The sequence below is a fragment of the Aequorivita sp. CIP111184 genome (assembly GCF_900489465.1).
In the GTDB taxonomy this organism is placed as follows: domain Bacteria; phylum Bacteroidota; class Bacteroidia; order Flavobacteriales; family Flavobacteriaceae; genus Aequorivita.
The window spans coordinates 230,686-287,995 of record NZ_UEFQ01000015.1 but is presented as its reverse complement, the minus strand read 5'-3'; the positions used below and the strand labels follow the sequence as shown (position 1 = coordinate 287,995).

Annotated in this window: 60 protein-coding genes (2 of these 60 running past the window's edge); 22 read left to right on the top strand and 38 right to left on the bottom strand. The window is 36.7% G+C overall.

All coding sequences use genetic code 11. The features are described from left to right. On the top strand, nt 1–296 hold the 3' end of the coding sequence (locus AEQU1_RS05760) for an NRDE family protein (RefSeq protein WP_111879512.1). It extends 418 nt beyond the left edge of the window; 296 of the gene's 714 nt are visible here — the last part of the coding sequence; its start codon lies off the left edge, out of view; the stop codon is at nt 294–296. 56 nt (nt 297–352) lie between these two features. Here AEQU1_RS05760 and apaG read toward each other — a convergent pair whose 3' ends face one another. The 4 genes from apaG to AEQU1_RS05740 form a co-directional block, all read right to left on the bottom strand. Beyond that, on the bottom strand, nt 353–739 hold the full coding sequence (gene apaG / locus AEQU1_RS05755; protein WP_111879510.1) for a Co2+/Mg2+ efflux protein ApaG: 387 nt from the start codon (nt 737–739) through the stop codon (nt 353–355). Between the two features lie 5 nt (nt 740–744). Further along, on the bottom strand, nt 745–1,839 hold the full coding sequence (locus tag AEQU1_RS05750) for a DUF3667 domain-containing protein (RefSeq protein WP_111879508.1): 1,095 nt from the start codon (nt 1,837–1,839) through the stop codon (nt 745–747). A 48-nt stretch (nt 1,840–1,887) separates the two neighbouring features. Continuing rightward, nucleotides 1,888–3,141 carry a DUF5103 domain-containing protein gene (locus AEQU1_RS05745; RefSeq protein ID WP_111879506.1) on the bottom strand — a complete coding sequence of 418 codons (1,254 nt, stop codon included), beginning with the start codon at nt 3,139–3,141 and terminating at the stop codon, nt 1,888–1,890. 243 nt (nt 3,142–3,384) lie between these two features. Continuing rightward, nucleotides 3,385–3,960: a DJ-1/PfpI family protein gene (locus AEQU1_RS05740; protein WP_111879504.1), complete on the bottom strand. Its 576-nt coding sequence runs from the start codon at nt 3,958–3,960 to the stop codon at nt 3,385–3,387. Nucleotides 3,961–4,548: 588 nt separating this feature from the next. Between AEQU1_RS05740 and AEQU1_RS05735 the strand changes: the two genes are divergently transcribed. From AEQU1_RS05735 to AEQU1_RS05700, 8 genes are all read left to right on the top strand, one after another. Further along, nucleotides 4,549–5,901, top strand: a complete 1,353-nt coding sequence (locus AEQU1_RS05735) for a Na(+)-translocating NADH-quinone reductase subunit A (RefSeq protein ID WP_111879570.1) — start codon at nt 4,549–4,551, stop codon at nt 5,899–5,901. Between the two features lie 5 nt (nt 5,902–5,906). Further along, nucleotides 5,907–7,106, top strand: a complete 1,200-nt coding sequence (locus AEQU1_RS05730; RefSeq protein ID WP_111879503.1) for an NADH:ubiquinone reductase (Na(+)-transporting) subunit B — start codon at nt 5,907–5,909, stop codon at nt 7,104–7,106. Nucleotides 7,107–7,108: 2 nt separating this feature from the next. After that, nucleotides 7,109–7,912, top strand: a complete 804-nt coding sequence (locus tag AEQU1_RS05725) for a Na(+)-translocating NADH-quinone reductase subunit C (protein ID WP_111879501.1) — start codon at nt 7,109–7,111, stop codon at nt 7,910–7,912. Nucleotides 7,913–7,954: 42 nt separating this feature from the next. Next, entirely contained in the window at nt 7,955–8,602 is a 648-nt protein-coding gene (locus AEQU1_RS05720) for an NADH:ubiquinone reductase (Na(+)-transporting) subunit D (RefSeq protein WP_111879499.1), read from the top strand. Between the two features lies 1 nt (nt 8,603). Continuing rightward, the gene (nqrE, locus tag AEQU1_RS05715) at nt 8,604–9,356 is read left to right on the top strand and encodes an NADH:ubiquinone reductase (Na(+)-transporting) subunit E (protein ID WP_111879498.1); all 753 of its coding nucleotides are present in this window, start codon (nt 8,604–8,606) and stop codon (nt 9,354–9,356) included. Between the two features lies 1 nt (nt 9,357). Beyond that, nucleotides 9,358–10,665, top strand: a complete 1,308-nt coding sequence (gene nqrF / locus AEQU1_RS05710) for an NADH:ubiquinone reductase (Na(+)-transporting) subunit F (RefSeq protein WP_111879496.1) — start codon at nt 9,358–9,360, stop codon at nt 10,663–10,665. A gap of 111 nt (nt 10,666–10,776) precedes the next feature. After that, on the top strand, nt 10,777–11,139 hold the full coding sequence (locus AEQU1_RS05705) for a Na(+)-translocating NADH-quinone reductase subunit F (protein ID WP_111879495.1): 363 nt from the start codon (nt 10,777–10,779) through the stop codon (nt 11,137–11,139). Beyond that, on the top strand, nt 11,136–12,143 hold the full coding sequence (locus AEQU1_RS05700) for an FAD:protein FMN transferase (RefSeq protein WP_111879493.1): 1,008 nt from the start codon (nt 11,136–11,138) through the stop codon (nt 12,141–12,143). The genes AEQU1_RS05705 and AEQU1_RS05700 overlap by 4 nt, the downstream gene beginning before the upstream one ends. Before the next feature lie 3 nt (nt 12,144–12,146). Here the strand turns inward: AEQU1_RS05700 and AEQU1_RS05695 are convergent, their stop codons facing one another. The 8 genes from AEQU1_RS05695 to AEQU1_RS05660 all read right to left on the bottom strand — a co-directional run bounded on the left by AEQU1_RS05695 (nt 12,147) and on the right by AEQU1_RS05660 (nt 19,200). Then, nucleotides 12,147–13,853, bottom strand: a complete 1,707-nt coding sequence (locus AEQU1_RS05695; RefSeq protein WP_111879491.1) for a T9SS type B sorting domain-containing protein — start codon at nt 13,851–13,853, stop codon at nt 12,147–12,149. A gap of 32 nt (nt 13,854–13,885) precedes the next feature. After that, the gene (locus AEQU1_RS05690) at nt 13,886–14,236 is read right to left on the bottom strand and encodes a hypothetical protein (RefSeq protein WP_111879490.1); all 351 of its coding nucleotides are present in this window, start codon (nt 14,234–14,236) and stop codon (nt 13,886–13,888) included. A 27-nt stretch (nt 14,237–14,263) separates the two neighbouring features. Further along, a complete protein-coding gene (locus AEQU1_RS05685; RefSeq protein WP_111879488.1) occupies nt 14,264–15,019 on the bottom strand; it encodes a class I SAM-dependent methyltransferase in 756 nt (251 codons plus the stop codon). A gap of 12 nt (nt 15,020–15,031) precedes the next feature. After that, a complete protein-coding gene (map, locus tag AEQU1_RS05680; protein ID WP_111879486.1) occupies nt 15,032–15,850 on the bottom strand; it encodes a type I methionyl aminopeptidase in 819 nt (272 codons plus the stop codon). A 4-nt stretch (nt 15,851–15,854) separates the two neighbouring features. Next, the gene (locus tag AEQU1_RS05675; protein ID WP_111879484.1) at nt 15,855–16,262 is read right to left on the bottom strand and encodes a BT0820 family HAD-type phosphatase; all 408 of its coding nucleotides are present in this window, start codon (nt 16,260–16,262) and stop codon (nt 15,855–15,857) included. 51 nt (nt 16,263–16,313) lie between these two features. Further along, nucleotides 16,314–16,904 (bottom strand): thioredoxin family protein, encoded by a 591-nt coding sequence (locus tag AEQU1_RS05670; RefSeq protein ID WP_111879483.1) that lies wholly within the window; start codon nt 16,902–16,904, stop codon nt 16,314–16,316. A gap of 4 nt (nt 16,905–16,908) precedes the next feature. Then, the gene (gene gpmI / locus AEQU1_RS05665) at nt 16,909–18,426 is read right to left on the bottom strand and encodes a 2,3-bisphosphoglycerate-independent phosphoglycerate mutase (protein WP_111879481.1); all 1,518 of its coding nucleotides are present in this window, start codon (nt 18,424–18,426) and stop codon (nt 16,909–16,911) included. Nucleotides 18,427–18,537: 111 nt separating this feature from the next. Beyond that, nucleotides 18,538–19,200, bottom strand: a complete 663-nt coding sequence (locus tag AEQU1_RS05660; protein WP_309300248.1) for a M15 family metallopeptidase — start codon at nt 19,198–19,200, stop codon at nt 18,538–18,540. A 252-nt stretch (nt 19,201–19,452) separates the two neighbouring features. Between AEQU1_RS05660 and AEQU1_RS05655 the strand changes: the two genes are divergently transcribed. Both AEQU1_RS05655 and AEQU1_RS05650 read left to right on the top strand, forming a co-directional pair. Then, entirely contained in the window at nt 19,453–21,009 is a 1,557-nt protein-coding gene (locus tag AEQU1_RS05655) for a T9SS type A sorting domain-containing protein (RefSeq protein WP_111879478.1), read from the top strand. Further along, complete coding sequence (locus AEQU1_RS05650) at nt 21,009–21,443, top strand: GNAT family N-acetyltransferase (protein ID WP_111879476.1); 435 nt, start codon at nt 21,009–21,011, stop codon at nt 21,441–21,443. Before AEQU1_RS05655 ends, AEQU1_RS05650 begins: the two co-directional genes overlap by 1 nt. A 39-nt stretch (nt 21,444–21,482) precedes the next feature. Here the strand turns inward: AEQU1_RS05650 and pepE are convergent, their stop codons facing one another. Continuing rightward, entirely contained in the window at nt 21,483–22,187 is a 705-nt protein-coding gene (gene pepE / locus AEQU1_RS05645) for a dipeptidase PepE (RefSeq protein ID WP_111879475.1), read from the bottom strand. An 89-nt stretch (nt 22,188–22,276) separates the two neighbouring features. Between pepE and AEQU1_RS05640 the strand changes: the two genes are divergently transcribed. The 5 genes from AEQU1_RS05640 (at nt 22,277) to AEQU1_RS05620 (ending at nt 27,181) form a co-directional block, all read left to right on the top strand. Then, on the top strand, nt 22,277–23,095 hold the full coding sequence (locus AEQU1_RS05640) for a carboxypeptidase-like regulatory domain-containing protein (protein WP_111879473.1): 819 nt from the start codon (nt 22,277–22,279) through the stop codon (nt 23,093–23,095). Further along, nucleotides 23,088–23,861 carry a hypothetical protein gene (locus AEQU1_RS05635; protein ID WP_111879471.1) on the top strand — a complete coding sequence of 258 codons (774 nt, stop codon included), beginning with the start codon at nt 23,088–23,090 and terminating at the stop codon, nt 23,859–23,861. Before AEQU1_RS05640 ends, AEQU1_RS05635 begins: the two co-directional genes overlap by 8 nt. Next, the gene (locus AEQU1_RS05630; RefSeq protein WP_258455152.1) at nt 23,858–24,418 is read left to right on the top strand and encodes a DUF6702 family protein; all 561 of its coding nucleotides are present in this window, start codon (nt 23,858–23,860) and stop codon (nt 24,416–24,418) included. Before AEQU1_RS05635 ends, AEQU1_RS05630 begins: the two co-directional genes overlap by 4 nt. Before the next feature lie 44 nt (nt 24,419–24,462). Then, on the top strand, nt 24,463–26,769 hold the full coding sequence (locus AEQU1_RS05625; RefSeq protein ID WP_111879468.1) for a M1 family metallopeptidase: 2,307 nt from the start codon (nt 24,463–24,465) through the stop codon (nt 26,767–26,769). A gap of 124 nt (nt 26,770–26,893) precedes the next feature. Beyond that, nucleotides 26,894–27,181 (top strand): twin-arginine translocase TatA/TatE family subunit, encoded by a 288-nt coding sequence (locus AEQU1_RS05620; protein WP_111879467.1) that lies wholly within the window; start codon nt 26,894–26,896, stop codon nt 27,179–27,181. A 13-nt stretch (nt 27,182–27,194) separates the two neighbouring features. Here the strand turns inward: AEQU1_RS05620 and AEQU1_RS05615 are convergent, their stop codons facing one another. From AEQU1_RS05615 to kynU, 10 genes are all read right to left on the bottom strand, one after another. Then, entirely contained in the window at nt 27,195–27,836 is a 642-nt protein-coding gene (locus AEQU1_RS05615) for an O-methyltransferase (protein WP_111879465.1), read from the bottom strand. Nucleotides 27,837–27,846: 10 nt separating this feature from the next. Then, on the bottom strand, nt 27,847–29,403 hold the full coding sequence (locus tag AEQU1_RS05610) for a peptide MFS transporter (RefSeq protein WP_111879568.1): 1,557 nt from the start codon (nt 29,401–29,403) through the stop codon (nt 27,847–27,849). Nucleotides 29,404–29,519: 116 nt separating this feature from the next. Continuing rightward, a complete protein-coding gene (locus tag AEQU1_RS05605) occupies nt 29,520–30,656 on the bottom strand; it encodes a hypothetical protein (protein ID WP_111879463.1) in 1,137 nt (378 codons plus the stop codon). Continuing rightward, nucleotides 30,640–31,740: an amidohydrolase family protein gene (locus tag AEQU1_RS05600; RefSeq protein ID WP_111879462.1), complete on the bottom strand. Its 1,101-nt coding sequence runs from the start codon at nt 31,738–31,740 to the stop codon at nt 30,640–30,642. The genes AEQU1_RS05605 and AEQU1_RS05600 overlap by 17 nt, the downstream gene beginning before the upstream one ends. A 24-nt stretch (nt 31,741–31,764) precedes the next feature. Beyond that, the gene (locus tag AEQU1_RS05595; RefSeq protein WP_111879460.1) at nt 31,765–32,550 is read right to left on the bottom strand and encodes an SDR family oxidoreductase; all 786 of its coding nucleotides are present in this window, start codon (nt 32,548–32,550) and stop codon (nt 31,765–31,767) included. Nucleotides 32,551–32,636: 86 nt separating this feature from the next. Beyond that, on the bottom strand, nt 32,637–34,082 hold the full coding sequence (locus AEQU1_RS05590) for an aldehyde dehydrogenase (protein ID WP_111879459.1): 1,446 nt from the start codon (nt 34,080–34,082) through the stop codon (nt 32,637–32,639). A gap of 45 nt (nt 34,083–34,127) precedes the next feature. Beyond that, nucleotides 34,128–34,556 carry a RidA family protein gene (locus AEQU1_RS05585; RefSeq protein ID WP_111879457.1) on the bottom strand — a complete coding sequence of 143 codons (429 nt, stop codon included), beginning with the start codon at nt 34,554–34,556 and terminating at the stop codon, nt 34,128–34,130. A gap of 98 nt (nt 34,557–34,654) precedes the next feature. Then, the gene (locus tag AEQU1_RS05580) at nt 34,655–36,061 is read right to left on the bottom strand and encodes an NAD(P)/FAD-dependent oxidoreductase (protein WP_111879455.1); all 1,407 of its coding nucleotides are present in this window, start codon (nt 36,059–36,061) and stop codon (nt 34,655–34,657) included. Nucleotide 36,062: 1 nt separating this feature from the next. Further along, complete coding sequence (locus AEQU1_RS05575; RefSeq protein ID WP_111879453.1) at nt 36,063–36,719, bottom strand: DUF2306 domain-containing protein; 657 nt, start codon at nt 36,717–36,719, stop codon at nt 36,063–36,065. Nucleotides 36,720–36,728: 9 nt separating this feature from the next. Beyond that, on the bottom strand, nt 36,729–37,994 hold the full coding sequence (gene kynU / locus AEQU1_RS05570; protein WP_111879452.1) for a kynureninase: 1,266 nt from the start codon (nt 37,992–37,994) through the stop codon (nt 36,729–36,731). A gap of 116 nt (nt 37,995–38,110) precedes the next feature. On the opposite strand from kynU, the gene AEQU1_RS05565 reads away from it, so the two are divergent. Then, on the top strand, nt 38,111–40,267 hold the full coding sequence (locus AEQU1_RS05565; protein WP_111879450.1) for a T9SS type A sorting domain-containing protein: 2,157 nt from the start codon (nt 38,111–38,113) through the stop codon (nt 40,265–40,267). Nucleotides 40,268–40,275: 8 nt separating this feature from the next. On the opposite strand, the gene AEQU1_RS05560 is transcribed toward AEQU1_RS05565, so the two are convergent. Then, nucleotides 40,276–40,965, bottom strand: a complete 690-nt coding sequence (locus AEQU1_RS05560) for a hypothetical protein (protein ID WP_111879448.1) — start codon at nt 40,963–40,965, stop codon at nt 40,276–40,278. Nucleotides 40,966–41,059: 94 nt separating this feature from the next. On the opposite strand from AEQU1_RS05560, the gene AEQU1_RS05555 reads away from it, so the two are divergent. Then, nucleotides 41,060–41,341: a GNAT family N-acetyltransferase gene (locus AEQU1_RS05555; RefSeq protein ID WP_111879447.1), complete on the top strand. Its 282-nt coding sequence runs from the start codon at nt 41,060–41,062 to the stop codon at nt 41,339–41,341. A gap of 54 nt (nt 41,342–41,395) precedes the next feature. Here the strand turns inward: AEQU1_RS05555 and AEQU1_RS16290 are convergent, their stop codons facing one another. Together AEQU1_RS16290 and AEQU1_RS05550 are read right to left on the bottom strand one after the other, a co-directional pair. Next, nucleotides 41,396–41,527, bottom strand: coding sequence for a hypothetical protein (locus tag AEQU1_RS16290; protein WP_258455150.1), 132 nt, complete (start codon nt 41,525–41,527; stop codon nt 41,396–41,398). A 42-nt stretch (nt 41,528–41,569) separates the two neighbouring features. Continuing rightward, the gene (locus tag AEQU1_RS05550; protein WP_014781235.1) at nt 41,570–41,728 is read right to left on the bottom strand and encodes a lmo0937 family membrane protein; all 159 of its coding nucleotides are present in this window, start codon (nt 41,726–41,728) and stop codon (nt 41,570–41,572) included. Nucleotides 41,729–41,890: 162 nt separating this feature from the next. On the opposite strand from AEQU1_RS05550, the gene AEQU1_RS05545 reads away from it, so the two are divergent. Beyond that, on the top strand, nt 41,891–42,688 hold the full coding sequence (locus tag AEQU1_RS05545; protein WP_111879445.1) for a bifunctional 2-polyprenyl-6-hydroxyphenol methylase/3-demethylubiquinol 3-O-methyltransferase UbiG: 798 nt from the start codon (nt 41,891–41,893) through the stop codon (nt 42,686–42,688). Between the two features lie 41 nt (nt 42,689–42,729). Here the strand turns inward: AEQU1_RS05545 and msrA are convergent, their stop codons facing one another. From msrA to AEQU1_RS05530, 3 genes are all read right to left on the bottom strand, one after another. Continuing rightward, nucleotides 42,730–43,401, bottom strand: a complete 672-nt coding sequence (msrA, locus tag AEQU1_RS05540) for a peptide-methionine (S)-S-oxide reductase MsrA (protein WP_111879444.1) — start codon at nt 43,399–43,401, stop codon at nt 42,730–42,732. A 109-nt stretch (nt 43,402–43,510) separates the two neighbouring features. Next, nucleotides 43,511–44,293, bottom strand: a complete 783-nt coding sequence (locus AEQU1_RS05535; protein ID WP_111879442.1) for a zinc ribbon domain-containing protein — start codon at nt 44,291–44,293, stop codon at nt 43,511–43,513. Between the two features lie 3 nt (nt 44,294–44,296). Continuing rightward, entirely contained in the window at nt 44,297–45,391 is a 1,095-nt protein-coding gene (locus AEQU1_RS05530; protein WP_111879440.1) for a Nif3-like dinuclear metal center hexameric protein, read from the bottom strand. Nucleotides 45,392–45,495: 104 nt separating this feature from the next. Here AEQU1_RS05530 and lpxK point away from each other — a divergent pair, with 104 nt between their 5' ends. After that, nucleotides 45,496–46,497 carry a tetraacyldisaccharide 4'-kinase gene (gene lpxK / locus AEQU1_RS05525; RefSeq protein WP_111879439.1) on the top strand — a complete coding sequence of 334 codons (1,002 nt, stop codon included), beginning with the start codon at nt 45,496–45,498 and terminating at the stop codon, nt 46,495–46,497. Here the strand turns inward: lpxK and AEQU1_RS05520 are convergent, their stop codons facing one another. The 6 genes from AEQU1_RS05520 to AEQU1_RS05495 all read right to left on the bottom strand — a co-directional run bounded on the left by AEQU1_RS05520 (nt 46,498) and on the right by AEQU1_RS05495 (nt 52,698). Further along, entirely contained in the window at nt 46,498–48,744 is a 2,247-nt protein-coding gene (locus AEQU1_RS05520) for a response regulator (RefSeq protein ID WP_111879437.1), read from the bottom strand. It abuts the gene before it with no gap. A 29-nt stretch (nt 48,745–48,773) separates the two neighbouring features. Beyond that, complete coding sequence (gap, locus tag AEQU1_RS05515; protein WP_111879436.1) at nt 48,774–49,772, bottom strand: type I glyceraldehyde-3-phosphate dehydrogenase; 999 nt, start codon at nt 49,770–49,772, stop codon at nt 48,774–48,776. A gap of 14 nt (nt 49,773–49,786) precedes the next feature. Next, nucleotides 49,787–50,659, bottom strand: a complete 873-nt coding sequence (gene lipA, locus AEQU1_RS05510; protein WP_111879434.1) for a lipoyl synthase — start codon at nt 50,657–50,659, stop codon at nt 49,787–49,789. Between the two features lie 132 nt (nt 50,660–50,791). Continuing rightward, the gene (locus AEQU1_RS05505) at nt 50,792–51,358 is read right to left on the bottom strand and encodes an RNA polymerase sigma factor (protein WP_111879433.1); all 567 of its coding nucleotides are present in this window, start codon (nt 51,356–51,358) and stop codon (nt 50,792–50,794) included. Next, nucleotides 51,349–52,443, bottom strand: coding sequence for a glycosyltransferase (locus AEQU1_RS05500; RefSeq protein ID WP_111879431.1), 1,095 nt, complete (start codon nt 52,441–52,443; stop codon nt 51,349–51,351). Before AEQU1_RS05500 ends, AEQU1_RS05505 begins: the two co-directional genes overlap by 10 nt. 30 nt (nt 52,444–52,473) lie before the next feature. Continuing rightward, nucleotides 52,474–52,698, bottom strand: coding sequence for a membrane or secreted protein (locus AEQU1_RS05495; protein WP_111879429.1), 225 nt, complete (start codon nt 52,696–52,698; stop codon nt 52,474–52,476). Nucleotides 52,699–52,788: 90 nt separating this feature from the next. On the opposite strand from AEQU1_RS05495, the gene AEQU1_RS05490 reads away from it, so the two are divergent. Further along, nucleotides 52,789–53,406 (top strand): fasciclin domain-containing protein, encoded by a 618-nt coding sequence (locus AEQU1_RS05490; RefSeq protein ID WP_111879428.1) that lies wholly within the window; start codon nt 52,789–52,791, stop codon nt 53,404–53,406. Here AEQU1_RS05490 and murB read toward each other — a convergent pair. Next, nucleotides 53,403–54,416 carry a UDP-N-acetylmuramate dehydrogenase gene (gene murB / locus AEQU1_RS05485; protein ID WP_111879426.1) on the bottom strand — a complete coding sequence of 338 codons (1,014 nt, stop codon included), beginning with the start codon at nt 54,414–54,416 and terminating at the stop codon, nt 53,403–53,405. The genes AEQU1_RS05490 and murB overlap by 4 nt on opposite strands. Beyond that, on the bottom strand, nt 54,416–55,606 hold the full coding sequence (locus AEQU1_RS05480; protein WP_111879424.1) for a pyridoxal phosphate-dependent aminotransferase: 1,191 nt from the start codon (nt 55,604–55,606) through the stop codon (nt 54,416–54,418). Before AEQU1_RS05480 ends, murB begins: the two co-directional genes overlap by 1 nt. A gap of 228 nt (nt 55,607–55,834) precedes the next feature. On the opposite strand from AEQU1_RS05480, the gene AEQU1_RS05475 reads away from it, so the two are divergent. Then, the gene (locus AEQU1_RS05475; protein WP_146743718.1) at nt 55,835–57,049 is read left to right on the top strand and encodes an aspartyl protease family protein; all 1,215 of its coding nucleotides are present in this window, start codon (nt 55,835–55,837) and stop codon (nt 57,047–57,049) included. Nucleotides 57,050–57,105: 56 nt separating this feature from the next. Here the strand turns inward: AEQU1_RS05475 and AEQU1_RS05470 are convergent, their stop codons facing one another. After that, a protein-coding gene (locus tag AEQU1_RS05470; protein WP_111879421.1) for a DUF1573 domain-containing protein crosses the window boundary here: on the bottom strand, nt 57,106–57,310 show its 3' portion. 191 nt of this gene lie beyond the right edge of the window; 205 of the gene's 396 nt are visible here — the last part of the coding sequence; its start codon lies beyond the right edge, outside the window; it ends in the stop codon at nt 57,106–57,108.

Sequence of the window (57,310 nt, the reverse complement as noted above, 5' to 3'; positions counted from 1 at the left end):
CGCTTGCACCCCAAATATGGTCTTCTTCACCATTGTATCCCGAGAATCTAAAGAAAAAGCGCGAACAATGGTTTTCAGCATTTTTGCTTGAAACTGTAAAACCTTCCGAAGAAGAATTGCTTCAATTTCACAAAACGGCTGGTGAAGGCGATTTGTACAGTAATCTTGTTATGGATCGTGGTTTCATAAAAACAAAAAGTATTACTCAAGTTGTGATGAAAAATGAAAATGTAGAAATGCGTTATGAAGATTTACAAACCAGTATAAGCAGTAATTCAGTGTTCAGTACTCAGTAAATTAGTGTTCTGTTTTAAAAGCAATAGTAACTAAAGAATCAATAGCGTTAATAAAATCAATTCATCGAAAAAGGGGCGCTCAAATTAAAAAGCGGAATGGAAACTCTAAATTTTCCTGTGGTAGCAAAATTAACCATATTATAATGGCCTTTCATTGCCCCAAAAGGAGAATATAAAAGGCAACCGCTGGTGTAACTATGTTTTTCACCCGGGAGCAGAATAGGTTTTTGACCAATTACTCCTTCGCCCTCTACAACTTCGGTATTATTTAGCGAATCTTTAATTTTCCAGCAACGAGAAGTTAGCTGAACGGTGTCTTTACTTTGATTTTCAATTGTAATAGTATAGGCAAAGGCATACTGCATTTTACGATTTTTGTAAAACGTGCCGTCAAATTCGGTTTTTACCGAAATCTTAATTCCTTGTGTTACCTGTTGAACCATTTTTTTTAGTAAACTGCTGCGCTTGCTGCTACAAAAATTATTGTCGCAAAAGTCAATCCTATTACAAATACAGTGTTTAAAAATACAAATTTTATTAATGTTAACATCCTGCTTTGATGGTAAAAATTACGCAATGCTTTATAGAAATAGATTGGGCCAATAAAAAGGAACAGGCATCCCACCAAAAATTGTGATCCAATTATAAGGTCTGGTATAATAAAAAGAAGCAATGCCAAGAAGATAAAACTGAAAATATGGAATATGAAAACCATATGTTCCATATAGGTATATTTTTTTCGGGAATAAATAACCCAAAAGAAAAATGCGAAAAAAGGCGTAAAGAAAAAGAGGAAAAATGGTATTTTGGAAATAACATAATTAACAAAAGCGGCAGGGTTCTCTTTAATCTTTTCCACACTGGTATTTTTTGAATATACCCATCGGTTAAAATAAGTATTTCTGTGGTGGAGGCTGTCTAGCGCAACTTCAGCATTTTTGATTTTGTTTTTTTTGTAAAAACTATTGTAAAGTGAAAACCGTTCTGTATAGCTTTCCACAAATGACATTGTGTCCAATTCTTTTTCTGAAATATAACTTAAAGCTTTTTTTGGTTTTTGTTTTTCTACAGAATCGGCAAAACTAATTGCTTCTGTAGTTGTCATTTTAACATTCTGCTCTAAGGAATCCAAGCCAGCGTTACCCATTATTTTGGAGCTTAAGTTTAAATCGTCCTCAATACCTGGATTTATAATATTAATTAAACTATTCAGCAAAAAGTAAATTATAGATACGCTTAAAAAGAAACGGAAGGGGTTTGCATATTTTAATCGTTGCCCCTTGGCGTAATTTCGAGTGATGATTCCGGGCCTGAAAAGAAGATCTTTAAGCGTGTTTCGAAATCGGGAATCAAACACCACAATGCTATTAAGAAATTCTCCGAAAAAGTCTTTTGCAGAAAGCTGCTTATTGCTGTTAAGTTGGGAACAATAGGGGCAATAAATATCACTTATATCAAGTGGTTGTTCACAGTTTAGACATTTTGTTCCGCGATATTGCAGCGATTTTCTACTGTTGGAATTTTCGTCTTTTTTGCGTTTCATGGCCTCTGAAAAAAAGAAACTGTTATGGCGATTGATAGTTTAGAAAAATCAATTGTTATTGATAGTGGTAGAGTTTGCATATCCCGTGCCGATGATTCTATCATACCTCGCGCCTAAATCGCGGAAATAAACAATAACGGTATAATCGTTTTCAGTTTGCCAAAAATCGCCGCTTACGGCCCCTTCGTCTATACTGCCGTCACGATTTACAACAACGTATTTATAGTTGTAATACCCTTGTTTAAAAAGGCGGTCGTTTCTGTAACTATCACTTTTCGGGTCATATTTCATATAGGTGCTGCCGTCTATGGTCCAGTTGTTGAAATTGCCATATAGATGCAGTTCTTTGTCGCCTAGATCGTCATAATATTGCAGGTTAAAGTGCAGACGTACGTATTCTGCTTCAATATCTTGGTTTTGGGCATCAACATTACGAACCACAAAATTTCCATTTATATCCGGATTGTAGGTATAAGGCCGATTATATCTTGGAATATCTGTGTAGAGGTAATTTTCGTACACATCGGAAACCTCTATGGAACGCACACCATTTGAAGCGGAGCGCTCATCTTTATTATCGAATGCTAAAAACTCATTACCGCCGCCAAAAGATGCTTCTTTGTCGTATCTATAAATAAGTTCATTCCCAATAGTGTATTGTGGCACTAAATCTCTAATAGCGGTGTTAAGATTGCTATTTTGAAGCACAAGTGTTTTAACGGTCTGTTTTGGATTTATCAATAAAAGATTAGGCGAATTGATGGTAAATTGAACAACTTGTTTCTCGTTGATAATTCTAAGGTCACGAGCGCGTTTTATTTCTACCGCAACATTGGCAATGTTTTCAATAACCATAAATTTTCTTGTGAAAATAAGTTCGTTATCGCTATTAAAAATACTAATTAAATAATTTCCGCTTTTTTCGATTGCCCTTGTCTCACGGTTTGGAATGGTGAGTTCATAATGCGAAAATATTTGAAGGGTATTTAATGAATTTTGGTAGGTTTCTATACGCACATCGTCAAAACCGTCTAAGTATTCGCTTTTGGAAAGATCACTGGGAGACCAATCAAAATTGTGGTGGGTGATGGTGTAATAATAATCTTCTTCTTCACCGTTAAGGGCGTCAAATGATAAATTTACTCTTTCGCCAAGCCGTATAATTGGCAGTTGGCTGAGGTCTGTAGCACCCCGGAATTGTACAGTACTAATATATGAAGGTTCTACTTTTTCTACAATTTGGGAAAATGTAGGGAAGACAGTAAGCAACAGAAGAAGGGTGATGGAATGTGTTTTTAACATAATACTGGTTTAAAAAGCTAAGATAAACAAATTTTGTGCCCATTGATGGCAATGTTCTTTCTGCAACTAAATAAACTAAGACTAATTTTAATTTTTTCCAGTTCGTAAGTTTTCTCTTTCATTTCTCAAATGTCTTCCCTAATATAAAGTTTTGAATTTTTGGATTCAATATTTATTGATGTGTATATATTACTTTAAAATAAATTTCGATGTAATAGTTTTTAAGTGGTCTTAGCTATAGGTTTAAATTTTAATAGTTGCCCCCATTATTTTTAAAAATTCTCTAATAAAACTTGGGTGTGCTGGCCAAGCAGGAGATGTAACAAGGTTACCATCTACATAGGCTTCGTCTGCTGGTATTGATTGAAATTCTCCTCCTGCTAATGTTACTTCTGGACCCACAGCTGGATAGGCTGTTAATTTCCTTCCTTTTACAACATTGGCGGCAGTTAAAATTTGAATGCCATGGCAGATTGCTGCAACTGGTTTATTGGTGGTAAAAAAATGTTTTACAAGCTCAATTACTTTTTCATTCAACCTTAAATATTCTGGAGCTCTGCCTCCGGCAATTACTAAGCCCTCATAGTCTTCCATAACTACTTTGGCAAAACTGTAATTTAAGGTGAAATTATGGCCTGGCTTTTCGGAATAGGTCTGGTCGCCTTCAAAATCATGAATTGCTGTTTTAATGGTATCTCCCTTTTTTTTGTCGGGGCATACGGCGTGTACTTCATAACCAACCATCTCGAGCATTTGAAATGGTACCATTGTTTCATAATCTTCGGTGTAATCTCCAGTTAGGAATAATATTTTTTTCATTTTTTGCTCAGATTTTTATTGTTTTGTAATGTGTGAATCTTTGTTTTAAGTTTGTTCTAATTTTAAAAAATTCGTTGATCTGCAGTGTGTCTTTGGTTAATCCCCTCTAATTTTTGTATTGAATTTTTAGTGAAAAGTCAAAAATGTTCTGCTGTTTCCAGAAACTGAAATTGAGAATACGCATTTTGACTCAATTCGTTAATGTACTGTAAATAAATACTGAAGCATCTAATTTAGTAAATAAAAACTGAATAGAAAATCTGAAAGATATTGGTGTGATCCATTCGAATATTTCTCGAAGTTTTCACCAAAAAAAATGACTGTAAATTCCCGTGATATTTCCCTATTAATTTGAATGGTTCTTATTTTAAGAAAGACAATTCTTTAAAATTGCTTTTGCTTGGTAAATCTATTTATTAATGTTATAAACATTTTAAAATAGCAACCCACTCCTTTTTAACACAGAAAATTATACCCTTTTATTGTGCAATGGTATATTTAATTTATAAATTTGCACGCCCTTATTCCCCGCACTTTTGTTTTGATGGGTATAAGGGTATTAAAAAGGCATTATTAATATCCATATTTATGTCCAAAGACATTAAGATTAAAAAAGGTCTTACCATTAAGTTAAAAGGTGAAGCTGAAAAAACACTTTCCAGCTCTCCGCGATCTAGAACCTTCGCAATAAGACCTTCCGACTTTCATCTTATAACCCCTAAAATGGTGGTTCGCGAAGATGGAAAAGTTCAAGCGGGTGATACCATTTTCTATTCAAAGAGCAACGAACTTATAAAGTTCGTTTCGCCAGTTAGCGGTACGCTTACAAAAATTGAACGTGGTGCGAAACGAGTTATTAAAGAAATCATTATAGAAGCAGACCCACAGGACTCTTTTAAAGATTTTGGTATTTTAAGTCCAGATTCTTCAAGTGCTGAGGTCATTAAAGCCCGTTTGCTTGAGTCTGGTTGCTGGCCGTTTATTCTTCAACGCCCATATGCTGTGATTGCTGATACGGATCAAGAGCCAAGAGATATCTTTATTTCTGGACTCAACACGGCTCCACTGGCAAACGATTTGGATTTTTCTCTAAAAGGAAAAGAAAAGGAACTTCAGGCTGCCCTAACCGCTTTAAGTAAACTTACCAATGGGCAAGTACACGTTGGGGTTGGCAAAGATGGAAACTCACCATTTAAAGGTTTAAAAGATATTTCCCTTCATACTATTTCTGGACCTCATCCAGCTGGAAATGTTGGAACACAAATAAACAAAATAAGCCCCGTTAATAAAAACGAGATTGTTTGGACAATTGCCGCGCAGGATCTTGTAATTATTGGTGAATTGTTTCTTACTGGAAAGTTTAACTCAGAAAGAATCATTGCACTTGCAGGTTCTGAGGTAAAGGCTCCAAAATATTATAAAACCAGAATCGGATCAGAGGTTTCAACCTTTTTGTATGACTCAGGGATGAAGGAAGAAAACGTTCGCGTTATTAGCGGAGATGTGCTTACTGGAAATAAAATTTCTCCTAAAGGGAATCTGGGTTTTTACAGCAATACCGTAACTGTAATTCCGGAAGGTGATGATTACGAACTTTTTGGATGGAACAAGCCAGTTTTTGATAAGATTTCAACTTCAAGAGCGCTTACTTTTTCTTGGTTAACACCGAATAAAAAATACGATCTTGACACCAATACCAACGGAGAGCACCGTGCTTTTGTTGTAACCGGCAATTACGAAGAAGTTTTCCCACTTGATATATACCCAATGCAAATTCTAAAGGCATGTATGGTTAAAGATCTTGATGCTATGGAAGCTTTAGGAATGTACGAGGTGGCACCAGAAGATTTCTCGCTTACCGAATTTGTTTGCGTGAGCAAGCAACCACATCAACAAATCATCAGGAACGGTCTTGATTTAATGTATAAAGAAATAGGATAATCGCTATGGGATTGAAACAGAATTTACATAAGCTAAAGGAAAAGTACAAGGGCACCAAAATGGCTCCTGCGTTCAATGCACTGCACACCTTTTTGTATACGCCAAATGAAACAACGCATTCTGGTTCGCACGTGCGTTCCGCAGACGATTTGAAGCGTACTATGAATACCGTGATTATGGCGCTTATTCCGTGTTTAATTTTTGGAATATTCAATGCCGGCTATCAGCACTATGCAGCTATAGATAACACATTGCGATTGGACCCATTAGGCAATTTCTTCACTTGGGATAATTTTATTTTGGGTGCTTGGACCGTTTTGCCACTGGTAATCGTATCCTATGGAGTAGGTCTTGGTGTTGAATTTATTTTCGCCATCATTAAAAAACACGAAGTAGAAGAAGGGTATTTGGTAACGGGAATGCTCGTGCCGCTTATTGTTCCAATTGATATTCCTCTTTGGATGCTTGCCGTTGCGGTAATATTCGGAGTAATCATTGGAAAAGAAGTTTTTGGAGGCACAGGAATGAATATTCTGAACCCCGCTTTAACTATCCGTGCCTTTTTGTTCTTCGCCTATCCAACGTGGATGAGTGGTGATAAAGTATGGGTGCATGGAGCACAAGCCATGGCTGGTCAGCCAGATGCAATTTCTGGAGAAACTATTTTAGGAACTTTAGCCGCAAATACCCACCCCGCTTATAGTCTTTGGGATATGTTCTGGGGCTTTATACCAGGTTCTGTGGGAGAAACTTCTACATTCCTTATTATTATTGGCGGCCTCTTCTTGATTTTTACAAAAATTGGAAGCTGGCGTATTATGCTTTCCGCCGTTGTAGGAGCACTTGTTATGGGCTTGATATTTAACGGTGTTGTTGATCAAGGCTGGATAGAGGATGGCAGCAAATTTTATGGATTAATGAGCGAACCGTTTTGGCATCACTTAATAATAGGAAGTGCTGCTTTTGCAATTGTCTATATGGCAACAGACCCAGTTACTGCATCACAAACCAACAAAGGAAAATGGATTTATGGTTTCTTAATTGGTTTCATGGGTATAATGATACGTGTTTTTAACCCGGCATATCCGGAAGGGTTTATGCTTTCAATATTATTGTTGAATGTATTTGCACCAACGATAGATCACTATGTGATTCAAGGAAACATTAAGAAGAGAATGAAACGAATAAAAGTTAAAACAGCGTAGTAATGGCAAGATTTACTGATAAAAATTCATATACAATACTGTTTTCAGTAATAATGGTATTGGTTGTTGGAAGCCTTTTAGCTGGTATTGCACAAGGCCTACGCGGAAAAATTTCTGAAAATGAGCGTTTTGAAAAACAACAGAACATTCTGTATGCAATGGGTGTTGATGATAATGAAGGAACAGGTAGTGTAACTTTTATTCCTACCAATGAAGTTGAAGCTACTTTTCATAAATACATAAAAAAACAATTGGTTATTCAGGGCGATGAAGTAAGTGAAAACGAAAATGCTTATCTAATAGATATTAAAAAGGAAGAATCACACGCCAAAGAAGATTCAAATTATAAAAGAAAGCTTCCTTTATTTATTGGAGAAAAAGATGGCAAAACTTATTACATAATGCCAATGCGTGGAAAGGGACTCTGGGATGCTATTTGGGGATTTGTTTCCCTTGATAAAGATTTTGTAGTTGAAGGAGTATTTTTTGATCACAAAGGTGAAACTCCCGGACTTGGCGCAAATATTAAGGAACGATTCTTTATGGACGACTTTAAAGGCGAACAAATTATGAATGGCGATGCCTTTGAAGGTATTACCGTAGCAAAAGGAAATAACGATCCGTTGAACGACCGTAAAGACGACCAAAAAGTAGATGCCCTCGCCGGCGCTACTATAACAGGAAATGGTGTAACTGCAATGATCAAAAAAGATGTTGCGCAGTATATACCTTATTTAGAAAAATTAAAAGGAGCTGAAAAGAATGAAATAATGGAGGCAGCTCCAGTTTCTGATACTATTCAGTAAAAAAATATAGTTGTTTTTATAACGAACAAAATTTAAAAAAAAATGGCTTTACTCTCAAAAAAAGATAGCAGGTTAATTTTAGACCCTTTAGCAGATAATAATCCTATTACAATTCAGGTATTGGGTATTTGTTCTGCATTGGCAATTACAGCACAATTGAAAGCTTCAATAGTAATGGCACTTTCAGTAATGGTTGTTTTGGCTGTTGGAAACGTGGTTATTTCGCTTTTGCGAAATGTTATTCCTGGAAAAATCCGAATCATCGCACAGCTTATTATAGTTGCGGCATTGGTAATTATTGTAGACCAAGTGCTAAAGGCTTTTGCTTATGAATTGAGTAAGCAACTTTCAGTTTTCATCGGTTTGATTATTACAAACTGTATTATTATGGGGCGTTTTGAAGCCTTCGCATTGGCTAATAAACCTTGGCGTTCTTTCCTTGATGGAATAGGAAACGCAGCAGGTTACGGACTTATCTTGATAATAGTTGGTTTTTTTCGAGAGCTTTTGGGCTCTGGAACGCTTTTGGGCTTCAAAGTTTTGGGAGATCCAATAGCAAAAACCGGACTTTATGCATTGGGCTATGAAAATAACGGATTTATGTTGCTTTCCCCAATGGCATTGATAGTAATAGGAATTATTATCTGGGTGCAACGCTCAAGGAATAAAGAACTTATAGAAGAAAATTAAGATGGAACACATAGAGTTATTTTTTAAATCGATCTTTATAGACAACATGATATTTGCAACTTTCCTTGGAATGTGCTCTTATCTTGCTGTTTCCAAAAAAGTTTCAACCGCTGTGGGCCTTGGAGCCGCTGTAATATTTGTACTTGCAGTTACAGTGCCTATTAACTGGTTGCTGGATCAATATCTTTTAAAAGATGGAGCATTGGTTTGGCTTGGCGAAGAATATGCCGATTATAATTTAGGTTTTCTTTCCTTTATACTTTTTATTGCTACCATCGCAACAATGGTGCAATTAGTAGAAATTGTAGTTGAAAAGTTTTCACCCTCACTTTATAATTCTCTTGGTATATTTTTGCCACTTATAGCTGTAAACTGTGCTATTTTAGGAGGATCTTTGTTTATGCAATCTAGAGATATTCCAACATTGGGATTGGCATTGAATTATGGTATAAGTTCAGGAATTGGATGGTTTTTAGCAATTTTGGCAATTGCTGCCATTCGTGAAAAGATTAGATATTCTAATGTTCCAGCACCTTTACGTGGATTGGGAATTACTTTTATAATTACCGGTTTAATGGCTATTGGATTTATGAGTTTTGGTGGAATGTTGACAGGTGGTGACGAAAAGAAACCATCTTTAGATTCAGATCCAACTAATATTGGGGTAAAAGAAGAACAAGTTCAAAAAGAAAATACAAAAGAAACTGCTGCTGCGGTTTCAGTGTCAGAAGTTTCAACACTAACGAAGCAATAATATGTTTTTAGAAATAAGCACCCTCGGAGTTATAACAGTAACGGTAATCGCCCTTTTGGTTTTGACCTTATTACTGGTTGCCTTATTGTTGTTTACAAAAGAGAAATTAGCCCCATCAGGCCCAGTAAAAATTACAATAAATGATGAAAAAGTAATTGAGGTTCCTTCGGGTGGCTCTTTGCTTTCTACACTGAGTGCCGAAAAAATATTTTTACCATCTGCCTGTGGTGGTGGAACCTGTATTCAATGCGAATGCCACGTTTTGTCAGGTGGAGGTGAAGCTTTGCCTACAGAAACACCACACTTTACGCGTAAAGAATTAAAAGAGGGCGCTCGTCTTTCCTGTCAGGTAAAAGTGAAGCAGGACATGAATATTCATATTCCTGAAGAAGTTTTCGGTATTAAGAAATGGGATGCTACCGTTGTTCGAAATTATAACGTTGCTTCTTTTATTAAAGAATTTGTAGTTGAAATCCCTGAGGATATGAACTACAAAGCTGGAGGTTATATTCAGATTGAAATTCCGCCTTGCGAAGTAAAGTTTGAGGATATGGATATTACTGCTCACCCAGAAGAGCACGAAAGACCAGACAAATTTCAAGATGAGTGGGATAAGTTCAAACTATGGCCATTGGTGATGAAAAACAACGAAACCGTTGAAAGAGCATATTCTATGGCTTCATATCCTGCAGAAGGACGTGAAATTATGTTGAATGTTCGTATAGCAACACCGCCATTTGATCGTGCAAAAGGTGGGTGGATGGATGTAAACCCAGGAATTGCTTCCTCTTACATATTCAACTGTAAAAAAGGCGATAAAGTTGTTATTTCTGGTCCTTACGGTGAATTTTTTATCAATCCTTCCGATTCAGAAATGCTGTATGTTGGTGGTGGAGCTGGAATGGCTCCAATGCGCTCGCATCTTTACCATCTTTTCAAAACCCTTAAAACTGGTAGAAAAGTAACATATTGGTATGGAGGTCGTTCTAAACGCGAACTTTTCTATTTGGACCATTTCAAGCAATTGGAAAATGAATTCCCTAATTTCAAATTCTATTTGGCCTTAAGTGAGCCCGCGGAAGAAGATAACTGGAAAGTGAAAAAAGACATTCATGATGAATCTGGTGATGGTTTTGTGGGCTTTATTCACCAAGTGGTAATTGACAACTATTTAAACCACCACGATACCCCAGAAGATATTGAACTGTATTTCTGCGGACCACCTTTGATGAACCAAGCTGTTCAAAAGATGGGTGAAGATTTTGGAATTCCAGACGAGAATATTCGTTTTGATGATTTTGGAGGATAATTAAGTATTCTTAAAAAAATTCTGAAACCGTTTCAATTTTTTTTGAAACGGTTTTTTTATGATGGAATAATTTAAAGAATAAAATCAAAAATCGTAATTTTGAACCTACTTATGGGCGAAAAACTTACCAAGCAGGAACTTCATAATCTCGCGATGAATATTGTTGGAAAACAACTAGAATCCGAAGGATTTGAATTTTTGGGCGTAAATTCAAAATTGAAAAGAGATCCACAATTTGTTGCCTTGAAAGATAAAATTCTTCATTTTATAATCGTCCGTGCAATTTCTTTTCCGCAGGATGCCCATGCATACGATCCTGTTTTTATGCAAACCATTAAAGAACATGCCTCAAAGTTTGAAGCCAAAACCTATTATGCCGGTGTTGGTCTTGGGCACGGAAGCGATTATGGGAAACCAGTATTAAAAGATGAAGATTATACAATGGTTTATAAAGGATTACAGGAAATATTATGAAGAAACTACTTTTTATACCGGTTTTGTTGCTTTTCATTTTTTGTGAAAAGAAAGAATCGCAACCCCTTTTATTACAGGGCGATGCTTTTGGAACCACTTACAATATTCAATTTTATACTGAAAAGGAAATAGATTTTAAAAAAGGGTTGGATTCTGTTATTGAGGCGGTAAATACCTCAGTAAGCACCTATATTCCTGATAGCGATATTTCCAAAGTTAACAAGGGCGATTCCACAGTTGTGGTTGATTCCATTTTTCGAGAAGTATTTAAAATTTCCGAAGAAGTAAACAAAAAGACCAATGGTTATTTTGATCCAACAATTGGCGTTTTGCGTAATGCTTATGGTTTCGGTGATGTAAAGCCATTGAAGAATATTGATAGAACTACCTTGGATTCATTAATGAAATACGTAGGCTTCAAAAAAGTGAAAATCAATAACGATGGAACTGTCTCAAAGGAATATCTGCAAATATATTTTGACTTTAATGCCGTAGCCAAAGGTTTTGGGATAGACTGTCTTGGCCGCTATCTTGAATCTAAAGGGGTAACCGATTATCTAATTGAATTGGGAGGTGAAATTCTCACAAAAGGTGAAAACATTCAGAAAAATCAAAAATGGGTTGTTGGTATTGAAGCGGTAGACTCTGAGCTGGAAGACCGAAGTTTTGAAGCAACAGTAAATTTAAAAAATGAAGGGATGGCTTCTTCCGGTAATTATCGCAAATTCAGAATTGATTCCCTTACCGGGAAAAAATATGTACATACTTTGAATCCGTTAACTGGTTCCGCAGAAAAAAGTGATGTGACAAGTTCAACTGTGATTGCACCAACTTGTGGAGTGGCGGATGCTTATGCAACTTCCTTTATGGCATTGGGTTTGGATAAATCCAAAGAATTGCTAAAAAACCTACCGAATGTTGAAGCGTATCTTACATATAACGATTCCTTGAATAACCATCAGGTTTTTATGACCGAAGGCTTCAAACAAAGAATCTCTAAATAAATTTCACCTCTTTAATGTGAAATGACCTCGATATTTGGGTCTATTTTCAATTTCAATAGTAAACCAATAATCGTTTGTAGGCAATTGAGTTTTCTTCTGATTGGTTCCATCCCATCCTTTGGAACTTGGCGAAATTTGCTTCAATAATTTCCCGAAACGGTCAAAAATATAAATTTTCGCCTTTGGAAATTCATCCATACCGATGATATGCCAATAGTCGTGATAGCCATCATCGTTAGGCGTAAAATAGCGTGGATAATCCAAAATTAAAACCTGTTGTGAAACGATACCACAACCTCGTCTATCACGAACAAAAACAGTGTAATAACCATTTTTAAGTCCTTTGAAAATATTACTATTCTGGTAAATTAAATTTGTATCTAGCGCATAATCATAAATACCCGGACCTTCTGCTATTACTTCAATTGAATTATTTGAACCACTAAAATCAATTACTTTTATTTCCTTTATGGTTGCAACGTCTGAAGGAAATACCTCTACGCTTACATTATTTTCACAGCCATAGTAATTTGTAACAGTAACGCTATAAATTCCAGGAGTATCAATTAGAATTTTATTCAAATTGGCGCCTTCTTCACCTGTATTCCATACATAATATCTGAATCCAGCTTGCACTGAAATTTGCAATGGTTCCGAAGCGTTTAAACAATAGTAGTACAAATCCTGATCAAAGACTGGAATAGGCAATGGATTTACAACTATATTGAATTGGGTATAATCAAAACATCCCGTAGCTATTTCCAACATTCTAACATAAATTGTTTGGGGATTTTCTGTATTCCGAAAAGAGCCGGAAACGGGATTGGTTCCATTTAATCTGTCATCTATGGAGGTGTAATAAGATATTTGAAAATCAGAGGCTGGAAGACCATTGAGAATTTCGGCTTCCTTTTCATTGAGATTTACAGAAATCTGACCATCAAAGTCTTGATCGCAGACAATAAAACCTTCAGGCTGCGTGGCACGTTTAATTGTATTTATTGAAGCTTGAAAAGAAGTTACAGCAAAACATAACGGATCATTTTCATCAGTAACCCGAACATATATAGTAAGTGGTGTTTCTGTAAGATTTACATATCTGCCAATTGGATTTGTATTATTATCTGCATCATTTTGAGTGTAGTGATAACTAAAAATATATCCTTGCGAATTAACAATCACTTCAGGAATAATTGAGTCCAAAGGATAAAGTGCGGGAGAATTATAATTACAAAATAATACATCTGCTGGAGTCATTAATTCGGGACTTCCAACTTCAATTGTAAAAGAAGTTAAATCACTACAACCATTTGTTCTTTCAATACGCGCGTATATAGTTTGAGGATTGGCAATACTGTGATACGGGCTTGTGAGTGGATTTATACCAATACTGGCATCGTTTAGGGTTTCGTGGTAACTTACAGCTACATCAGTTTGTGGACCAATAATAGTGCTAGTTTGCAGATCAAGATTGAAATCTGTAAAACCATCTGGATTACCATCCGTATCGCAGTTCACCAAATTTTCAGGCTGGTTTGCAGTAACAGCATTTGGCAATTTTGCTGTTCCTGTATAAAACAAACTTAAAGGGCCAGAACCTACAGCTCTATCAACCAATAAGTAATAAACGTCGCCTGCCGAAGCCTCTATATACATTAAATAACCATTCCCATCTTCGCCCGGGCCTTCATTAACGTCTGTCTCATCCATATTGAGCCCAGTCGCAACCTGAACGCCAGCATTTAAAGGATTTGTACTAGAACACCTAATAGAAGCGCCCAAATAGTACAAGTAACGGTTGGTCCGAATATTGCAAAATCATAATCATCTTCGCCGTTATCGGGAACAATATCAAAGGTGAAAGTGCCCGATTCAATAATAATAAATTTGAACCAAATGTTATTTTGATCAAAAATGTAGCAAGGCGGAACTTCATTTCCCGGCAATGAAAATTCATCAAAACCAATTCCACTTGGATCAACTCCCAAGCTTGAATCGCCACAGATAATTATTGCATTTACACAATCATTAGGATTTTGGGCTATTGCGGCAATAGAAAAAGTGAAAAAAAAGAAGAGTAATTTTAAATTCATTCAGGAAATTTCAGACAAAAGAACAAATTATTTTTTACATACGGGAATTAATTCCCCTTTCGGTAATCTGTATTTTTCTACGTCTGTCGAAGAAATAATATATGTGTAATCCACAGCTTCAACCTTAAACCCGATTCTTTCAAGTTTGGTGAAATAATCCATTCCATAAACCCTAACATGATCGTATTGTCCAAATATTTTTGCACGCTCTTTTGGGTCTGTAATAGTATCATCTTCAAAAGTGGTTTTTAAATCTGCTTTGTAAGGAACTTGTAGAATTGCAGTGCCTCCGGGCGCTAAAACGCGATAAATTTCCTGCATCGCTTTAGTGTCATCTGGAATATGTTCCAAAACGTGATTGCAGATTATAAAGTCGAATTGGTTATCTTCAAAAGGTAAATTACAAATATCTGCTTTTACATCGGCAATCGGTGAATTTAAATCTGTTGTAGTATAATCTAGATTTCTCATTTTCCGAAATTTTTTATAAAATGCCTGCTCGGGTGCGAAATGAAGCACTTTCAGATTTTCAGTGAAGAAGCCTGTTTCATTTTGAAGATAAAGCCAGAATAATCTATGTCGCTCTAGGGAAAGTGTGCCTGGAGAAAGTACATTTTCACGAACAATTTCATAACCGTATGGAAGAAACTTTCGGTAGGATTTTCCATCAATGGGATCTGTGTATTTACTCCCTTTCAGAAATAAAGCCAGTATGGGCCTGCCGATAATACTCAACCTAATGAGAAGGGGTCTTGGAATAGTATTTAGGATTTTTTTGAACAAAGATGGAGATTGTTATAGAACGAATTCCTTTTCTCTAAACTCTTTCTCTTCGTCACTTACAATTCCCAATGCTTCATAAACATAGGCAAAAGTAGAAAGCAATTCAGGTTTTCCATTTACCAAAGCAATGTCGTGTTCAAAGTGTGCGCTTGGTTGTCCATCCAGCGTTACTATAGTCCAACCATCTTTTAATTGTTTCACTTTTTGCGTTCCCATATTTACCATTGGTTCCAGAGCAATGGTCATTCCTTCAATAAATTTCTTTCCGCGACCGCGACGCCCGTAATTTGGCATCTCTGGTTCTTCGTGCATTTTCGTTCCTAAACCGTGGCCTACTAATTCGCGTACAACACCATAACCTTGCGCTTCACAATATTCCTGAATTGCGAAACCTACATCGCCAACGCGATTGCCTGCTTTAAATTCACGAATACCGATGTATAGTGATTCTTTGGTAATTTTAAGTAATTTTTTAATCTCAGGATCTACTTCACCTACTTCAAAAGTATAGGCGTGATCACCATAAAAACCATTTTTGATCGCACCGCAATCAATAGCTACTATATCACCTTCTTTTAAAGGGATATCTGTTGGTAAACCGTGAACCACCGCTTCATTTACACTGGTAAGTAGGGTAGAGGGACAATCATAAAGACCTAAAAATCCCGGAATAGCGTCTTGGCTACGAATATAATCTTCCGCCATTTTATTTAGCTGATTGGTTGTAATACCTGGTTTTACTTCCTTTGCGAGCATTCCCAAAGTGCGGGATACTACCAAAGCGCTTTCGCGCATCAATTCAATTTCTTCTCGTGTTTTTGGAATTATCATAGTGCTATTTTAAAAAGGAAAACAATCCCCTTTTCTGGGTTTTAGATTTTGCAGGCGCGGGTTGGCCAATAAGTTGTTGATATATTTCGCCCCAACTTTTTAGTCCGCCAACATTGCGATCGTCTATAAAAACGTCGGCATTAATTTTTCGACTATATGAAATATCAAATTCTTCTTCCGGAAAACTTTGGTTTACAGCGTAAAAAAGGATACCGTTTTCTTTACAAAATTTCACAGCATCTTCCAAAGCGCTGCCTTTTCGGTATGTCCATAGAATAAGTCTGTGCCCTTCATCTTGCAATTTCTTCAACGTGTCAAAAGCAAAAATAATGGGGCGACCAATTCGCGGATATTCGTCTTCAACGATAGTTCCGTCAAAATCTACAGCAATTGTTAAGGTCTCTCTAATCATTTTCAATTTTCAAACCGCAAAATTACAAAGAATTATACCGATGCTAAAGTTTTATTCGGCGTAAGCGTGTTTGTATTCCTTTCCGCTTAATATTGCGGACATATCTTTTTCAAGGCTTTCAATTGGGTATTCTACAATTCGGCCTAATTCTTTTCCGTCTTTGTAAAAAATAATGGTAGGCACATTGGTAATATCTTTTCCTTTCTCAAAACCTTGCGGAGTTGTTTTTTCTTCGGAAACAGTTATCAAGGTCAGTTTTGATTCATCAAAACCAGCATCGTCTAAAATTTTATAAAAATGAGGTGTTTCGCGTTGGCTATCTTCGCACCAAGTTCCCATAAAAACTGTAATGTTTACTTCTTGTAAAAGTGGTTTAAGTTGTTCTATAGTTTTAGAATCAACTTTGTAATCTTCATAACCAGTATTAAACCAATCTTTAAACGCATCCATTTGAAACCCTTTTCTATTGGCTTGTCCCAAAAGCATCACAGAATCTTCGTAGGGAACCGTATCGTTTATGTTCTTTTTAGATTGCTCTGAAATCATTTCTTTCGATGTGGTTTTATCAAGTTTATTTTTTTCTTTTGAAGAGTTACATGCAACTAGAAACAGTGCTGAAAGTATAATTATTATTATTTTCATAATTTCAAATTAGGGAATGTTGCGTCATTATTTCGGGTTTTTCAATGCCCATAATATCGAGAATCGTTGGGGCTACATCGCCCAAAATACCGTTTTTAACGGCTTTTATTTCAGTGTCAACAATTATAATTGGAACCGGATTGGTAGTGTGTGCCGTATTTGGTGAACCGTCCGGGTTTCGCATCGTTTCGCTGTTACCATGGTCAGCTATAATGATTGTAGCATAATGGCTTTCCAAAGCTTGCTCCACAATTGCTTTTGCACATTTGTCCACAGTTTCGCAGGCTTTTATTGCCGCTTCAAAAACGCCTGTGTGACCAACCATATCTGCGTTTGCGAAATTTAAACAGATAAAATCGGCAGTTTCTTTTTCAATTTCTGGAAGAATCATATCCCGAAGTTCATAAGCGCTCATTTCGGGTTTTAAATCGTAAGTTGCCACAGTAGGCGAGGGGCAAAGGATTCGTTTTTCGCCTTCAAAAGGAATTTCCCTTCCGCCAGAAAAGAAGAACGTAACGTGTGGATATTTCTCTGTTTCAGCAATGCGGATTTGCTTCTTTCCGTTCTTCTCCAAAATTTCGCCTAAGGTGTCGTGGAGATTTTCCTTATTGTAAACTACATGGATATTTCCGAAGGAATCATCATAATTGGTAAGTGTTACGAAATAAAGCGGAAGTGTTTTCATTCCAAAATTTTCGTGATTCTTTTGAGTCAAAACTTCTGTAAGTTGCCTACCGCGATCTGTTCTAAAATTGAAGAAAATAACAACATCATCTTTTTCAATGGTCGCAACAGGTTTTCCTTCAGGTGAAGTCATAACAATTGGCTCAATGAATTCGTCGGTAATTCCTTTGGCATAACTTTCTTCAATGCTTTTTACCGCCTCGTGTGAAGGTTTTCCTATTCCGAAGCGTAATAAATCATAGGCTTTCTTCACGCGTTCCCAACGCTTATCACGATCCATTGCGTAATAACGGCCAATAATTGAAGCCAGTTTTCCAACCGTTTTTGCCAAATGATTTTCAAGATCTGCAATAAAACCTTTTCCTGAATGTGGATCCACATCGCGCCCATCGGTAAAGGCGTGGACATACACATTTTTCAATCCATCATTATGCGCTGCGGTCAATAATCCTTTTAAATGATCTATGTGTGAGTGAACTCCACCGTTAGAAACGAGGCCCACAAAATGTACTTTTTTGTTGTGGCTTTTGGCGTACTCAAAGGCCTTTTTAAGTTCGGGCTCACTGCTTAATGTGCCTTTTTCAACTGCCATATTTATTTTGGCGAGGTCTTGATAGACAATTCTTCCTGCGCCTAGATTCATATGCCCAACTTCGCTATTACCCATTTGCCCTTCGGGCAGACCTACGTTCATTCCATGTGTAAGTAGTTGAGCGTGTGGATATTTTTTGAGAAGTGAATCAATAAAAGGAGTATCTGCTTGGGCAATGGCAGAAACTGAAGGATCTTGTGTGATTCCCCAACCGTCGAGAATCATTAAAATGACTTTTTTATTCATTGTACAAAGATACGAAGGGTTGTTGGAAATTAAATTTTGAAATCTATTTTATGGTTTCATAAGTTTTAAAAATCAAATTAGAAATATTAAACCTTAAACTTTTAACCTATTTTAAGAAAGCAATTTTGGATTGATATCCAATATATTCTCTTTTACATATTTTGAAACGAAGGCTTCGGAAAAATGCTCATTCCCCAAAATCTTTTCTTCTGAAAGCATTTTTTTCACATCAATCTGTTCTTTATATGCTTTCAACATTGGGATGGAAATGGGCGCATAGCTAAAGTGCCACGGCTCATACTTAAAGCCTTTGCGGTTGCCGTTGTCTGTATATACTTCGTAAAAGTCAAATTTCTCAGCGTTTTTGTTTAGCCAGGTTTTTAAATTGCAAAAGGGCCCCGTTCCATGGAAATTTTCGGGCATCAACACATTTGAAGGTCTTGGTGCATTAGCATCAATAATATCAATATCGGTCCCCCAATGGTGGCGCGAGGTACCGGGAATGGTGGAATAATCTATTATTTTTTGAATTGCTTTTTCCGGTGAAAGTCCTTCGGAAGTGAAGCGTTTGTATTTCCCTTCAAAAATTTCTTTCTGTCGCTGAAAGCTTCGGTAAGCAGAAACTACTTCTATATTTATGTTTTCCTTTGCCGCTGCTGCTTTCATTCGGTTGAATGCTTCCTTCGCAGTTTTGTGCATTTTCGAGGTGTAACTATCTCCTACAATATCTGGGTTTCCCTTACCTATTAATTGGTTTCGGGTAAATTCTTCCATAAAATTTTTGAAAGAGAACTGCGGAAATATTGCTAAACTTAGCCCGGTAATACTTGAAATTTTGATAAATTCGTTTCGTTTCATTAAATGTGAAAATTCTAAATTTTTGAGTTTACTAAATTCGTTAAAAATAATTTAGTACCCGATTATTGCTTCTTTTTTTAATTGAATTTTAGGAATTGAAAGTATATTTCTTTCAAAATAAAGGAATGTATTTTATACATTTACTAACCATATATAACCTTAAATAGTATGACTTCCCTGAAACTATCCAAGATCTTTTTGATTTGCAGTTTTACTGTTGCATCGGTAAATGCCCAAAACGTTATGATTACCAATAGCAATTCTCCCAATGAACCTTCAATAATGATGAATCCGCTAAATACAGATATTCTTGTGGCGGGTGCAAATTTGAATAATTTGTATAACAGTAGCGATGGCGGAATAACTTGGAGCGAGCAAACAATGACTTCAACCTACGGTGTTTGGGGTGATCCAGCTTTTGATGTAGATACAGATGGAAATTTTTATTATTTCCACCTTTCAAATCCCGCCAGTGGAAACTGGATTGATAGAATTGTGTGCCAGAAATCTACTGATAATGGCAGCAACTGGAGCAGCGGAACTTACACTGGTCTAAACGGAAATAAAGCCCAGGACAAACAGTGGAGTGTTATTGACCGCAACAATAACAATATTTATTTAACATGGACGCAGTTTGATGATTACGGTAGTAATAATCCGAATGATAAATCTGTTATTCTTTTTTCAAAATCTACAGATGGTGCACAAACATGGTCAACCCCAAAAAAGATAAATATAATCGATGGTGATTGCGTGGATGAAGACAACACAGTAGAAGGCGCTGTTCCTGCAGTAGGCCCGAATGGTGAAATTTATGTTGCGTGGGCTGGACCAAATGGAATTGTTTTCAACAAATCTTTGGACCAAGGTGAAACTTGGCTTAATGAAGAAATAGCGATAGACCCAATGCCAACGGGCTGGGACTATTCCATTCCGGGAATATACCGTGGTAACGGTTTGCCAATAACCAAATGTGACCTGAGCGGTGGACCAAACAACGGAACTATCTATGTAAACTGGAGCGACCAACGAAACGGCGCAAATGATACTGATGTTTGGATGAGTAAATCTACCGATGGAGGCGATACATGGAGTGGTCCAATACGCGTCAATGACGACCCTGCCGGAAAACAACAATTTTTCACTTGGATGGATATTGATCAAACCAACGGTAACCTGTTTTTTGTGTTTTACGATAGAAGAAATTATACCGATAACAAAACAGACGTTTACATTGCTTATTCCGATGATGGTGGAAATACTATCGTAAACAAACGAATAAGTGAATCGCCATTTAATCCCAATGCAGGAGTTTTCTTTGGCGATTATACCAATATTGTTGTTCACAATAATATTGTTCGCCCTATTTGGACAAGGCTTGACACCTTTCAGCTTAGTGTTTGGACAGATGTAACCCCGTTTTCTATTCTCTCAGTTGAAGATGGCGCTGCGCAACAAATAAACAACGCTATACAGTATCCTAACCCAGCCAGCGATATGAGTTATGTTTCCTTTAAACTTCATGAGGAATCTACAGTGAGCCTTGATCTTTTTGACGCACAGGGACGAAAAGTTTATACGGTTATGGATAATGAAAACAAGGGCTACGGAAAATATATTGTTCCTATAAACTTGAGTGAAATAAATCTTACCAACGGAAGCTATTTCTGCAAATTGACCGTGAACGGCATTTCCAAAACCCTTAAAATGATTGTAATCGAATAATGACGAAAAGTAACATTCTAATTAAAATTATTCCGCCTGCGGAAATTTTAAATATCATCCCACTTCTGCAAAAACTGGGTAATTTTTCCGTTTCCGAAGCACTTTTAATAGAACGTTTGCAGGAAATGGTGCAACAAAATTATGAGTGTCTGGGCGTTTTTGATAATGAAAAGTTAATAGGAACTTGTGGCCTGTGGTTTCAAACAAGGCATTATGCTGGTAAGAGTGTAGAGGTAGATCACGTAATTATTGACGATGCATACCGAAACCACGGAATAGGTAAAATACTAATGGAATATATTTACGACTATGCGCGAAAAAATTCCTGTAATTGGGTTGAGCTTAATACCTATGTTCACAATTTTCCTTCACATAAGTTTTACTACAACCAAGGCTTTGTGGCTAAAGGATATCACTTTGTAAAAGAATTATAAATAGTTTCAGTTCGAACGAGTCGAAAATCAGCAATTGTTTTAGAAATTTGAAAACTCTGTTCCACTCTCTACCTCATAAGGTACTTTCCCCTGCTCAAAAACGCGGGCTTTCAATTCACCTTTCAAAATAATTTTATCACCTTTTACATTTAACCAACTTCCTTCGCGCAAGCCAACCACGGGCACTGTATTTTGTGTATGAAATTCTGCAATACGGGTTTCGCGGGTTTCGCCCATATGTTTACTGTTTGGTTCAGGGTCCAAATAATGTGGGTTGAGGTTGAATGGAATAACACCTAAGGTTTTAAATGAAGGTGGATAAACAATAGGCATATCGTTCGTTGTTTGCATAGATACTCCACAAATATTACTTCCAGCACTTGTCCCCATATACGCCAAACCATTAAAAATAGCTTCACGAAGCGGTTGCATCAATTCCAGACGGTAAAGTGCACTCACTAAAACAAACGTATTGCCGCCACCCGTAAATGATCCTTTTGCGTTTTTAAGTGCTTCCGTGGGATTTTCAAAAGTATGTAAACCAATTAATTTTTTTCCAATTTTTTGAAATGCCTTTGAAGCTTTTTCGGTGTATTCATCGTGGCTGATACCGCCGGGACGAGCATAGGGAATGAAGATTACTTCTTCAGTATCCTTAAATAGTTCAGCCATTTCATCGGTTAGATAATTTAAATATTCGCCTCCGTAAACGGTGCTGGTACTTGCTATTATTAGGTTTTTCATTTTAAGTGTTTTTTCTAAAGTGTAAATTTAACTATTGAAAGTTGAAACTTTAAGTTTTCGCTAACAAAACAAAACCGTATTTTTAGTGAATGGCAAAAAAACTACTTCTTCTTTTATTTATTATTGTTTCACCCGTGCTTTTGGCGCAGGAAATAGAGCGCACCAAAGTGGCTGGAAAAATTCATGTTCCCAATGGTGATGACGCCGAGGGCATCAATATTTACAACGTTTCTTCCCAAAAAGGAACAGTAACAAATCCTGACGGAACTTTCGAAATCGAAATAGCAGAAAACGACCGTGTACAGATAACCGCACTGCAATACCAATCTTTTACAGTAGTTATTGATAAAGGTATTATAACACAAAAGCGAATGAATATTGTTATGAATCCATCAATCAATCAATTGGATGAAGTGGTGGTTAGGCCCTATGATCTTTCGGGCAATATTAACGTGGACGTAAAAAAAATACATACTTATACTGTTAATAAAGATTGGGACTTAAGTTATGAAAACCTAGAATACGGCTACCAATTTGAACAGGATGATAAAACAAGAATAGCTGGAAACGCTGCAGAGGAGGCTCTGCATGGAAATACATTGACGAACGGTGCCAATATTTTAGGCATCTTGTCAGGTGCGGTTAGTTTATTGCTTCCAAAAAAGGACAAAACCACCCCAGCCGAAAGACTGGAAACAGGCAATACTTTGAACAATAATTTGCAACAGCGTTTTAGCAGAAACTTTATAGCTTCCACCTTTGATATTCCAGAAGAAAAAGCGGTGGACTTTCTTTATTTCGCACAAGAAAACGGGATGGAACAACGCTTGCTGAAACCTGAAAACGAAATGGAATTGATGGAATTTCTTTTAAAACAGAGCATAGAATACAAAAGACGCGGTGAGTAAGAAAATTTTATTTACCGCATTACTTTGTGCGCTACCAACATTACAAATTACTGCACAGGAAAAATCGCTGCAGGGGAAAATCACCAATGATGCCGATATTGAAAGTATAGTCATTCTTAATACATCTTCACGATATAATACAATTACCAATGAAACCGGCCATTTTTCCATAGAAGTAAAACATCAGGACACGCTTCTTTTTTCCTCCATAAAATATATGCCCAAAAAAGTGGTGATTAGCGATGCTATATTTGAAAAAGGAGTTATTACGGTTCAACTTACTGAGTTTGTAAACGAACTGGATGAGGTTTTTTTAGCACCAGATCTTTCTGGCAATATTGCGGCAGATTTAAAAAAAATTAAAACTGAAAAGCCAATCAATTTTGACGATGTCGGAATTCCGGGTTTCAAAGGTAAGCCCGAAGAAAAAATTGTACCTATGTACATTGCGGTAACTCCCTTAAACGTCAATTTGGAAGCACTTTATAAACATATTTCAGGTTATTATAAAGAACTTAAAATTCGAAGAAAGTGGGAGAATGAAAACAATGCCGTAGCACAAATGCTGAATTATTATACTCTTCCATTTTTCATAACCACATACGGTATCCCCGAAAATAGGGTCTACGATTTCTTGCTTTTCTGTGCCGAAACTACTCAAATTGAAAGCGATTTTAAAAAAGAACATTACGGAAGTGTACTGTTGGTTTTTGAAGAAAAAGGAAAGCTTTATGCCAGCCGTCTTTCTGAAAAAAATAAAAAATGAATATTTGTAACGTCTGTCAAAAGAAAACGTCTAATGTTCCATTAGCCTTTTATATGAAGCATTTTAAAATTCTCCTTTTATTATTAATATTTCCACTTATTTCCGCCGCTCCTGTCCATAAATTTTACGTGAGCATTACCAAGATTGAATACGTTAAAGAGAAAAGCTCCCTCCAAATAATCACTAAAATTTTTATTGATGATATTGAAGATGCGCTGCAACAGCGATACAACGCTTCAATATCGCTCGACACAAAAAAGGAAACAAAAGAAGCAGATGAAGATTTGAAAAACTATATCCTTCAGAAAATAAATATTAAAGTGAACGGAAAATCCGTAGTGCTGGATTATATAGGTAAGGAATATGATACTGATATGGTCGTTGCCTATATTGAAGTGAAAGATGTGAAAGAATTGAAAACAATTGAAATTGAAAACAAAGTTTTGATGGATATGTTTCCCGAACAGCAAAATATTATTCATCTAAAAACTTTAAAAAGCCGACGAAGTCTTATTCTTGACCGCGACGAACCCAAAGGCAAATTGGATTTTAATTAATAACTTGCCCAACCAAAATTATATTTTAAAACTTTTGAATTATTATGCGATTACTTAACTCCTTATTTCTAGCCGCACTGTTCCTCGTGTCTGCAGGGCTTTCAGCTCAAGACGAAACCGAAACTACAAAGCGGGACCCTGGCCATTTAAATACCAACCGCTTTAAGCAGATGTATGAAGAATTTTCAACTCCCAATATGTTTCGCACAGCGAGCGGCGCGCCTGGGCCAAATTATTATCAGCAGCAGGCAGACTATGTTATGGATGTGGAGCTTGATGATAAAAACAAAAAAATTAACGGCTACGAAACCATTACTTATACGAACAATTCACCTGACAAACTGGAATTTCTTTGGGTGCAACTCGATCAAAACAAAAGGGCAAAAGATTCAAAATCGCCTTTAATTGAGTCATCAGATGCCCAGCCTGCAGATATGGCCGGAAGTTTTGTGCAAAATTATATGGGAAATGAATTCGATGGCGGTTTCAATATTATGGAAGTGAAAGATGCTAAAGGAAATTCGTTAAAATATACTATCAACCAAACCATGATGCGTATAGATATGACAAAGAATTTAATGCCTGGCGATAAGTTTGTATTTTCCATTAAATGGTGGTACAACATTAATGACCACGTGGTGGATCGTGCCAGAAGTGGTTACGAAACTTTTGAAGATGGTAATCGCGGGTATGTTATTGCACAGTTCTACCCACGAATGGCAGTTTATAATGATGTTGAAGGATGGCAGAATAGTCAATTTTGGGGACGCGACGAGTTTGCACTTCCCTTCGGAAATTTTGAAGTGAACATTACCGTGCCCGCAGACCATATTTTGGACGGTACAGGCGAGCTTCAAAATAGAAAGGAAATTTTCACTAAAGAAATGATGAACCGCTACGAAGCTGCGCAAAAATCATTTGATAAACCGGTTATTATTGTAACTCAAGCGGAAGCGGAAGCTGCTTCAAAAAACTTTTCAACCGCTAAAAGAACTTGGAAATTTAAAGCTGAAAATGTTCGTGATTACGCCTTCGCCACTTCCCGAAAATATATTTGGGATATGATGGCCGTAAAAATGGGTAACAGTTCTGTTATGGCTGTCTCCTTGTATCCACCAGAATCAAATCCGCTTTGGGAAGATTGGTCTACAAGGGCTGTGGCTAGTACTTTGACTTCCTATTCACGTATGACTTTTGATTATCCATACTCAAAAGCTATTTCGGTAAGCGCCAAAAATCAGGGCATGGAATACCCAATGATTTGCTGGAATCATGGAAGACCAGACAAAGATGGAAGCATAAGTGAGCGAACAAAATTCGGAATGATAAGTGTTATTATCCACGAAGTGGGTCACAACTATTTTCCAATGATTGTAAATAGTGACGAACGCCAATGGACTTGGATGGACGAAGGTTTGAACACTTTTACACAATATGTTGCCGAACAGGATTTTGGCGAAAAACATCCGGAAGCTATAGCGCCAAACAAAAACTATCCTTCTCGGCGAGGCCCTGCAAAAAATATTGTAGATTATATGGCTGGCGATCAAAGTCAGTTGGCACCAATAATGAGCAAGGGTTTGAATGTATATAATTTCGGAGCAAATGCCTATTCAAAACCCGCGACGGCTTTGAATATTCTTCGAGAAACCATTATGGGTCGCGAACTTTTTGATTTCGCTTTTAAAACATATGCCAACCGCTGGATGTTCAAACACCCAACTCCCGAAGATTTTTTCAGAACGATGGAAGACGCTTCTGCAATAGATTTAGATTGGTATTGGAGAGAGTGGTTTTATACAACAGATTATGTAGATATTGGAGTGAAAGACGTAAAAACATTTTTTGTTACTTCAAAAATGAACAAAGAAGTGAAGGAAATGATGGTTGCCCGAGGTATTTCAGAAAGCGATTTGCCTCCATTAGTTTATATGGTTGAGGAAGGCAGCGAAGATTTTGATGAAAGTATGCGCAACTCAAAATTGGAAGACGTTACCTCTTTGAATGAATATATTATGGATAACATTCCTGCGGAAGAAAGAGCGAATTTAAAAAGTCCAAAATATTTTTATAAAGTAACTTTTGAAAAACCGGGAGGAATTCCAATGCCAATTATTGTACAATATACCTACAGTGATGGAAGTGCAGAAAAAATAACTTATCCTGCTGAAATATGGCGAAAAAATGACGAATCTGTCGGCAAGGTTATTGCTTCCGAAAAAGAAATAACCAAAATAGAAGTGGATCCTGATGAAGAAACTGCAGATATTGATACTTCAAACAACACTTGGCCGAAAAGAAAAAAATTGGGAGCTTTTGATAGCTTTAAAAGCAAAACAAACCCAGATTAATTTTATCTTTGTTCCTTTAAAACCCTTTTGCTGTTTTTTGCAAAAGGGTTTTTTATAACAATGAATTTTTGAAAAACTCAGTACTCATTACTTATTACTCATAACTCGTTAGTATATTTGCACCATGATTTCACAGGTAATTTTTCTTTTCATTAGCGGTGCCGAAATAGGTTTCGTCCTGTTCATTGTGCTTTTGGTTTTTGGCGCAGATAAAGTGCCGGAAATAGCCCGAGGAATGGGTAAGGCAATGCGGCAGATAAAAGACGCGACCAACGATATTAAATCTGAAATCACCAAAGGTGCCGAAAAACAAGGAATTGATATTGACATCACTAAAGATGTCCAAAAGCAAATAGACCAAGTAAAGGATGATGTTGATGAGGTTACTGGTCCTATTAAAAGGAAATTCTAAATTCTAAAAATCACTAAATCACTCTTGAAATAGTAAGTCCATCCCGGATTGGAAGCAACACAGTTTCTAACTTCGGATGCTCGTTTAGCAATTTATTATACTGAAGCAATGCTTTGGTATCAATATCATCGTCTTTCACTTTTTCAACCACTTTCCCGCTCCAAAGTACATTATCACTTAAAATTACTGAACCCCTTTGTAGCTTCGGAAGAATGATTTCCAAATAGTTTGGATAGTTACTTTTGTCGGCATCAATAAATATCAAATCGAAAGTTTTGTCTAGTTGCTGAATTATTTCCAAAGCATTTCCTAAATGCTGAAAAATCTGTTTTCCATAAGACGATTCATCAAAATATTTTCTTTGAAAATCAAATAACTCCTCATTTATGTCTATCGTATGGAGCTCGCCATTTTCTTGCATCCCTTCCGCTAAACACAATGCCGAATAACCTGTATAGGTTCCAATTTCGAGAATATTTTTAGGTTGAATTAACTTAGAAAGCATACTCAATATCCGTCCCTGTAAATGACCGCTCAACATGCGCGGTTGCATCTGTTTCTGCCAGGTTTCATGATTCAATTTTTGAAGCAGTTCCGGTTCTGGTTGCGAGTGTTTTTCAACGTAATCGTTTATTTTTTCGGGAAGAAAATCCATTTTGAAATGTTTAGTGAATACCGCCCATCATCTTTTTGATTATTGGCGAAATAAGTATTGCAAATATACCCACAATCACACTAATTACCCCAAAACTGGCATAAACCGAAACGTATGAAAACAATTGCTGAAAAGAATCACTTTGTCCCGAAGCAATGTGCGGAGTCAAACCGGTAATGTATTCGGTAATAGTTCCAAAAATTCCCTCAGAAAAAACATTTGTACTTCCGTCAGAAACAGTTGTCAATTTTGCAATTTTTCCCGCGAAAAAGTGTCCATAAAAATTCGCCGAAAACCATACGCCCATTATAAAGGCTACATATTTTAAAGGGGAGAGTTCCGTCATTTTTGAAAGTCCGATGGGGGAGAGAAACAATTCCCCAATTGTCAAAACCAAATAACCGATTACCAAATAACTCATTGAAGTTTTCGCGAAACTATCTACGCTATGTGCAGAAAGTGCAAAAACTATAAAACCTAAACCGAGAAATAACAGCCCAAGACCAAATTTCACCGGAGAATTTGGATTAATTTTTTTTCGACTCAAATACGTCCAAAGCATTGAAAATGGAATGGCAAAAAGAATTATAAAACCAGCATTGATACTGTTGGTTCCAGCTGCATCCATTCCCACTAAATTTACATTTCTATCGGCAAAAAGCGTCAGAGAACTCCCTGCCTGTTCAAAAATTGCAGCAAATAAAGTATATAAAACAGTAAAGTAAACTGCAACCAATAACCGTTTCTTCTCCTTTGAACTAACAGTAGAAATAATATAACCGATATAAAAAACCAAAAATGCAGAAACAATCCACACCAAATACCCTTCAAATTCATTAAAACGAACTAAGGTCCCGAAAACTCCAACTGAAAGAATTGCAGCCAAAACAATCAATTTTCCTCTGTTTAATCCAAATGATTTTCTGTCGTAAACTTGTTGGTTTGGCACGTGACCTTTGTTTCCGAAGACATTATTTTTTAAACCACTTCTGAAAACTAAAAGTCCGGTAACCATTCCAATTCCAGCCAAAACAAAGCCGTAATGCCAGCCATATGTAATGGCAAACCAAGCGCAGAGGAGTGGTGCAATAGCAGCTCCTAGATTTATTCCGAGGTAAAAAATAGTGAAGCCAGAATCTCGCCTATTATCGCCTTGTGCATAAAGTTCACCCACAAAAGATGAAATATTAGGTTTAAAAAAACCATTTCCAACAATTATCAATCCCAACGAGCCGTAAAAGAAAACTGGCATTTCAATGGAAAGGAAAAAGTGTCCAAAAATCATTAAGATTCCACCGAGAATAATCGCTTTTCGGTAACCCAGAATTTTATCGGCTAAAATCCCGCCAATCATTGGTGTTACATACACTAAAGACATATATGCAGCGTACACGCCAAAAGCCATATCGTCATCGTATAAAAGATGCTTCGTCATATAAAGCACGAGCAAAGCGCGCATTCCGTAGAACGAAAATCGCTCCCATAATTCTGCAAAAAATAGATAAAGAAGTCCTTTGGGATGGCCGAAAAGTTGAGGTTGTTCTGCCTCGGAAATTACATTGCTCATAATTGGATTTTTAATTTGGAGCAATGTAGAAGAGATTCAAACCTATAAACGGGTGTGTTTCAATTAATAGTAAAAAATACTGGAATGTGCCTAATTGTGAATGCGGTTACAATGAATTACAAAAAAGCTTTGTACTCTTTGTTTTCGGCACTTTCGGAAAATTCTTCAAGCAATCTTTTATCGATAGTAATGTTGTTTGGAATTATTCGCAAGCGGTACTTGCTTTCTCCAATAAAGGTGAAAAGATCGCGACGATCAAGTTTTTGGGAATCGTCCAACTGAAGAATATCGTTGATATTTTCGATAATTCGGGTGAGGTAGGTTTGGTTTTTGATTTCGCCACCAAGGTTTACAGGAATAGTTTGTGAATCACCTTCTGCATATTTTCTACGGATGGCAAATTTCAGCAAATTTTTATACTGTGTGGTTTTGGAGCCAAAATCGATGGTTTGGTCGTAAATATTTTTAGTGGGAATATTCAATTTGACTAGACTCCAGTCTAAAAAATGTATCGTTATTTCATTAGGTTTTGGGGTGCTCGCAAGTCGAATTACCCAAGTTGTTGCCAAAACTAAAAAGATAGAAATCAGCGAAGTTTTCGCAATTATTTTGATGAAATTATTACTGAAATCATTTCCAAATAATAAAAAAACTTCAGAAATCTGGGATACAAAAATCAAAATAATAACTAAGATTGAAATTATACCAATCACCTTTAAACCTCGATAAGCGAAGGTTCTGTAAAAAGAAACTCCCAATAAATAACACAGAAAAGCAGAAAGCAATAAATCTGGAATTCCGCTGATTCGTATGTTTTTTATAATATTATTTTCTCCCAAAACAAAAGGGAGAATGAATGTAAGAATTGAGGTAAATATGATAACCGCAATAATTTTTTTGATGTTTTTAATATTGTGATAAATAAATCCGGGCGCATAATAAAAGTAGAAAAGCGCAAGCAATAGAAGCATATTATTCACAATGGAAAATAAGTTGATTCCCAAGTGATATCCTCTTGCTCCAGTAAAATTTAAAATTGTTCCTCCATAAATCCAACAACCCGAAGTCACCCATATAAACATTGCCAGACTTAAATATAAAAGTGCTTTATCTACACGTTTTTGTGAATCATCCTCTTCTAAAAGTTGGCTGAATCTAGCACGAATATTATACCATAAAGCAAGCAATAATACACCGCCAATAAAAGAAATGCAGATATGTGAAAGAATATAAAATTTAGCTACTTCTGTCATCTTCGCCAAGAATTCTGTTCACTAAGTTCTTTTTGGCAGTTTCGTCATCGCCGCAGAGCCACTGTATTACGTTTTCGTCCCAGATGGCATCGCATTGTTCGGGTGTCAAAATTTTGCGATCTACAGCTAAATCTAAAATTTTTCCTGGGTATGATGATTGAACGGCGCTTTCCATTTCCCCCAATGGATATGGATCATCCAAGCCCATAATGATTTGTTTGTAGCCTTGATTCTTAACTAATAACTCCAATCCACCTGTGTCGTGTAATAGTGTATCGAAGAAAATATTTTTGTGCCCAACAGATTTTCGCGGATGAGTTTTTCCTTCAAAAAGGTCGGGACGACCATCAAAACCTTGTATTCTTCTTCCTAAGTTTATTTGCGCCAATTGTCCACCATGGGCAAAACAGGTTCGCATATTTGGGTATTTGTCAGCATACCCATTTAAAGTTAAGAAATGATAGGCATCCGCGCATTGTGCAAGCATCCAAATAAGGTGAAAACGCCAAGAAGTATTCTCTAACTTAATAAATTTTTCCCCATCGTAGGGATGGATTTCCACAGCCAAATTATATTTTGAAGCAAGTTCAAAAATTGGCTCATTTTCTTCGTCAAAAATACAGCGCCACGTACCGATTGTGTCCATATAATGAGTTGGCAAACACAAAAGTTGAAGTCCTAAAGTTTCAACACAACGTTCAATTTCCCATAGGGCGCCACGTACAAAACCCGGATGAACCACAAATCCACAAGTAAACTTTGAAGGATGATTATGTTGAATTTTGGCATTAAAATCATTCTGAAAGCGAAGCGCTTGTTTCATTTCTTCCACGCGCAGACCATTTCCGTAAAGTTGTGAAAGGTTTAAAACTACAGCGTGATCTATTTTGAAACGCTCCATCCATTCCAGCTTTTCATTCAAAAAGAAACTGGAATCCGTAACAGGACGGCTCCAATCCTTTTGAAGCATAAACTTTCGATCTTTATCTACCCAAAAAATTCCCTTATCCTGCATAAACTGAGGAATTTCCTCGGGATAAGGAAGTAAATGTGAATGGCCGTTGATTCGGAGTTTTCGTCTCATAAGAAAATTTTAGGATTGTTAAAGTTACAAACTTTTGGTGCGTCCACCATCCACTGGAAGATTAATTCCGTTGATGTAGCTGGCGGCTTCACTTGCAAGAAATGCAACGGCGTTGGCAATTTCTCCTGGTTGGGCAAAACGTCTTGCAGGAACAAGGCTTTTCATAAACTCGCTCGCTTCCTTTTCGGTTTTATTCATGCGTTTTGCAGCGTTGCCAACAATGTCTTCAAGTCTATCGGTAGCTGTAAAACCTGGTAAAACGTTGTTTACTGTTATTCCGAATTGACCTAATTCATTAGCCAGCGTTTTGCTCCAACTCGCAACCGCACCGCGAATGGTATTACTCACGCCCAAGCCGTCAATTGGTTGTTTTACTGAAGTTGAAATTATATTGATAATCCTGCCATAATCTGCTTCTTTCATTCCCGGAACAACGGCTTGCACCAAAATCTGGTTGCAAATTAAATGCATTGAAAACGCTTTTTCAAATTCCTCTGTTGCTGCTGAAAAAATAGGTCCGCCTTTTGGGCCGCCAGTATTGTTAACCAAAATGTGAAAGATTTTGCTAGAAACCGCAACTTCCACTTTGTCTTTCAATTGCTGCGGATTGGTAAAATCTGCCACAAAATAGTTGTGTTTTTGACCTTTGTCATGTGCAAGTTCAATTAAAGTTTCTTTCAGCTTTTCTCCATCGCGGGCTACCAAAGTCACAGTTGCACCAAGTTTTGCAAGTTGAATTGCTGTTGCTTTTCCTATTCCCGCTGTGCTTCCACAGACTAGGGCATTTTTATTTGTTAAATCTAAATTCATAATATTTTTATTGTCACCCTGAGCGCAGTCGAAGGGCTTTTATGTTACAATTTCAATCGGGCTTCGACTGCGCTCAGCCTGACATTTTATTCATACTTAATACACACATTCTTCGCCTCCGTAAAAAATCGAAGTGCTTCAAAACCACCTTCGCGTCCCACGCCACTGTCTTTCATTCCGCCGAAGGGAGTTCGCAAATCTCGGTTAAGCCACGTGTTTACCCAAACAATTCCCGCTTCAATTTCTTTTGAAATGCGCATCGTGCGGTTTAAATCTGAAGTCCACAGCGTGGAAGATAAGCCGTATTTGACAGAGTTAGCCATTTGCAATGCTTCTTCTTCGGTTTCAAAAGGCATAATTGTTACTACGGGTCCGAAGATCTCTTCCTGATTTACACGGCATTGATCGTCAAAAACTTCTATGACCGTAGGTTCCAAATAATAGCCATTTTCTAAACCTTTTACTATTACCCGGTTTCCGCCGCACAGAATTTTTCCGCCTTCTTTTTCAGCGATTTTAATGTATGATTCTACTTTTTCCAAATGTGGTTTTGAAACCAAAGCTCCAATATTTGTTTGTGCATCAAACGGATTTCCGATTGTCAATTGCTTTACTTTTTCAACAAAATCTTTTTTGAATTTTTCGTAGATCGGTTTTTCAACAAAAATTCTGCTTCCGCAAAGGCAAATCTGACCTTGGTTTGCGAAGGATGACCGTACGGTAACTTCCAGCATTTTTTCATAATTGCAATCTGCAAAAATGAGATTCGGGTTTTTTCCACCCAGTTCCAAAGACAATTTTTTAAACATGGGTGCTGCGGTTCGAGCAATGTTTTCACCCGTTTTAGTGCCGCCGGTAAAAGAAATGGCTTTAATTTTTTTATGTTCAATAATCGCTTGCCCTGCGGAAGGTCCAGTGCCGTGAACGATGTTTAAAACTCCTTTTGGCAAGCCTGCTTCGTTACAGATTTCACCTAAAAGAAAAGCGGTGAGTGGTGTAATTTCGCTAGGTTTTGCGACCACGGTATTTCCAGCTGCGATTGCCGGGGCGATTTTCCAAGTGAACAAATACAAAGGAAGATTCCAAGGCGAAATACAACCAACCACCCCAATAGGTTGGCGCAATGTGAAATTAATCGTATTCAAACCTACACTTTCGTGCGCTTCACTGGCGAATTGTGTTATTGCATTTCCAAAAAAGCGAAAGTTTGCGGAAGCACGCGGAATATCAACGGCCAAAGCTAAACTCAAAGGTTTGCCGTTGTCTTTAGCTTCTGCTTCGGCCAATTCAATTAATTTTTCTTCAATTAAATCTGCAATTTTTAAAAGAATTCGGCTGCGTTCGTCTATGGTTGTATTGCTCCATTTTGGGAAGGCTTCTTTTGCAGCTTGATATGCGTTTTCAATATCTTCCTGATTTGAATTTGCTATCTGCGAATAAACTTCCCCATTGGAAGGATTGTAATTATCCAACCATTTTTTTGAAATTGGTTCAACGTATTCGCCGTTTATGTAATTTAGGATTTTTTGCATAATAATGCCCGCGAAGGCGGGTATCTCCTTGTATTATGGTTATAGCTAATTGTTTATTGGTTTATAAGCCATCGCCTTAATCTCCACCACCAAATACGGATGCGGCAATTGATGAACGGCAACGGTAGTTCTCGCAGGCCCCGTTTCTTTATTGAAGTATTCTGCATACACTTCATTGTAACCTGCAAAGTCATTCATATTTACCAAAAAGCTGGTTACATCAACCACATCAGCCATCGTGGCGCCTTCTGTGGCGAGGTAATCTTTTATGTTTTCCAACACGGCGCGGGTTTGTTCCCTCACGTCAAAATGCATCGTACCCATTTCGTCCACTTTGTGAACTCCTGCAAAGGTATTGTCTGGCAAACGTGAACTTGTTCCGCTAATAAATATAAAATCGCCCACACGTTTTACGTGTGGGTATGCGCCGCGAGGCGTTGCTTTTCCTTCTACTAAAGTGCTTTTATTGCTCATAAATTAAATGTTTTGTTCGAGCGCAGTCGAGACCCATTCTTTTATATCAGAATTTTGCTGAACATTGACCTCTCGACTGCGCTCGAGGAGACAATTATTTACCCAAACGCCACTTCGTTATCGTGAAGGATGGCTTCGGTTTCTTTTTTAACCAATTCCAGTTTATCTTTTAAAGACATTTTTTCGGTGATTTTTCCGTCGTCCAAAAGATTTAAAATCGCTTTGTCCTGTGCCCTTCCGCGTTTCATTGCTTCGGAATAGGGGATTGATTCCTTAAAGGTAACCAAAGAATATTTGCTGTAATAATCTTGGGGGAATTCTGCTTCGAAAGCGGTTTCCAATTTTCGCTTTTTCTGAAAGATTTCCATTGCGGTGTGTTCTTTCATTTCGTGAAAATTATCCACTGCCAAATCGGCAATAGCATCGGTATCTTTTTTACGAATGTTTTCGTATTCCTTGAAAATTTTGCTCCAATCCTTTTTCTCTTCAGAATTATAATTCTCAAGAATTTCATCAAAAACAACTACGTCTTCAAAAGAGGCATTCATTCCTTGTCCGTAAAATGGAACGATGGCGTGCGCTGCATCACCCAAAAGAAGCACTTTGTTGTAAGCATTCCAAGGTGAACATTTTACAGTGCCGAGTGGTCCTGTTGGGTTATTGAAAAATTCTTCCGAAAGGTTTGGAATCATTTCTACAACATCCGGAAATTCTTTGTTGAAATATTCGTGAACCATTTCGGGTGTTGTCAAATTTGCGAAACAGTAATCGCTGTTTTCATACGGAAGAAAAAGCGTCACGGTGAAACTTCCATCGAGATTTGGCAGTGCAATCAACATATCTTCGCCTCGTGGCCAAATGTGTAAAGCATTTTTATAGGTTCGGTATCCACCATTTTCTGTAGCTGGAATTTCCAATTCTTTATAACCGTGGCTAAGCCATTGCTGCGAAAAACTGAAGAGAAATTTATGGCTATCAAACATACTTTTGCGAACCACCGAACCAGCACCGTCGGTTCCGAAAATTACATCTGCCGTAATGGTGATTTCTTTTTTTGAATTGAAATCCTTAAAAGTAGCCGAAGCATTTTCCAAATCAACATCCTCGCAAGCGTGATTAAAAATGAGTTGCACGTTCGGCAATTTTTCGGCTTCGTCCAAAAGCAACATATTTAATCCCGGGCGAGAAATGGAATTTATGTATTCGTCTTTTCTACCGCTGTACGGACTCAAAAAAGTGTTTCCAGCTTTATCGTGAATCATGCGCCCGTTCATTGGAATGCACTGTTTTTTTGCTTGTTCCTCAACACCTGCAAGTCTCAAACCTCGCAGACCGCGATCACTCAAAGCTAAGTTTATGGAACGTCCAGCATCTTGGGTAATTTTTCGCAAATCGGGTCGTTTTTCTACAAGAGTTACTTCAAAACCCCGTTGTGCCATTCGCAATGCCAGTAGGCTTCCACATAGGCCGGCGCCGATTATAAGTATATTTTTTTTATTTGTCATTTTAGTTTGCAACTATTTTAGGAGTGTTTCCTTTGTTCAGTTTTCTAATCCAATATATTATATAAGTTCCGCCAATGATTCCGGGAATAAACCAACCGTAATAACTGGGAAAAATATCATTTACAACTACAAAGGCCGTAACTGCAGCAATGTAGCCACCTGTCATATTTCCCAAATGTAATTTTAGCCAATTCTTGTGCAGCTTTTCAATATTTTGGTACATTCTTAGGTTTCTTAAAGCGAAAATTAAACCCGTTAGTCCAAAAACCGTGAGTACAATATTTATTACACCTTTTTCCAATAGGGGATAAAGAATCATCCCGAAACCAACAATAACCATTATCCAGGAAATTATTTTTTCAATTTTCAATTTTACATTTCTTCTTTTAAAACGGAGACTTCTGTAACCGATAAGTAAAAAATAAATACTGAAAATTCCTATTGAAAACAGAAATGGACTATGGTGTTTTGGCAAAACAGAAATTAATAACGCAACTATTGCTGAAGCCAACATTGTAAAATAAAAAATGATTCCTGATTTTTTATGAATTTTACCGCCCTTTTTTGAAACTAAGGCGAAAAACCCAAATAATAGTGCAATTCCTCCAAACCCTGCGTGGATCAATATTAAGATTTGAGTGAATTTTTCTAGTTCCATTTAATAGTTTTAAACAGTCAATACATTTTTTAATTTTTCTGAAAATTTAAAAACATCTTCAAAACTATTGTAAAGTGGGGCAGGGGCAACACGAATTACATCAGGCTCGCGCCAATCGCTTATTACACCAGCTTCAGTAAGTTTTGTGTGTAAATTTTTATCTGCATTCTTCACCTGAATTGAAAGTTGGCAGCCGCGTTCTGCAGGATTTCGTGGTGTTATAATTTTAATTGAATCGTTTTTCATTTCGTCCAATAGAAATTCCAAGTAACCTGTAAGTTTTTCAGATTTTTTTCGAAGGTTTTCAAAACCTGCTTCGGCAAAAGTATCCAATGATGCACGAATAGCCGCCATTGAAAGTATTGGCGGATTGCTGAGTTGCCAGCCTTCAGCGCCGGGTAGTGCATCAAATTCATGGCGCATATTGAAGCGTGTTTTCTTATTATGTCCCCACCAACCTGCAAAACGATTTAGTTTTTCATTGTTTTCATGACGTTCGTGAACGAAACAACCGCCCAAACTTCCGGGTCCGCTATTTAAATATTTGTAGGTACACCAAACGGCGAAATCGGCTCCAGTTTCATGCAGATTTGGCTGAATATTGCCAGCGCCATGAGCCAAATCAAAACCTACCGTGCAATTGTAGCTGTGTCCGAGTTCTGTAATTTTTTTAAGCGGAAATGATTGCCCCGTGTAATAATTAGTGCTACCAATCATCAACAAAGCAATTTCGTCTCCGTGATTTTTCATTATTTCTTCTAGATCTTCAAAACGGCAAAGTTCTTCACCTTTTCTAGGTTTCCACAGAATTAAACCCTCTTTTGGATCTATTCCGTGAAATTTCAGTTGACTTTCCACTGCATACTTATCAGAAGGAAATGCGTCGCTTTCAACCACAATTTTATATTTGGTTTTTGTGGGCTGATAAAACGAAACCATCATTAAGTGAAGGTTAGTTGTAAGTGTATTCATTACAACCACTTCCGAAGGTTTCGCACCCACAATTTTCGCCATATTTTCTGCTAAAAATTCGTGATAGGGGAGCCAAGGGTGTTTTCCTTCAACGTGACCTTCTACCCCATATTTCGCCCAACCTGCCAAAACTTCCTGAATATATTCGGAAGTTATTTTTGGTTGCAAACCGAGCGAATTTCCGCAGAGATAGACCAGTTCCTCGCCATTATCGTTTTTTGGAATGTGGAATTTATTTCTGAATGATGCCAATGAATCCTTGGCATCTTGTTTTTTTGCGTAATCTAAAGTGTTTTGGAACATGCGGGTGAGTTAAATATTTTCGCCTTTTCACAAAAATAGGAATTAATATTCGTTTAATTTGTAGCACCATATCCAAACTTCTGAGTTGTTGGATACTGAGTATTAAATTTGAATCGATGTTTCGAAAATTACTTTTAATCTTTTTCTTCTCGCTGTCGGGTACACTATTTTCCCAATCTGTTGCGCGCCAATGGAATGAAGAGGTTTTAAACGGTATTAGAAATGATTATGCACGCCCTACCATTCACGCGAGAAACTTATTTCACTCTTCTGTAATTATATATGATATGTGGGCGGTTTTTAATGAACAGGCTGATACATATTTTCTCGGAAAAACGGTTGATGGTTTTAATTGTGAATTTGATGGGTTTGAAACCGATGATTCTTCTTCCGATGCACAAAAGAAAGCTATTAGTTATGGTGTCTATAGGTTGATGCAACATCGTTTTGCAAATTCACCGGAAGCTTCAGAAATTATGGATTCTATAGATTCTCTAATGGATAATTTAGGTTTTGACAAAAATTATTCAGACACGAATTATCACAATGGAAACCCTGCGGCTTTAGGAAATTATATGGCTCAGAAGATTATTGAATTTGGATTACAGGATGGATCCAATGAGGCAAATAACTACACCAACGAATTTTACGAACCATTAAATGAGCCTCTGAATATGGATATCTCGGGGAATCCTGATTTACAATTTCCAAATAATTGGCAACCTTTAAAAATTGAAGCTTATGTTGATCAAAGCGGACATACAATTCCTGGTGGGCAACCTCCTTTTTTAAGTCCTGAATGGGGGAAAGTTGCTCCTTTTTCTTTAAAAGAGGAAGATAGGACTATTTACAATGTTCCAGGTTATGACTTTTGGGTATATCACGATCCGGGACTACCTTGTTTTATTCAAGATGATATGGGAATAGAGGATGCTTATAAATGGAATTTTTCCTTAACTGCCGCTTGGGGTGCGCATCTTAGTCCTGCAGATAGTGTAAAACTAGATATTTCACCAAGAAACAATGGGAATTTGAGCATGGATTTATACCCACAAACACTTCAGGAATATAAAAATTTTTACAATTTTGAAGAAGGTGGGGATCCAAGTCACGGTAGGGAAATTAATGGCATTACTGGTGAACCATATCAACCACAAATGGTTTATAGAGGCGATTATACCAGAGCATTGGCTGAATTTTGGGCAGATGGCCCTAATAGTGAAACTCCACCCGGACATTGGTTTGTTTTACTAAATTATGTTAGTGACCATCCGTCAACGGTTAAAAAGTTTAAAGGTTCTGGACGCATTTTATCTGATTTGGAATGGGACGTTAAAAGTTATTTTATTTTGGGCGGCACGATGCACGATGTGGCTGTGAGTGCTTGGGGAATAAAAGGTTATTATGATTTTATCCGACCGGTGAGTGCCATTCGCTATATGGGCGACCAAGGGCAATCCAGCGATCCTAATCAACCAAGTTATAGTCCTCATGGATTACCTATTATTTCTGGTAGAATTGAAATCATAAAAGAAGGAGATTCATTGGCTGGAAATTTCAACGAAAATTTGGGCAAAATGAAACTTTACACTTGGCGAGGTCCAGAACATATTGTGAATCCAAATATTGATGAAGCGGGAGTGGGGTGGATACTTTCTTCGGAATGGTGGCCGTATCAGCGTCCTTCTTTTGTGACACCGCCTTTTGCTGGCTATATTTCTGGGCATTCCACATTTTCCCGTGCGGCTGCTGAAGTGATGACGATGCTAACAGGAAGTGAATATTTCCCTGGAGGAATGGGAACTTTTGATATTGAAAAAAATGAATTTTTGGTATTTGAGGAAGGTCCCAGCAAAAGTTTTCAACTGCAATGGGCTACTTATAGAGATGCTTCTGATCAGTGCAGTCTTTCCCGAATTTGGGGCGGAATCCATGTTCCCGTGGACGATATTCCCGGACGTATTATTGGAAAAGAAATAGGGCTCGAAGCATTTTCATTTGCCGAAAAATATTTCACAGGTGAAATTGCCAAAAATGGCGTGGTTTTTCCAAATCCTGCGGATGCAAAAATTACAGTACTTTTCAGAACCGATAGAAATTTTGAAGCTGTGATTTTCGATATTTTGGGAAGAGAAGTGCTTTCTTCCACTACAAATTTCAACACAAATAATGAGTTTGAAATGAACGTTTCAAGTTTGCGATCAGGTTTGTATTTTTTCAGTTTACGGGACGGAAAGAAAAAAGTGTGGACTCAAAAACTTCTGAAAAATTAGTTATCTATTTATTTTTTCACTGAAATATTTGTGAAATACAACTTGAAATTCCCAGTGCTATCCTTATGCGTTTTTGCAATTTCAAGTCCGCTAAAATTCTCGTAGTCTTCCCAAGTCGTAGACATTGAAGGTTTTTCCGCATTCCCCTGTCTGTAATTCCACTCCTTAATTTTATAATTCTTGTCATAGAAAAAATCATAAGCATCTCCGGGGGTGTAACCACCGTCGTTTCCATAAACAATTGTCAATTGATCTAAAGTATCTTTGGAGATTGGTGAAACAGCACCTTCCTTATCAGAAAAAGTGATTCCGTCATCCCACATTAATTGATAAGGCGCAAGCAGCCAATATTTATCATTTATGAACGCTCCATCTGTTTTCATAATTAAGCTATCCATTTTCGAACGATTATAACTGACTGTGTCTTTGGCAGAAATCATTGTAACATCTCCAGTATTCGGTTTCCAAATCCACGAGCGGTCAAAATGGTTTTCACCACGATCTACATTAAATGTGAAAGCTATTTCTGAAACGTTTTTCCACTCATCAAAACCATTGGCTCGAGCAATTTTCGCTGCAGTTGTTTCGGCCACTACAATACTATCAGTAGGAGTGTCGTACATATTTGTATTACTGTTTTTCTTTGAATTGCAAGAAAAAAATATCGCCACAATGAATATTGATAAAAGTGTTTTCATAAAGATATATTCTTAAAAGAAATGTTGGTTTTATCTTGTAAAGATACTTAAACCCGTACGTTTTAATATAATTCGTATTTTTAAAGAAAAAATTATGGATTTAAAAATAGAAGACAACAAATCAAAAAACCAATTTGAAACACACGTTGAGGGGAAAGTAGCCATTATTGCTTACGAAAAAGATGGCAATACGTTAAAACTAATTCATACCGAAGTACCCGAATCTTTGGAAGGAAAAGGAATAGCTTCCCAGATGTTAAAGAAAGTTTTGACTACAATCTCAGACTCTGGATATAAAGTGGATCCAGTATGCCCATTTGTAAAAAGCTATATAGAAAAGCATTCTGAATGGCAATCGTTACTGAAATCAAAATAAAAAAAATCGCTCCTAAATTTTAGGAGCGATTTTTTTTTCATATAATAGAAAAAATTAATCTACAGCGTCTTCAATATCGTCTGCTACGTCTTCTATCTTATCACCGACTGTTTTTTTCTCACGGCAGCTTGTAAAGCTTGTGCTCATAAGCCCCGCAGCGAATAAAATTAAAAATACTTTTTTCATGTTTTAAAGTTTTAAATGGTTGATAATTAATTTTTAAAGAAATTATGGTCTACGTCCAGTTGCCAATCTGTATAAAATACCAATAATAGCCAAGACTAATAAAATGTGAATTAAACTTCCAACAGCCTCTCCGAAACCGAAGTAGCCTACTAGCCATCCTATAATAAGGAGTACTACAATTAACCAAATGATGTCACCCATAATAATAAGTTTTTTAAAGTTAGTGTGTTTAAAACTACAACAAAAGCTCACATCTCTCCATTTTTTTAACCGATGTTTAACGAAATTGGTAAAAAAATATGAATATTGTTAGTAATAGTATTTTTTGCGTTAATTTTCTTTTTAAATATTAAAAATGAAATTATGAATCATCTAGAAAAATTTGAGATCAATAGAAATACTTGGAATACCAAGGTAAATATTCATGCAAAAAGTGATTTTTATGATTTGGAAAATTTTAAAAAAGGAAAATCTTCTCTAAATAAATATGAATTAGATTCATTGGGAGATACATCAAGCAAGAGCCTTTTACATCTTCAATGTCATTTTGGGCAAGACACATTGAGCTTAGCGAGAATGGGAGCCAAATGTACTGGGGTTGATATTTCTGAAGAAGGAATAAAGCTGGCAAAACAATTAAACTCTGAATTAATGCTCGACGCAAGTTTTGTATGCTGTAACGTTTTGGATACTTCAAAATATATATCAGAAAAATTTGATATTGTATTTACAAGTTATGGCACTATAGGCTGGTTGCCAGATTTAAAACCTTGGGCAAAAATGATTTTAGAAAGATTGAAGCCTGGAGGTTTCTTTTATATAGTAGAATTTCATCCCATTGCTTGGATGTTTGATTATACCGTTTCACCACCAATAATGAAATATGGCTATCAACAAAAGGAAGCTATTTATGAAGAATACGAAGGAACTTATGCCGATAAAGATTCAAAAATGATAAGCAAGGAATATGGCTGGAACCACAGTTTGGGCGAAGTTATTTCTTCACTTTCGGAAGCAGGACTTCATATTGAATATTTAAAGGAACACGATGCCTCGCCGTATGATATTTTTCCGGAATTGGTGAAAAACGCAGAAGGTATGTTTGAGATGCCGAATAAAATGTATCCTTTGATTTTTGAAGTCAAGACAAAAAAAACCTGACAAACTTTTAAGATTTGTCAGGCTAGTATTAGATTTTTTTATTAATGACTTTCCGTTTTCTTTAAAAGCTCAGGAAATTTTTGTTTAAACTTATTGATTCGGGGAATAGAAACATTTTGAATATATGGATTCTCTGGATTGTTCTTCTCATAATTTTGATGATAGTTTTCCGCATCCCAAAATTTTTGGAAAGGCAAAACCTGCGCTGCAACTTTATCTCCGTTCAGTTCTTTGTTTAGTGCGGCAATCTTTTCATCAATTATTTTCTTTTCAGAATCGTTTTGATAAAAAGCAATGGAACGATATGATTTACCGTGGTCTGGCCCTTGACCATTAACTTGTGTTACGTTTTGTGAGCCTAAATACACATCAATAAGTTGACTGAAACTAACTACTTTAGGATCGTAAATAACTTCTACTGCTTCAGCATGGTCTCCGTGGTTTTCGTATGTTGGGTTTTGCATTGTTCCACCACTGTATCCTGAAATGGCTTCCTTAACGCCAATTACACTTTCATAAACCGCCTCAACACACCAGAAACAGCCACTTGCAAAATAGGCACGTTCTAGCCCATTTTGAGTTTCGGTCTGTATGGGAGTTTGTTCTTTTTGTGCAATATTTTCGGCTTCTTTGTTTTTGTCGTTAGATGGTTTGCAGGCTCCTTGCAATGTAAACAGAAAGATGCTGGCAACTAAAATTGTGTATTTTTTCATATTAATATGTTTTAGCGAATAAGTCTATATATTTTAAAGAACCTTTCAATTAAGATATAAAAAAAGCCTTCACTATATGTGAAGGCTTTTTTTAATTGATATTTTTTGCTTATTTAAGTTTAGTGAACATGGCTTCCATCTTTTCGCGTTCTTCGTTAGCAAGATCTGGATCTACTAAGATTCGGCCACTATGCTCATCAGTAATTATTTTTTTACGACCCGCAATTTCCATTTGTACCTGAGGTGGAATGGTAAAGAAAGAGCCACCAGATGCTCCACGCTCCACGGCTACAATAGCAAGACCGTTCTTTACATTAGTACGGATTCTTTTATACGCTTTTATTAGACGTGGCTCAATTTGAGATTCGAAACTATCAGATTGCTTTATAAGCGTTTGCTCTTCTTTTTCGGTTTCTTTTAATATCTCGTCCAGCTCACTTTGTTTATGTTTCAAGTGTTCTGAGCGTTCGTCAAAACGAGATTTTGTTTCTTCGATAACTTGATTTTTTTGCTCTATCTGGGCGCGATATTCTTTTATGTTCTTTTCAGCAAGCTGAATTTCAAGTTCCTGAAATTCAACTTCTTTACTCAAAGAGTTGTATTCACGATTGTTGCGAACATTATCTTGCTGTGTAGAATATTTCTTGATAAGTCCTTTAGACTCTTCAATATTGTTCTTTTTTTCCTTGATTTGGTCTTCAATTACTTCAAGATCCGCTTTCAGTTTTTCAAGACGGGTATTCATACCTGCCACTTCGTCCTCAAGATCTTCAACTTCCAACGGAAGTTCGCCGCGAACGCTTCTTATTTCATCAATTCTTGAATCAATAAGCTGCAGGTCATACAAGGCTCTTAACTTCTCTTCAACAGTAACTTCGGTTTTTGTTGCCATAAATTATAAATAGCTAATAGGATTGGTATTTGTTTGTGATAAAAGGACTGCAAAATTAGTAATTTTTTTCTTAAGGAAAGAATGTAAAAGGTCTTTTGTGTACTGTTCACTTTCATAATGTCCAATATCCGCCAAAAGTATAGTGTTTTCGGCCTTAAAGAAATCATGATATTTTAAATCTGCCGAAATAAATGCGTCTGCTCCGGCTTTTTTTGCTGCTTCAATGGCAAAACTTCCGCTTCCGCCGAGCAAAGCAACTTTTTTAATTGGTTTTTTTAGAAATTCTGAATGCCGAACACAATCTGTTTTCATGGTTTTTTTCAGAAATTGTAAAAACTCCTTTTCGTCCATCGCTTTTTCAAATTCGCCAATCATTCCCATGCCCAAATGCTGATTTTGGTTTTCAAGCGTGGTTATTTCATATGCAACTTCTTCATAGGGGTGCGTTTCAAAAAGTGCTTTCAAAATATTACTTTGAAGATGTTTTGCAAATGTTACTCCAAGCTGTGTTTCTTCTTCAAAATGAATTTCCCCTTTTTTACCAATTACAGGGTTGGAATCTTCATTTCCTTTAAAGCTACCTTTTCCCTCAATATTAAAACTGCAATTTTCATAATTACCAATATTTCCAGCACCTGCAGCAAAAAGTGCGTTTCTAACATTTTGCGCATCTTTGGAAGGAACAAAAGTGATCAGTTTTTTTATTGTTTCATTTTGGGGAATTAATACCGCACGATTTTTTAATTCAAGTTTTTCGCAAATCATTGCATTCACTCCGTTCCACGAATTGTCCAACGCGGTGTGATTTGAAAATATGGCGATGTCGTGCTTTATTGCTTTTTGAACGACACGCTCCACATAGGTTTTTCCAGTGATTTTTTTCAAACCTGAAAAAATAATAGGATGAAAGCTCACGATGAGGTTGCATTTTTTTTCAATAGCTTCATCTACCACTTTTTCCAAAGTATCCAGCGTTACCAATATTCCCGAAACTGTAGCGTTCGCATCTCCAACAAGGAGGCCTGTATTGTCAAAATCTTCAGAATAGGAGAGTGGCGCGAGTTCTTCAAGCAGCGCAATGACTTCTTTTACCTTCATTTTTTTACATTTTCAGTAAAGATAACAGTTTGTGGAATTTTTACGGACTTCTAATTTTATTTTAAAGTAATCACAGTTTTCTGTGGAATTAGTACTTTCGTTAAATGAACTTGCTTCGAAAATTACTTTTTCCATTTTCTTTGTTGTACGGCGGCATTACTGCACTTCGCAATTTTTTTTACAATACCGGTATTTTAAAAAGTAGGTCTTATAATTTTCCGGTTATCTGCGTGGGAAACCTATCTACTGGTGGGACTGGAAAATCGCCTATGATTGAGTTTTTGGTTTCCTTTTTAAAAAGCAATCATCAACTAGCCATATTAAGCCGTGGTTACAAGCGAAAAACAACAGGGTATCGAGAAGTTTTAAAATCAAGTGTTGTTGAAGAAGTGGGAGATGAACCGCTTCAGTTTAAGCAAAAATTTCCTGAAATTAGTGTAGCAGTTTGCGAAGATCGCCAAACTGGAATTGAAAAGCTTCAAAATGCGGCGGATGTAATTTTGCTCGACGATGCTTTTCAGCATAGAAAAGTGGAAGCTTCACTTAATATTTTACTCACTTCCTTTGGTAAATTGTACAGCAACGATTGTATGCTACCAACGGGAAATCTCCGCGAACCAAAGAGCGGTGCAAAAAGAGCAGACATTATTGTTGTTACAAAATGTCCAGAAAACATCAGTGATTCTGAAATTAAAACTATAAAACGAAAGTTAAGACCAAAAGGGCACCAACAAATTTATTTTTCAAAAATTGGTTACGGCGCTCAAATTATGAACACAAAGCAAGTGAAGCCACTTAATTATTTAATTGATAAAGAATTTCTTTTAGTGACGGGGATTGCAAATCCAAAACCGTTGGTTGTTTTTTTAAATAAGGAAGGATTGAATTTTGACTCAAAATCTTATCCAGACCATCATAATTTTACTGCTTCAGAAATTGAGGAATTAAAAAAACATCCGCTAATACTTACTACCGAAAAAGATTTTATGCGATTGCAAGGGCTGACAAGCGCTACTGAAATCTACTTTTTGCCAATAAAAACTATTATTTTAAACAACGCAGAAGCTGAATTTAAAAAAAGAATTGAAGAAGAAATGGTGAAATAATTATTTTACCATGAAATCACTGTTGCGAAGTACCCTATTTATTTTTTCGAAAAAATCCTCAGCGTTAAATGGTTTTGGAATAAATTCATTGAAACCTGCTTTGTAAAAATCCTCCAAATTTTCTTCAATCGTAATAGCTGTAAGGGCAATAATGGGAACGGTTTTATTAAACTCCCGAATTTTTTTGGTTGCTTCAATTCCACTTATTCCTGGCATGTGGATGTCCATTAAGATTACATTGAAATCTCCTTCTTTCGCAAGCTTAATAGCGTCCATTCCATTGTCCACCACGGTACATACCATTTTCTTCTTCTCAAGAATTTTTTTGGTAATCATTTGGTTAATCTTGTTGTCTTCTACAATCATCACCGATTTGTTTTCAAAAATATCATTTTCAACAACAACTTCAAGTTCATTTATAGGTTTAACAACGCCATCTGTTTCAGAAATATCATAATTTATATTGAACCAAAACTTGGAGCCTTCGCCTAGTTTACTTTCCAAAAATATTTTGCTTCCCATCAACTCCAAAAGGTTTTTCACAATGGAAAGACCAAGCCCGGTTCCGCCATATTTACGATTAATTTGAAGAGAACCTTGAGAGAAAGATTCAAAAATAGTATTTTGCTTTTTCTTTGAAATTCCATCACCGGTATCTTCTACCTCAAAATGCACAACAACCTTTTTCGCGTTCTTTTCAGCATTTTGGATTCTAATCCAGATATCTCCGTTTTCAGTAAACTTTATGGAGTTGCTAATAAGGTTAATGAGAATCTGCGAAATTTTAAGTGAATCACCCAAAACTTCATGGGGTAATGTAGGGTCATATTCGTAATGGATATTGTTGTTTTTTACTTCTGCAGATTTTTTTAACGCTATCAAAACTCCGTCAATCCGTTTTTTCAAATTAAATGGTGCTTTTTCAATTTCCACTTTATTTGCCTCCAGTTTGTTGAGGTCTAAAATGTTATTAATTAGCGATAAAAGATATTCTCCAGAAAATTTAAGTGAATTGAGATGCTCTTTTTGTTCGGGTTTTGGATCTTCTTCCAAAAGAAGGTGCGTTAAGCCAGTAACAGTATACATTGGGGTTCGCAACTCGTGTGTTATTGTTGAAAGAAACTGCGCTTTGGCTTGTGAAGCTTTTTCGGCATTTTCCTTGGCTTCTTGCAGTTCAGTATTTTTGTCCTGCAAAAGCTCGTTTGCTTTTGCTCTTAAATTATTGTTTTTATAAAGCGAAAGGGTTAAAAGTGATAGAATCAAAATTAGGGCAATACTTAGCCAACCTGTAAGTTTTCCGAAAAAAAGTGATTTGTCCTGCTTCCGTAAATCGTCCTTCTGAGAGGCTATAATTTGGTTAAGATCTCCAATTGAAGATTTTACCTGTATGCCTCGTTCAATTGCTTTTAGGTTAATTTGGCGCAGCGAATCTTTTTGGGTAAGATAATATTTAAGCTCTGCTTCTGCCTTAGAGCCCATTTTCTGTGCTATCAAAATCTGTGAATTGATTCGATGGTTCTCAACCAATAATTTTGAAAAGCCTTGCGACTCTGAAATTCCAGTAACAGTTTGTAGTAGCCCTTTTGCTTCTTGCAAGGGGCTTTTATAGCTTATTGGGTCTATAAGTGAAAGTGCATCTGCAATGCTACTGTAGGCACTCACTTCTTGAAAAAGCATTCCTTGTTCCTTAAAACTTTGTGCGGCAGGTTTTAAATTTGAAATGGCTTTGTCGTAATTGCCAAGTCTAATTTCTAATAATCCCTTGCTGTAAAGAACGTTTGCTCTACTATTTTCATCTTTCAAATCTATATAGATTGAATCGGCTTTGTTCAGGAATTTTTCAGCTTTTGCAGTTTGTCCTTTTGAAATAAGAATTAGCCCATAAAGATTATAGGCCTTACCAAGTTTATAATAGTTTTTGTAAGTTTCACCGTTTTCAATTGCTTTTTCAGCTTCTTCAATTGCTTTGTCAAAATATTCCAAGTTATAAAAAAGCTCTGCTATACTGATTTCTACATCTGCTTTATAGCTTTTATATTTTGGGAGCATTGCCAGTTTGTTGGCATCGTTTAAACTTTGAACTGCTTCCATAAAATTCTCAGTCTCCAACGCCTTTGAAGCGTTATACTGCAATTGTTTTATGGTTACAATGGTATCCTTTATTTGGCTTGGGAAAGATTTAACTGAAACCAGCAAACACAAAATTAGGGGCAAGAGAATCTTGTATTTTAGTATTGGTAGGTACATCGGTTAGTTTAAAAGGGCAATAAATATAGTTATTTCACGGAAATTCTATCGATTAAATCAATAATTCTGGAGGAATAACCAATTTCATTGTCATACCAGCCAATAATTTTCACCATTTTTCCAATCACAGAAGTCATTCCCGAATCAAAAATGCAAGAATGTGTATTGCCTACAATATCTATAGATACAATTGGGTCTTCGGTGTATTCTAGTATTCCTAACAGTGAATTTTCTGAAGCTTTTTTGAAAGCGTTGTTTATTTCTTCAATGGTCACTTTCTTTTTTACATTAAGTGTAACGTCTGTCAATGATCCATCTGGTACAGGAACTCGGATGCCGCAACCGCCAATTGAATGTGCTAGTTGTGGAAATATTTTAGTCAATGCTTTTGCCGCTCCAGTTGTGGTCGGCACAATAGACTGACCCGCAGCACGCGCCCGCCGAAGATCACGGTGAGGTTGGTCGTGCAAACTTTGGTCTGTTGTATATGAGTGTACTGTTGTTATATATGCTTGTTCAATACCACAGAGTTCGTTGATTATTTTCAGCATGGGCGCTGCATTGTTGGTGGTGCAGGACGCATTGGAGATAATAGTGTCTTCGGGCTTTATAATTGAATCATTCACGCCAAGAACTACTGTTTTTATATCGTCATCTAAAGGCGGAACAGAAAGTATAACTTTTCCAGCTCCATTCTTTAAATGATTTTCTAGCTGTGCTCGGCTTTTAAATTTACCAGTACTTTCCACAACCACATCCACTTTTCCCCACCGGATATCTTCAATATTCTTTTCTGAGGAAAATCTTACCTTTTTTCCAGCAACGGTAATTTCGTTTTCGGAATATAAAATTTCTTCATTCAATACCCCGTGAATACTATCGTATTTTAAAAGATGGCGTAATGTTTTTGTATCGGCCAAATCGTTTACTGCTACCACTTCAATGGAAGGATGGTTAAGCAATAGCCTGAAAAGATTTCGTCCAATACGGCCAAAACCATTAATGCCGACAGTTATCTTTTTGTCCATTTCTGAAATAGTATTTAGGTAAGATGTTTTTGCGCTTTATACGATGAACGCACCAAAGCACCACTTTCCACGTGGCGGAAGCCCATTTCTAAGCCTAAAGTTTCATATTTTTTAAACTGTTCAGGAGTAATAAATTCTTTTACAGGAAGATGTTTTTTGGAAGGCTGTAGATATTGACCAATGGTCAAGATATCCAAACCAACGTTTCTTAAATCTTCCATGGTTTGTAAAACCTCTTCTTCTAGTTCTCCCAGTCCGAGCATAATGCCACTTTTGGTACGGGGCATTCCAGCTTGTTTTAAATAATTTAGAACTTCAAGACTGCGTTCGTATTTTGCTTGTATTCGCACTTCCCGCGTTAGGCGTTTCACGGTTTCCATATTGTGGCTTACTACTTCAGGTTTTACCGCAATTATTCGATCTATATTTCTGGTGTTTCCCTGAAAATCTGGAATCAAAGTTTCCAAAGTAGTTTCTGGGTTCATCCTGCGGATAGCCTTTACGGTTTCTGCCCAAATGATGGAACCCATATCTTTTAAGTCGTCACGGTCAACAGAAGTTACAACCGCGTGTTTAATTTTCATTATTTTAATGGAGCGCGCAACTTTTTCGGGTTCGTCCCAATCCACAGTTTCGGGCCGTCCAGTTTTAACGCCGCAAAAGCCGCAGGAACGGGTGCATATGTTTCCTAAAATCATAAAAGTTGCCGTTCCTTCGCCCCAGCATTCGCCCATATTTGGGCAACTGCCAGAGGTACAGATAGTGTTCAATTTGTATTTGTCCACCAAGCTGCGCAGTTCAGTGTATTTTTTTCCCGTGGGAAGCTTAACGCGTAACCATTTTGGTTTTGGTTGGGGTTTTTGAAGTTCCAATGTTTCTGTGCTCATAAGGGAAACAAAAGTACGAAAACCAAATACGAAATATGGAATACAAAATAGGAAATACGAGGTGGAAAATAAAAAATACGAAATGAAAAGCAGAAATAGGTAATACAAAATTTAGGAGTAGTTTCCGTAAGCCTAACCTTTCTGCGTAATAATTTCGGCAAGCAGTTTTCGCGCCCTAAGCAACCTTACTTTTACGTTGTTTAAAGGTTCTTCCAGCGTTTCAGAAATGTCGTTATAGCTCATTTCTTGAAAATACCGAAGGTTTATTACTTCTTGATAATGTGGTTTTAACTGTTTTATGTATTGTAGCAATTCTGCCAAATTTTGTTCGGTTATCAGTTTATCTTCCGGTGTGGGAGAGTGGTCTACAATTTTTTGAACCTGTTCGTTGGAAGTGTCGGTAGTATTAATATAAATAGAAGCATTTTTTTTTCGGGTTTTGTCTATTTGGATATTTTTTGAAATAGCGATGAGCCATGTAGAAAAAGTATAGTTTTCATCAAAAGTCTCTATCTTGTCAAATGCTTTCGCGAAAGCTTCAATGGTTATATCTTCAGCTTCAAGTTCGTTTCGAACCCTTTTCACCTGAAACCCGTAAACCTCATTCCAATAATAATCGAGCAAAAATTTGAAAGCGTCCTGCTTTCCTTTTTTTGCCTTTTGTATATGAAACACTATTTCTTCTGAAGTTATTTCCATTGCGAGTTTTTTTCGCCGCTGTTGGAAATAAAGATACTTAATTGTGTGAAGATTAAAAACAATTCATAAAAAGGAATCAGCGGGACCAAGTCTGCTTCTTTTAGTTTTTTCGCCGCATTACCAATAATTATATATTGAAATAGAATTCTTATAAAAATAATGCCGAGTCCAAAAATCCAAACATTGGTGAATAAAATTATAGCAGCGAGCAGCCAAAAAAGAAAATTAAAAATATAATAAACACCCAACATAAAGCGGTGTTTGGGTTTGTAAAGTTTAGCAGTGGAATAATGTCTTTTTTTCTGAAGGAGCCATTTCTTCTTTTTCGTTTTTGGAAGCGAATACGTAAATCCTTCCGGGTCAATACAGATTTCGGTGTTTCCTGAGGTTGCGGCTTCGTTCACAAAAAGATCGTCATCCCCCGAAGGGATTTTTATGTGGCTCATAAAACCTTTATTTTCATAATAAAGATTGCTTGTGTAGGCTAAATTACGACCCACGCCCATATAAGGATTACCTGCTTTAGCATACGAAAAATACTGCACAGCAGTCATCAATGTTTCAAACCGGATAATTTTATTTAAGAAACCGGGTTGTTTTTCATAAGCGCCATAGCCCAAAATAAGTTGTTTTTCATCTGAAAAATTAGATGCCATGGTTGCCAGCCATTCATTTGATGCTGGGTAGCAGTCTGCATCTGTAAAAAGAAGTCGTGTATTTTTTGAGCGTTTAATACCTAAAGTTAAAGCGTATTTTTTATTTCCCCAAAAAGCTTCGTTGTTCTTTACGTTTACAACTTGTATTCTTGGATCATTTTCGGCGAAAGATTCAATTACTTCCAGTGTCTCATCAGCAGAAGCATCGTTAATGAGGATAAGTTCATAGTTTGGATAGTTCTGTTTTTGCCAAAGCGGAATGTGTTTTTGGAGATTTTCCGCTTCATTTTTAGCACAGATAATAAGTGAAACGGGATATTTTTCCGAAATTATTTTTTCTGAAGGTTTTAAAAATGAAAATTTCGAAAAGAGAATATAATAAACACAATTAATCAACGCGACTGCGCCGAAAATGTAAAGTAGCACCATAAGCAATTACTATTGTAGATTTTAGATTTGCTATTTGGAATTTGAGGCTTCCGAGTTAGAATTTTCGCCGCTACATGTATCAAACTGGTCCGGTGTTTTTCCGCAAAAACCACAAGCTTGACCTTCTTTATTCAAAAAAGGACTTTGACTAGCGCAGGTTCCAGCAAATTTTCCGTCTTTCTTTGCCCAGAGTTTAATGGCAATTCCAGCGACACTAAGCAGCAATAATACTAATGTTATAAGTAAAAGTTTCATCTTTATGTTTTAAAGTGCAAAAATACGATCTTTCTTATTGTTGTGCATGTATTTTAAGTATTTTTAGCCCCGATTTTAAATATTTTAACGATGCAAAAACTATCTACTTTTTTACTGATTTCAACATTCACATTTTTAATTGTTTCTTGTAAAAATGAAGCAAAAACAGAGAAAATGGAAAACGCCAATGTGGAAGTCGCTGAAAAGGCAGTAGTGAAAAGAGCTGAGAAGAGGGATTTGACCGCAGCAGATATAGAAGAAATAAATAGTGTAATGTCTCGAGTTATGACTACTCCAGAACTTAAAAAGTACGCGAGCTACATTGTAACAGCAAAGTTGGCAGATATGCTTTCTACGGGAAAAGGGTCTTATACTGTATTTGCTCCATCCAATGCTGCAATTGAATCTTTAACTGTTAAACAGAAAAAGTTTTATGCAACTCCTGAAAATATAGCAAAACTTGAAGAAATGGTGAAATCTCACATTGTTGAGGGAACAATGGATAAAGAGAATTTGCTGAAAGCTATTGATAAAAACGGGAAAGTGAAGTTGAAAACACTTGGAGGTATTACTTTAACAGCTTCCAGAGCTGGTGATAATATTTCAATTTCTGACGCAAAAGGCGGAAAAGTTAGTATCGTGAAAGAAGATATTTTGGGATCAAACGGAGTGGTTTTTGTTGTAGATGGAGTGATGAACGCGAACTAAAAAACGTTCACCTCGGGTTCAATATAAATTCCAGTTATTTCCTTTACCTTTTTTTGGATGTCCATTGCAAGTTGCCAAATTTCTTTGCCTGTTGCGTTACCGTAATTAACTAAAACCAACGCTTGATTTTTGTGAACGCCCGCATCTCCAAAACGCTGTCCTTTAAAACCAGCTTTTTCAATTAACCAACCAGCTGGAATTTTAAATTCTGTAGGAGAAACTTCAAAAAATGGAGCTTCGGGAAAATTTCTTCGGAAATTCTGAAATGTTTCTGAATCAACCACTGGATTTTTAAAGAAGCTACCGCTGTTTCCCAACACTTTCGGATCGGGAAGTTTTGACTGGCGAATGGCAATCACTGCTTCGGAAATATCTTTAATTGTTGGAGTTTCAATATTCTTTTCAGCTAAATTCTTCTGAATATCCCCATAGGAAATTCTGGTCTTGTGATCTTTTTTAGTCAGTCTGAAGTTGACGCTTGTAATGATGTATTTCCCTTTTGCTTCATTTTTGAAGATGGAGTTTCTGTAGTCAAAAGCACAATCGGTTTTTGTGAACTCCCGCTCTTTTAAAGTTTCAATTTCCACTGTATTGCAACTGTAAAAGGTGTCTTTCAGTTCCACGCCATATGCGCCAATATTTTGAATGGGTCCCGTACCAACGTTTCCTGGTATAAGTGAAAGGTTTTCCAAACCGCCAAAATCCTTCGCGATACAATATTGAACAAACTCGTGCCAGTTTTCACCAGCCATTGCTTTTACTAAAACTTCGGTTTCGGTTTCTTGCAGGATTTCAATTCCCTTTAAATTTATGTGAAGTACAAAAGTACTCAAATCACCTGTCAGCAACATATTGCTGCCGCCGCCAAGAATAAAAAGATCTTCGGAAAGTTTTTCGGAAAGAGCTTGTTTTAGTTCTTCAATTGTATTGACAGAAACAAAATAACGGGCATTGCTGGCTATTCCAAAAGTATTGTAATTTTTAAGCGATTTGTTTTCTTCAATTCGCATCAATCCTTATATTTTTGAAGCGCAATTTTTAGAATTTCAACTGCCCGAACAAGGCTTTCTTTTTTCAAAACATAAGCAATGCGAACTTGATTTAAACCCATTCCGGGACTGGAATAAAATCCAGCTGCAGGAGCAACCATAATGGTTTCGCCGTTATCATCAAAATCTTCCAAAAGCCACTGTGCAAATGCATCACTGTTTTTTATGGGAAGTTGAACTATGCAATAAAACGCACCTTTTGGCTCACCTACTTGAACGCCAGGAATGGCTTTTAAAGCAGCTACTAGCGTATTTCTCCTGTCTTGGTATTCAACAATTACTTCGTCAAAATAACTTTGTGGAGTTTGTAAGGCCGCTTCACTCGCAATCTGAGCAAATGTTGGAGGGCTTAATCGAGCCTGAGCAAATTTTAAGGCGGTAGCAATTACCTGTTTGTTTTTTGAAACCAAACAGCCAATGCGTGCGCCACACATACTATATCTTTTGGAAACTGAATCGATTATAATTCCGTAATCAGCTAAGCTTTCTTCTTCAAGAATTGAATAATGCTCATAACCATCATACGTAAATTCGCGATATACTTCATCTGCTACTAAAAACAAATCGTGTTTTTTTACGATTGCAGCCAAGGTTTGAATTTCTTCTTTTGAATACAGGTATCCAGTAGGATTTCCGGGGTTACAAATAAGGATAGCCTTGGTTTTTGGGGTAATCAGTTTTTCAAATTCTGAAATAGGAGGCAAGGCAAAATTATCTTCAATCTTTGAAATAACAGGAACAATCTTTATCCCTGAAGCAGTAGCAAAGCCGTTGTAATTTGCATAAAATGGTTCGGGAATAATTATTTCGTCATCTTCATCTGCAATACTTCCCATTGCAAACAAAAGAGCTTCGCTACCGCCAGTGGTAACGATAATGTCATTTGCTTCAACAGGAATATTATTTTTATGATAATAGCCTGCTATTTTTTCGCGATACTCTTGAGAGCCCTCAGAGCGTGTATACGCCAAAATCTCTAAATTATGGTTTGCCACTGCATCCATCGCAATTTCTGGCGATTTAATATCAGGTTGACCAATGTTTAAGTGATAAACGGTCTTATTTGCTTTATAGGCTTTTTCGGCGTAGGGAACCAGTTTGCGGATAGGTGATTCCGGCATGTTTTTCCCTTTGTTTGAAACTGAAGGCATAGTGAATTTGTTTGTGGCAAAGTTGCAAAATATATTTTATAAATCCTTCTTGGTGATAACAACATTAAGCTTTTTTTTATATCTTCAATTGAATTCATAATAATTTTGAAAACTTTGCGAAAACAGCTCTTTTATTGCTTCTTTTTTTGCTTTTCGATTTCTCTTATTGCACAATCTGGTTTTTTGCTCCAGAACAATAAAAATAAGGATCGAATTCCTTTTCGGTTAGTGAACAATTTACCAATAGTTGAAGTGGAAATTAATGGAACTCCGCTTTCTTTTATTTTAGATACGGGTGTAAAGTCTACGATACTTTTCAGTTTGGAAGAGGCGGATAGTCTTCAGCTACGCAATACCTCGCCTGTACTTCTTCAAGGTCTTGGTTCTGGAGGCTCCGTAGAAGCATTGAAGAGCTTGAACAATAAAATCCGTTTGGGTAATGCAGTTGATAGCGATCACGCTCTCTTCATAATTTTTGACAGCACGCTTAATTTTTCGCCAAGAATGGGCATTCCAATCCATGGTATATTGGGTAATGAATTTTTTCAGAATTTTATTGTTAAAATTAATTACTCTGCAGAAATAATAACGATTTATGATCCTATAAAATATCCATTAAAAGCGTGTAAAAAATGTGAAGAATTACCATTAAATTTTGTTGGAAGCAAACCCTATATTTCCTTAAAGATTGCTTCTGAAAACAATCAGTATGAGGTTACGCTTCTGGTTGATTCTGGCTCCAGTGATGTAATGTGGCTTTTTGAAGACCATGATTTTATTATAGAATCGCCCAGTAATTATTATGAAGATTTTTTGGGTCTTGGCCTTAGTGGGAATATTTTTGGAAAGCGTGCAAGAGTTCCCGAGATTATCATTGGAGATTACCATTTAAAAGAAGTGAACACATCCTTCCCCGAAGAGGATGCAATAATGAAAGCTCGCTATTATGAAGATCGCGACGGTAGTTTGGGCGGTGGTTTTTTGAGTAGATTCACCATAACTTTTGATTATAGGAACAAAAAAATTCGCTTAAAGAAAAATCATACTTTTAAAGACCCCTTCAATTATAATATGAGCGGAATTACTTTAGAACATGAAGGGATGGAACTTGTAAAAGAAGAGAAACAGGCTAGTGTAAATTCAAATAGGGGAAATCCAAGTGAAAGCTTAACAATGAACAGTATTTCAGTAACTACTGAGCTTCATTTTTCATTAGTGCCAAAATATATTGTTGCAGATGTTCGTGAAGGATCTCCAGCTGCTTTGGCAGGAGTTCAAAAAGGTGATGAGGTTATAACGATCAACGGAAAACCGTGTTACGAATATAAACTCTATGAGCTGATAAAAATGTTTTCAACTGATGAAGGAAAAAGAATTTCGATGGAATTAAAAAGAGGGGCTTATTTCAATAAAGTAAAATTTTTTCTCAAAAGTGTATTTTAAAAAAAAACGGCTGAAAGCAATTTGCTTTCAGCCGTTTTTTATTTAATGTAAAGTTTTTAGCTTTTTTCCAGCACGCTAGAAGTGTCGTTCATTACTTCACCTTTTATTTTTAAGGCCAACATAGGTTCGCTGGCATTAGAATAAACGGTAACTGTTTTTCTGATTGGACCGACACGGTTTGTATCATACTTAACTTGAATAGTGCTGCTAGCGCCAGGTGCAATGGGACCGTCCGGTTTTTTCGGGACAGTACAGCCACAA

Coding starts and splice junctions, on each gene's coding strand:
- AEQU1_RS05730 (WP_111879503.1), top strand. CDS start 5,907: ATGGGATTGAAACAGAATTTACATAAGCTAAAGGAAAAGTACAAGGGC.
- AEQU1_RS05740 (WP_111879504.1), bottom strand. CDS start 3,960: ATGAAAAAAATATTATTCCTAACTGGAGATTACACCGAAGATTATGAA.
- AEQU1_RS05500 (WP_111879431.1), bottom strand. CDS start 52,443: ATGGTGCTACTTTACATTTTCGGCGCAGTCGCGTTGATTAATTGTGTT.
- AEQU1_RS05590 (WP_111879459.1), bottom strand. CDS start 34,082: ATGCAAAAAATCCTAAATTACATAAACGGCGAATACGTTGAACCAATT.
- AEQU1_RS05640 (WP_111879473.1), top strand. CDS start 22,277: ATGGCAAAAAAACTACTTCTTCTTTTATTTATTATTGTTTCACCCGTG.
- AEQU1_RS05670 (WP_111879483.1), bottom strand. CDS start 16,904: ATGAAAATAATAATAATTATACTTTCAGCACTGTTTCTAGTTGCATGT.
- AEQU1_RS05600 (WP_111879462.1), bottom strand. CDS start 31,740: ATGAGACGAAAACTCCGAATCAACGGCCATTCACATTTACTTCCTTAT.
- lipA (WP_111879434.1), bottom strand. CDS start 50,659: ATGAGCACAGAAACATTGGAACTTCAAAAACCCCAACCAAAACCAAAA.
- AEQU1_RS05660 (WP_309300248.1), bottom strand. CDS start 19,200: ATGGAAGAATTTACCCGAAACCAATTAATAGGTAAGGGAAACCCAGAT.
- AEQU1_RS05610 (WP_111879568.1), bottom strand. CDS start 29,403: ATGAGCAATGTAATTTCCGAGGCAGAACAACCTCAACTTTTCGGCCAT.
- AEQU1_RS05565 (WP_111879450.1), top strand. CDS start 38,111: ATGTTTCGAAAATTACTTTTAATCTTTTTCTTCTCGCTGTCGGGTACA.
- AEQU1_RS05690 (WP_111879490.1), bottom strand. CDS start 14,236: ATGAATTTAAAATTACTCTTCTTTTTTTTCACTTTTTCTATTGCCGCA.
- msrA (WP_111879444.1), bottom strand. CDS start 43,401: ATGAAAAAATACACAATTTTAGTTGCCAGCATCTTTCTGTTTACATTG.
- gap (WP_111879436.1), bottom strand. CDS start 49,772: ATGGACAAAAAGATAACTGTCGGCATTAATGGTTTTGGCCGTATTGGA.
- AEQU1_RS05725 (WP_111879501.1), top strand. CDS start 7,109: ATGGCAAGATTTACTGATAAAAATTCATATACAATACTGTTTTCAGTA.
- AEQU1_RS05735 (WP_111879570.1), top strand. CDS start 4,549: ATGTCCAAAGACATTAAGATTAAAAAAGGTCTTACCATTAAGTTAAAA.
- AEQU1_RS05495 (WP_111879429.1), bottom strand. CDS start 52,698: ATGAAACTTTTACTTATAACATTAGTATTATTGCTGCTTAGTGTCGCT.
- nqrE (WP_111879498.1), top strand. CDS start 8,604: ATGGAACACATAGAGTTATTTTTTAAATCGATCTTTATAGACAACATG.
- gpmI (WP_111879481.1), bottom strand. CDS start 18,426: ATGAATAAAAAAGTCATTTTAATGATTCTCGACGGTTGGGGAATCACA.
- AEQU1_RS05480 (WP_111879424.1), bottom strand. CDS start 55,606: ATGCCTTCAGTTTCAAACAAAGGGAAAAACATGCCGGAATCACCTATC.
- AEQU1_RS05705 (WP_111879495.1), top strand. CDS start 10,777: ATGGGCGAAAAACTTACCAAGCAGGAACTTCATAATCTCGCGATGAAT.
- AEQU1_RS05560 (WP_111879448.1), bottom strand. CDS start 40,965: ATGAAAACACTTTTATCAATATTCATTGTGGCGATATTTTTTTCTTGC.
- murB (WP_111879426.1), bottom strand. CDS start 54,416: ATGCGAATTGAAGAAAACAAATCGCTTAAAAATTACAATACTTTTGGA.
- AEQU1_RS05605 (WP_111879463.1), bottom strand. CDS start 30,656: ATGACAGAAGTAGCTAAATTTTATATTCTTTCACATATCTGCATTTCT.
- map (WP_111879486.1), bottom strand. CDS start 15,850: ATGATAATTCCAAAAACACGAGAAGAAATTGAATTGATGCGCGAAAGC.
- AEQU1_RS05555 (WP_111879447.1), top strand. CDS start 41,060: ATGGATTTAAAAATAGAAGACAACAAATCAAAAAACCAATTTGAAACA.
- AEQU1_RS16290 (WP_258455150.1), bottom strand. CDS start 41,527: ATGAAAAAAGTATTTTTAATTTTATTCGCTGCGGGGCTTATGAGCACA.
- AEQU1_RS05620 (WP_111879467.1), top strand. CDS start 26,894: ATGATTTCACAGGTAATTTTTCTTTTCATTAGCGGTGCCGAAATAGGT.
- AEQU1_RS05580 (WP_111879455.1), bottom strand. CDS start 36,061: ATGACAAATAAAAAAAATATACTTATAATCGGCGCCGGCCTATGTGGA.
- AEQU1_RS05695 (WP_111879491.1), bottom strand. CDS start 13,853: ATGGATGAGACAGACGTTAATGAAGGCCCGGGCGAAGATGGGAATGGT.
- AEQU1_RS05675 (WP_111879484.1), bottom strand. CDS start 16,262: ATGATTAGAGAGACCTTAACAATTGCTGTAGATTTTGACGGAACTATC.
- lpxK (WP_111879439.1), top strand. CDS start 45,496: ATGAACTTGCTTCGAAAATTACTTTTTCCATTTTCTTTGTTGTACGGC.
- AEQU1_RS05750 (WP_111879508.1), bottom strand. CDS start 1,839: ATGAAACGCAAAAAAGACGAAAATTCCAACAGTAGAAAATCGCTGCAA.
- AEQU1_RS05550 (WP_014781235.1), bottom strand. CDS start 41,728: ATGGGTGACATCATTTGGTTAATTGTAGTACTCCTTATTATAGGATGG.
- nqrF (WP_111879496.1), top strand. CDS start 9,358: ATGTTTTTAGAAATAAGCACCCTCGGAGTTATAACAGTAACGGTAATC.
- AEQU1_RS05615 (WP_111879465.1), bottom strand. CDS start 27,836: ATGGATTTTCTTCCCGAAAAAATAAACGATTACGTTGAAAAACACTCG.
- AEQU1_RS05490 (WP_111879428.1), top strand. CDS start 52,789: ATGCAAAAACTATCTACTTTTTTACTGATTTCAACATTCACATTTTTA.
- AEQU1_RS05505 (WP_111879433.1), bottom strand. CDS start 51,358: ATGGAAATAACTTCAGAAGAAATAGTGTTTCATATACAAAAGGCAAAA.
- kynU (WP_111879452.1), bottom strand. CDS start 37,994: ATGTTCCAAAACACTTTAGATTACGCAAAAAAACAAGATGCCAAGGAT.
- AEQU1_RS05585 (WP_111879457.1), bottom strand. CDS start 34,556: ATGAGCAATAAAAGCACTTTAGTAGAAGGAAAAGCAACGCCTCGCGGC.
- AEQU1_RS05520 (WP_111879437.1), bottom strand. CDS start 48,744: ATGTACCTACCAATACTAAAATACAAGATTCTCTTGCCCCTAATTTTG.
- AEQU1_RS05655 (WP_111879478.1), top strand. CDS start 19,453: ATGACTTCCCTGAAACTATCCAAGATCTTTTTGATTTGCAGTTTTACT.
- AEQU1_RS05630 (WP_258455152.1), top strand. CDS start 23,858: ATGAATATTTGTAACGTCTGTCAAAAGAAAACGTCTAATGTTCCATTA.
- AEQU1_RS05595 (WP_111879460.1), bottom strand. CDS start 32,550: ATGAATTTAGATTTAACAAATAAAAATGCCCTAGTCTGTGGAAGCACA.
- AEQU1_RS05650 (WP_111879476.1), top strand. CDS start 21,009: ATGACGAAAAGTAACATTCTAATTAAAATTATTCCGCCTGCGGAAATT.
- AEQU1_RS05545 (WP_111879445.1), top strand. CDS start 41,891: ATGAATCATCTAGAAAAATTTGAGATCAATAGAAATACTTGGAATACC.
- AEQU1_RS05625 (WP_111879468.1), top strand. CDS start 24,463: ATGCGATTACTTAACTCCTTATTTCTAGCCGCACTGTTCCTCGTGTCT.
- AEQU1_RS05575 (WP_111879453.1), bottom strand. CDS start 36,719: ATGGAACTAGAAAAATTCACTCAAATCTTAATATTGATCCACGCAGGG.
- AEQU1_RS05720 (WP_111879499.1), top strand. CDS start 7,955: ATGGCTTTACTCTCAAAAAAAGATAGCAGGTTAATTTTAGACCCTTTA.
- AEQU1_RS05535 (WP_111879442.1), bottom strand. CDS start 44,293: ATGGCAACAAAAACCGAAGTTACTGTTGAAGAGAAGTTAAGAGCCTTG.
- apaG (WP_111879510.1), bottom strand. CDS start 739: ATGGTTCAACAGGTAACACAAGGAATTAAGATTTCGGTAAAAACCGAA.
- AEQU1_RS05700 (WP_111879493.1), top strand. CDS start 11,136: ATGAAGAAACTACTTTTTATACCGGTTTTGTTGCTTTTCATTTTTTGT.
- AEQU1_RS05530 (WP_111879440.1), bottom strand. CDS start 45,391: ATGAAGGTAAAAGAAGTCATTGCGCTGCTTGAAGAACTCGCGCCACTC.
- pepE (WP_111879475.1), bottom strand. CDS start 22,187: ATGAAAAACCTAATAATAGCAAGTACCAGCACCGTTTACGGAGGCGAA.
- AEQU1_RS05745 (WP_111879506.1), bottom strand. CDS start 3,141: ATGTTAAAAACACATTCCATCACCCTTCTTCTGTTGCTTACTGTCTTC.